Raw genomic sequence first — 55572 nt, 5'->3', positions numbered from 1 at the left:
GCAGAGCGCTTGCAGACGCTTGGCAAGGAAGTGCCTGAATGCGGGGAAGTGACGATCCTGGCGAGTGCGGATACCGTGGCCCATCTGCCGGGCGAAACACATCATCGGCCTGTTGGCGCGCACCATCTGCGAGGCCGAAGCGGACAGATGGAAGTCTACTGGCTTGATCCGTTTCCGCAATCTCAGCCGGCGCTGAAGCTGGATGAACGACCGGTGTCCGCAGCCGAGTGATTCTTGCCTGCCCGGAACGTGACCTTCAGGGCGATCCGCTCGTCTGTCTGATGTTCAGATGAACGCAGAAAAAAGAAATCAGGCGTGTCAGGCGGGCGCGATTTATTTGACGATTGCACCCGTTTATCGAGCGGCAGGACCGGTCTTCTCTTGCAAACTGTGACGAACATCACAGTCGTGTTTCCTGAATCCTGCATTGCTATCCACTGGCGAATTTGGTTGTCTTTCAAATGCAATGAGGGCTTAGTAAGCCTCTGTCAGACAATCCTTGCCTGGGAGGAAATGCGCGGTGAATGTTCTCTCGATTGAGGGACTGACGGTAGATTTTAATACGGCGGAAGGTCAGGTCCGGGCGGTCGATGATGTTTCATTCGTCGTGCCTGAGAATCGGACAGTCGCGCTAGTGGGCGAATCCGGGTCGGGCAAGACTGTCATATCGCAGACCATCATGGGTCTTTTGCCCCAGGCTGCATCCATTACATCCGGCAAAGTCATTCTGGCCGACCCGACCGGCGCCGAGCCACCCGTCGATATTGCTGCGCTCGAGCGCAAGGGACCGCAGATGCGGCACCTGCGCGGCAACCGGGTGGCGATCATCTTTCAGGAGCCGATGACCTCGCTGTCGCCTTTGCACACCATCGGCGACCAGATCGGCGAGGCGGCACTTCTTCACCGCAATGTTTCCAGTTCCGAAGCGCGCGAACTGACCAAAACCATGCTGAGCCTGGTGCAGTTCCCCGATCCCGAACGCGCGCTGGATACCTATCCGTTTGAGCTTTCGGGCGGTCTGCGTCAGCGCGCGATGATCGCCATGGCCATGATCTGCCGCCCCGCTCTTCTGATCGCGGACGAGCCGACCACCGCGCTCGACGTGACCATTCAGGCCGAAATACTGAAGCTTATCCGCGAAGTTCAGTCAGAGCTGCGCATGTCCGTCCTGATGATCACGCATGATTTCGGCGTGGTCGCCAACATGGCGGACGAAATTGCGGTGATCTATCATGGCCGCATCATGGAGAAAGGGACCGCACAGCAGCTCTTCTCCAATCCGAAACACGACTACCTGAAGGCGCTGCTCAACGCGGTTCCCAGTTTCCATATGGACCGGGACGAGCGGCTGGTGCCGATCCGGCCTATCGAGGTCCGCTCGGAGGAACTGACGGCCAATCGTCCGCAGTGCGACGTCAAGCCCGGTGATCCTCTCGTTGAAATGCGCGACGTCACCAAGCGGTTCACCCTGCGCAAGGGCTCGTTCCTGGGGGGCAAGGTCAAGACCATGACCGCGCTCGACAGCATCAACCTGACGATCCGCCGGGGCGAATGCCTCGGTCTGGTGGGGGAATCCGGTTCCGGCAAGACCACTGCCGCGAAAGCGATCCTGAGGGCAATCGGTATCGAGGGCGGAAGCGTTCTCTACAATCGCGGCAAGGGTCTGGAAGATATTTCCAAGCTCAAGGGTGCGGAGCTGATGGATTATCGCCGCCGTGTGCAGTTGATTTTCCAGGACCCGTTCTCGTCGCTCAACCCGCGCATGACCATCAACGACACGCTGATGGAGCCTTTGGAAGTGCACGGCATCGGCACGCCTCAGGAGCGGGCCGAGCGCGCGCGTAATCTCATGAAACTGGTGGGGCTCGACCCGCGCTTCCTGCGCCGCTATCCGCATTCGTTTTCCGGTGGCCAGCGCCAGCGGATCGGCATTGCCCGTGCCCTTGCACTGAACCCGGAATTCCTCCTGTGCGACGAGCCGACCTCGGCGCTTGACGTTTCGGTGCAGGCGCAGATCCTGAACCTGCTTCAGGACCTCAAGCGCGATCTGAACCTGACCTATCTCTTCGTCAGCCATAACCTGGCTGTTGTTGATTATGTCGCCGATCGGATCGCCGTGATGTGCCGGGGACGCCTTGTGGAAATGGGCGAGACCCGAACCGTGGTCGGCAATCCGCTCCATCCTTATACGAAGGCGCTGCTTTCGGCCGTACCCGAGCCGGATCTGTCGTCGCCGCTGGATTTTGCCGCTCTTGATGCAAACAGGGCATCGGAGCCGCAATTATGGCCGGAACCTTTCCGATTGACCGATGGCCAGGAGCCATTGCTGGTGGAAATGGAACCGGATCACTTTGTCTGCGCACCTGGCCTGAAGAATGCCGGGGCGCTTGAGGGGACTGCAGCATGAAGTTTTTGAATTCCCTAAGAGCCGGTCTCTTCCTGACCGCAGCTCTGATCGCGGGGCCATTGGCCGCGCTGGAGCTTAAGGAAACACCGGGTCTGGACCCGTCCCTTCCGCCCGTGGCGGAGCGGGTTCCCTCCGAACCGCTGATCGTGGACCTGGAAGCCACCGGCCGAAGTGTTGGCAAACCGGGAGGCAAGATCGACACATTGATTGGCCGGGCCAAGGATGTCCGCCTGATCAACGTTTGGGGCTATGCCCGACTTGTGGGGTATAACGAGAAACTGGACCTTGTGCCTGACATCCTGGCGGATGTGGAAGTCGAGGACGGCCGCATTTTCACGCTTCACACGCGTGAGGGCCACAAATGGTCTGACGGCCACCCCTTCGGTGCCGAAGACTTCCGCTACTTCTTCGAGGACATCGTCAGCAACGAAAGCCTGACCCCGGCCGGCTTGCCGCCGTTCCTGCTGTCCAATGGCAAGGGGCCGAAATTCGAGGTCCTGGACGAGACAACCGTCCGCTATACTTGGGAAACCCCGAACCCGCTGTTCCTGCCGGAACTGGCAAAGTCCCGCCCTCCGTTCATCTATCGTCCTGCCCATTACCTGAAGCAGTTCCACGAGAAATACGGCGATCCGGATGTCATTGCCACGGAAGCGGCAAAGGTCAAGGCGCGCAGCTGGGCGCCGCTGCATAACAAAAAAGACGACATGTACAACGCGCAGAACGTCGACATGCCGTCGCTGCAGCCCTGGGTGCGCAACCGCGATGATAGCGATCTGCGCTTCGTTCTGGAACGCAACCCTTACTACCACCGGGTCGACAGTACCGGCCAGCAACTGCCTTATGTCGATCAAGTCATCATGACCGTTGCCGACGGCAAATTGATTCCGGCGAAGGCTCAGGCGGGCGAAAGCAATCTGCAGGCACGTAACCTCAGCTTTTCCGACATCACCGTGCTGAAGAAGGGCGAGAAGGACAATGGCTACGTCACCGCGCTCTGGTCCAACACCAAAGGTGCGGAAATTTCGATCCTGCCGAACTTGACCGTGAAGGATCCTGTCTGGCGCGAACTGATGCGCAACACCAAGTTCCGGCACGCCCTGTCGCTCGGGATCGACCGCAACCTGATCAACCGCGTCCTGTTTTTCGGTCTGGGCACGCCGGGTAACGACACCGTCCTGGCCTCCAGCCCGCTTTACAAGGCTGAATTCACCAACAAATGGGCGGACTATGATCCGGAGCAGGCAAACGCGCTTCTGGACGAAATCGGCCTGACCGAACGCAACGGAGACGGCATCCGCCTGTTGTCCGACGGTCGTCCGCTGGAAATCATCGTGGAAACCGCAGGCGAGGAACAGGTGCAGGACGATGCCCTGGAACTGGTCAAGGAAATGTGGAAGGAAATCGGCGTCGCCCTGTTTGCCAAGCCGAGTCAGCGCGACAACATGCGCGAGCGTGCGATCACCGGCGATCTGATGATGTCGGTCTGGTGGGGCTTCGAGAACGGAATTCCGACCTCCGAAATGCCGCCGGAAGATTATGCTCCGGTGCGCGGGGATGCGTTCTCCTGGCACAAGTGGGGCGACTATTACGAAACGCAGGGTGAGGGCGGCGAGAAGCCTGACTGGGCACCGGCCGAACGCCTGATGGAACTCTATAACTCCTGGCTGAACTCCCGAACTAAGGAAGAGCGCACCGCCATCTGGGAGGAAATGCTCCAGATCCATGCGGACGAAACTATCCACATCGGTCTCGTGTCCGGCGTTCGCCAGCCTGTGGTGATCAAGGACGTGGAGAACGTGCCCCTGGAAGGTATCTATGGTTGGGATCCGGGCGCGCATTTCGGGATCCACCGCATGGATGAGTTCTACGTGGCCGAATAAGCCCGACCCATGTACATTCTCCCGGTCCGGTTGAAGACATCAGCCGGACCGGTGAATTTAAGGGTGAAGGGCCGATCTTGCCCCGGGTTGGATGCGCTCCTGCCGGAGATGACCTCCGGGCCGGCAAGGCATCCGAACCATAGACAACAGGCGGGACATTTTGATCCGGTTCGTTCCGCCCGACGTTTTCCGAGGGACTGACTCTTGTTTGAAAAACGTCATATTATCGAAATCGAAGTTGACCTTGAGTGCAGACGTCAGAGCCTGATCTGCGCAAAGTGCCGGGGCTGAGGGGAGTTTAGGTGCTCTATTATATTGTCCGACGTATTTTGATGATGGGTCCCACATTGTTGGTGATCAGTTTGCTGACTTTCTTCATCATCGAGCTGCCGTCCGGTGACTATATCTCCAACCAGATTGCTGCCCTGAAATCGTCCGGTGAAAGCTCGTCGGTCGCCAAGCTCGAGTTCCTTCGCAAGGAGTTCTCCCTCGACAGACCCTTTATGGAACGCTACCTGATCTGGGTCGGCCTCTGGCCGGGGCCTCATGGATTCGACGGGCTTATTCAGGGCAACTGGGGCTGGTCCTTCGAGTTCGACAAGCCAGTGGAGCAGGTGATCGGGCCAACATTGCCCCTGACCGTGGTTCTGAATTTCGCGACGATCCTGTTCGTCTACGTGGTCTCGTTCCCCATTGGTATTTTCTCCGCAACCCGCCAGTATTCCTGGGGCGACTACGGGTTCACCTTTCTGGGTTATATCGGCCTGGCAACACCCAACTTCCTGCTTGCACTCATCCTGCTCTATTTCTTCAATCGCTGGTTCGGACTGTCCGTCGGCGGGTTGATGGACCCTCAGTACATCGACCAGTCCTGGAGCTTCGACAAGGCGATGTCGGTTCTGGCCCATCTGATTGTCCCCACCATCGTGATCGGGACCTCGGGCACGGCAGCCATGATCCGGCGCCTGCGCGCCAACCTGCTTGACGAGTTGCACAAGCAATATGTCACCACGGGCCGGGCGAAGGGCCTCAAGGAAAACCAGCTTCTGGTGAAATACCCCCTGCGCATGGCCATCAATCCCTTCATCGCCGACATCGGCAACCTGATCCCCTCGCTCGTATCCGGCTCCGTCATCGTATCGGTGGTGATGAGCCTTCCGACCGTCGGTCCGGTGCTGGTGGCTGCGCTGCAATCCCAGGATCAGTTCCTGTCCGGCTTCATTCTGTTGTTCGTTGCCGTTCTGACCCTGATCGGGATGCTGATTTCCGATCTGCTGCTGGCGGTGCTCGATCCGCGCATCCGCCTTGGCGGGAGGGCCTCGTCATGACCATGGACGTGAAGAACACGCCCGTGCGCGAGGTGGAACATTACGTCGATCCGACGCCGTTCAACCCGGCTGTGACGGAGGAAATGACCGCCGAGCAGGAGCGTTTCTACCAGGCTTCCCAGTGGAAGATCATGTGGTGGAAATTCAAGCGCCACAAGATTGCGGTCTGGTCGGGTGTAGTCCTGATCCTGTTCTATATGTGCGTGCCCTTTGCCGAGGTGATCGCTCCCTATGGGGCCAACAACCGCGACAGCATGCATCTTTATGCACCGCCGCAGCCGATCCATCTGTTTCATGACGGCAGTTTCGTCGGCCCGTTCGTTTATGGCATGACGTCGGAAATCGACATGGAAACCCTGCAATGGGTGTTCAAGGACGATCCGAACAACGTCCAGCCGCTCCGCTTCTTCTGCAGTGGAGCGAAATACGAGTTCTGGGGGCTTTGGGAGGCCTCGTTCCATCTTGTTTGCCCGGCGGAAGGCGGCACGATGTTCCTGCTCGGTACGGACCGCCTTGGCCGCGACCAGTTCTCCGGCCTCGTCTATGGGGCCCGGCTGTCGCTCACCGTCGGTCTGATCGGTGTTGCCATTTCGATCGTTCTCGGCCTCTTCTTCGGCGGCATCGCCGGCTATTTCGGCGGCTGGATCGACAGTCTGATCCAGCGCGCCATCGAAATCCTGCGCTCGCTTCCTGAGCTGCCGTTGTGGATGGCGCTATCGGCGGCGCTGCCCGTAACCTGGAGCCCGGTCTGGATCTATTTCGGCCTCACGATCATTCTCGGCCTGCTCGACTGGCCCGGGTTGGCGCGTGCTGTCAGATCCAAGCTGCTGTCGCTGCGGGAAGAGGAATACGCCAAGGCGGCGGTTCTGATGGGGGCCAAGCCCAAGCGGGTGATCACGCGGCACCTGCTGCCGGGCTTTACCAGCCACATCATTGCGTCGGCCACCCTGTCGATCCCATCCATGATCCTTGGTGAAACCGCTCTGTCCTACCTGAACCTCGGCCTGCGCCGGCCGGCCGTTTCCTGGGGCGTTCTTCTGAACGAGGCGCAGAACATTTCGGTGGTCACCGTCTATCCATGGCTGATGGCTCCGGTGTTGCCGATCATCATCGTGGTATTGGCGTTCAATTTCCTGGGTGACGGTTTGCGCGACGCGGCAGATCCCTATAAGTGATGCATCTGAAATCTGAAGAACCGGCGGGCCGTTCTGGCCCGCCTTGCTGTTAGGAAGTCACAATGTCGAAGAATGCCACCACCGCCGCCGGCTGGGACGAGGAATATGAAGCCGGTCGCTGGGCCTTCCTGCGCTCGCTGCCCGAAAGCGGTCGCTATGGCATCATCGGCATGTGGTTGAACCTGACCGGTTCCATGGACGAGGTTCTCGACATCGGCTGCGGCGAAGGCCTGCTTTACGAGCGCCTTCAGCCCATGGGCGTGAAGCGCTACGTCGGCATGGATCTTTCCCCCGCTTCGTTGCAGATCGCCAATGTCGACCCCGCAATTGCCAGCCTGAGGGCAGGCGACATGCACACATTCGAGGCGCAGGAGGGCGAGACATTCTCGGCCATCGTCTTCAACGAGGTTCTTCACTTTGCGGAAGATCCGGCTGCCGTCGTTGCCCGCTATGTCCCGTTCCTGAAGGAAAACGGTGTCATCGCCCTGTCGATGTATTCACCGAAGAAGCCGGAGTCAGGTGCCAACAAGCTGATCAACAAGCTTTGGGAAGCGACCGACGATACCAGCAAGTGGGAAGTCCTCGATGACTACCGTCTCGTCTCCGACAAGAAAGGCGTCACCTGGCGCATGCGGCTGGTGAAACCGGTTCGCTAATCAGCCGGCATTTCCAAGGAACCGATCCTGAGGAGGAAAGGCAGAGCCGCCTCCAAGGATAACCGGCCTCGGTCATGACAACGGGCAGGCCGTCGCGCGCAAACGTGGCGGACGGCCCGGTCAGATCACTCGTTGGCTTCTTCTGGCAGGAAATCGACCGCGTGCTGGGCTGACAGTTCAACGATGCGGGCGACGTCGGTCTGATCGTGCAGCGCTTCGAACAGATCCTTGAGCTGCCCCATCGGAGACACCCAGAAAAGCGCACGGCAGGGTTTGTCCGACTTGTTGAAATAGCCGTGCGGGATGCCACGCGGCATGCGCACGAGATCGCCTGCCTTCGCCTTGGTCCATACTCCGTCGAGTTTCAGATCCAGTTCGCCTTCCTGAACGAGAATGAACTCGTCCTGATCAGGGTGGATGTGAACGGGCACGAATTGGCCGGGTTCGGAATTCGTCTCGAAGGCGAAAGCCGCCTCGCAGACGGCCTTGGGATAATAGACTTGGCCGAGAATGTTCCAGACGACGTCTTCATAACCTGTGCCATTCTCGGTTATGCCCTTTTCCAGATCTTTCATTGCAATTCCCTCTGATTGAATTGTGGAATTGTCCTCTTTTCGAGACTCTTGTTTTTGGCCGTCATGCCGGAGGCCGGCGTTTCTGGAGACTGCCGTGTTGCTTCCCAAGGCACTGTCGCTTCTTAGGCGTCATGAGGATGCCATGACGGCTGAGGTTATTCCTGATCGGGCGACATTCCGTAGCGATATGGAAAGTTCACGCTACTCGGATTAATAGATATTTTCAGCATAAAATATGTAAATGCAATAACTTTGATCAGCCTTTCGAGATGCTGGAGAAGACGGCGATTGAACGAGGCAGGCTTCCTCATTGACCTTTTCCGACATGCCCGGACGCGGGCATGGGACCTTTTGCGGAGCAAGAACTGTCAAGCTTGTAGGTTGCGCTACAGTGCCGTGCACCACACCTCATTCCGGTCCGCTCAGCTTCGAATTCGTCACTCATTTGCCGTCGACGGATTTGGACAAAATATTTGTATTTGCATGTATTGGTGTCTAGGCTAACGCTTGCGAGCCAGTCGATCGATCTCCTTACTTCGAGCAGTCAGAATGCTCACTGCGGACATATTGTCGAAGCTTTGCGAGTTGCTTGGAGGGGGCGAAAGCGAAGGGGGATATCGCAGGCCGGCTCTGGAAAGTCCGTCATTGAATGTCGCCTTTGCTGGCGCTCAAACCTCGTGTTTGGCAGGTCTTCAGAAGGCGAACCACACGCTTCTTTCTCCCGCATACAGAGACCCGTCAATGACCGCATACAGGACAGTTGAAGGAGCGATGCCGGGAGGAAGATCGGAAGCCATTTTTCAAGAAGGGATGAGTCATGACATGTAAGTTAGGTAGCCAGTCTCCCCGGATGGCCGCAGCCTTGGCGCTGTTTGCTGTCGTTACATTCGGTACGGCCGCTCGCGCCGAGCCAGTGCCTGGCATGCGGGGTGTCAATCATATCGGCCTGACCGTGCCGGACATGGGCCAGGCGGTGACCTTCTTCAGCGACGTTCTGGGCTGCGAGAAAGCCATGTCCTTCGGTCCGTTTCGCGATGACAAGGGCACTTTCATGCAGGACATGCTGAATGTCGATCCGCGTGCGGTCATCGAAGAGATCACCTTGATGAGATGCGGCTTTGGATCGAACATTGAACTGTTCAGCTACACTTCTCCCGATCAGCAGACGATCTATCCGAAAAACAGCGACATTGGCGGCTATCACATTGCGATCTATGTCGAGGATATCGACAAGGCCGCCGAGTATCTGAGAGCCAATGGCATCAGGACGCTAGGCGGGCCGCTTCCGGTTACCGAAGGCCCGGCAGCTGGCCAGACGATCCTCTATTTCTTTGCGCCCTGGGGACTGCAGATGGAGGCGATATCCTTCCCGCAGGGGATGGCATACGAAAAGGAAGGTGGTCCCGTCCTCTGGTCCAACACGGACCCGGCGAAGTGAGCTGCTGACAGGTAAAAACCGGTAAGATCGGAAAGAGTGGTGGCATCTGCCATGCCTGCGGGACGGTGGGGTAGCGCTCCGGACAAAGGCGTCGGGCCCCACGCAAACCGACCCGTTCGCACGTATTTGGCGTGTGTTCCGGGCAGTTTCAAACTGTCGCGGAGCGATGCGAAAAGGCACCGCTTCGCTGTGTCTCGGCGGTTAGCCCGGAAGCACGACAATGGTTGACTTGCCGCCCTTGTTACGAAGCGCATGAACGGGAGCAAGGTCGGGGTCGCGGTGCCATGCCTTGGCGGCTTCCGCGTTTGGGAAGGTCAGCAGGGCGACCATGTTCGGCGCATCGATGGCAGCTTCCAGTACCAGAGGGTCCGGATCGGCGGCAATGACACTGCCGCCGTGGCGGGCGAGGGCGTCTGCAGCTTTTTCCCGGTAGGCGCCAAGCGCTTCCCGATCGGTTACGGTAATCATGGCGAGGGCTTGTACGGACATCTCATCGTCTCCTGTGCTTGAGATGCCAAAATCCTATCGCAGGGCTACCTTGCGAAAAATTCTTCAAATTTGTAATCGAACTGTGCAAAAATGCACCGCCATGTATAGCTGGGACGATCTGAAATTCGTGCTCGCCATCGCCAATGCCGGCAGCCTGACCAAGGCTGCCCGCAGTCTTGGTGTAACGCACTCCACGGTGTCACGGCGTCTGTCGGCGCTGGAAGAGGAGATTGGCGCACGTCTGTTCGATCGTCTTCCCGAAGGGTTCACGCCAACCACCGCCGGTGATGAGGCGGTTGAGGCCGCCCGCCGGATGGAAACGGAAGTGCTTGCGCTGGACATGCGCATTGCCGCCAAGGATGCCGAACTGGAAGGACCGCTTCGGGTCACGGCGGCGCAGCTTATTTTCCAGGTGCAACTGGCCGAGATCGTCGCCCGTTTCAAGGAGCGGCATCCGGCAATCGACGTTACCATGAATGCGGCCAATGAAATTCTGAGCCTGCACCGGCGCGAGGCCGATGTTGCGGTCCGTGTGACCGACAAGCCGGACGAAAGCCTCTTCGGACGTCTCGCCACCGGCCAGAACCGCTGTTTCTACGTGTCGCGAGATTTTGCCCGCCGGTACCGGGAGGCCGCGCTCGAAACGGCCACATCGCAGGCCGTCCCGTTCATCGCCTTCAAATGGTGGGGCAACAAGGTGCCGAGTGAAATGCGCGAGCGCTATCCCAATGGCGAGGTGGCAACGGTGACTGACGACATGATCACGATGCATGCAGCGGTGCAGGCCGGCATGGGCATCGGTCGTTTGCCGTGCTTCCTGGGCGATCCGGACCCGGAGCTGATCCGCCTGCCGGGTGTGGAACCGAGCCGCTACTACGACATCTGGATCCTGACCCATCCGGACCTGAAGAACGTCGCTCGCATCCGCACGTTTCTGCGCTTTGCGGCGGACGCCTTCAAGGAAAAAAGCGACCTTTACCTTGGGAAATGAGGGACGTTGGCAGGTTCAAAGCCAGCGGCGCACCCGCGCACAGTAGTCGAGGTAAGCCTGGCCGAACAGCCGCGTCAGATGGTCTTCCTCGGGTTTGATCTGGAATTCCGTCAGATACCAGATGAAAGCCGGTACAACGACGAAGACCGTGGCTGTACCGAGATACGTGCTGAACGCTAGCAACAGCAGAACATCGGCGACATACATCGGGTTGCGAGACACCCGGTAAAAACCATCGGTCACCAGGACCTTGGCCTTGTCCGGTGTCGTCGGATTGAAGGTTGTTCTTGCCAGGACGAAACGAAAAAGGGCGTGCCCGCCAATGGCCAGTCCGGCAATCAGAAACAAGAGGGCGAGCGCGTCCTGTCCTTCAAAGGTGACGTTGAGCGCCGGAAACAGTTTGGCACCTGCATAGAGCAGAAGAAATCCGAACCCGACGACGACCGGAGGAGGAAGCAGCAGGCGCATGGTCTGTCTCAGCCGTTCTGAAGGACGATGGGCTTGCCGTGCGGCGTGGCTTTGGCTGCCTCGTCCCAAGCCTTGCGCAAGTCCGCAAGCTGTCCTGCGGCGGCTACGTTCTTGGTCATGAGAAGAGCCTCGAAGGCACCCAGCCAGCGGTCGTAATAGTTCTCTGTCTCACCGCTGCCATCGCCATCCTTGGCAAGTTCGGCGCCGAGCGCCTCAGCCCATTCGCCCCATGTAAACACACCAGCTTCATGCGCCTTCACCGTCATGGCGAATATCCTGGCCTCCCAGGGAGCGCGGAAAACGGGGCCACCGTCTTCATCGAGCGGCAGGCGCGGAGTGGCAAGATACTCAGCGGGCAAGGACAAGATAAGGCTCCCAGAGATCGATGCGCAGCGTCAGCTTGGGATCACTGTCCGGCCCCCAGATGTCCGTGCCCTTGAAGAGAACCCCATAGAGCCAGGCGGGCTGTTCCCCTTCGCCGTGCGCATTGGTGTCCGGAAACACGTGAACACCGTGAATGACCTCGATTGTGCCAACGGCATCGCGGGCGTAACGGGGCAGGCGGGTGTGATGTTCGGGGTTCATGCGCCGCGTCTTAATCCTGTCACCGGTGCGAAACCGTGCAGGCTGGTGCTCTTCACGGTCGACCGATGACCCTTTCGCCAGGACCCCGGCGACGGCGTCCGCCGAGAGCACGCGCTTGATCGGCTTGGCATCTTCGAGTTTGCGGCCCTCCTTCAGCTCCTCTTGCGTCACAAGGCCGTTGGAGAGCAGGAGTTTTTCAAGGCCGCGGGTCCAGATCTCGTAATAGCTGGAAGAGAGATAGGTGACCGGCGGCAAGGATTCGCGCGCATAGCGCGAGGCATCCAGCGTCCAGGATCCGGTCGCGCCCATGGCCAAAGTCAGGGCAAAGGCACGTTCTTCCCACTTGGCGTGAAAGTTCGGCTCGTTTTCTTCCAGTTCGATGGGACCAAATCCCATCTGTCCACCCAGGTCCTGCGCACCATTCATGCTGCGTCCTCCAGGGCGGAAGGTTCGAGGGCGAGGCCGGTTCCGATCATGCTGTTGCGGGTGACAAGATCGGCCAGGCGCTCTTCGCTCCAGCCATCGGTTCCGGCAGGACGTTTCGGGATCACCAGATACCGGATTTCAGCCGTCGAATCCCAGACGCGGATCTCGGTGTCATCGGGCAGTTCGACCTTGAACTCAGCCAGAACGCCGCGCGGGTCACGTACGGCTCTGGAGCGGTAGGGCGCAGACTTGTACCAGACCGGCGGCAGGCCCAGCACTGTCCATGGATAACAGGAGCACAACGTGCAGACGACCATGTTGTGAATGTCGTCGGTGTTCTCGACCGCCACCATGTGTTCACCCTGCCGGCCGGTGAAACCAAGCTCGGCTATGGCTGTCGTTGCGTCTTTCAGGAGCCGTTCCCGATAGTCCGGATCCGTCCAGGCCTTTGCCACCACCAGAGCTCCGTTTCGCGGGCCGATCTTGGTCTCGTAGGTCTCGATCAGTTCATCCAGGGCAGGAGGATCGATGTAGCCCTTTTCCGTCAGAAGCGTTTCCAGAGCGCGCACGCGCAGCTCGATTTCACTGAGCTCGGAGTGGTCGTGTTCGTGGGGATGATCGTGGTCATGAGCGGACATGAACGGCTCCTGATGTCGCGGGTGTCACATATGAGAACGCAGGTCATGACCTGTCAATTCAAACACGAAGTGGTCGTCTGGAAATACGCGGTGCGCGTCATCCCGGATCGGCCTCAGTCAAGAAAGTTACATGTGCAACCAATTTGACTTAGATCAAGGCGCAAGAGTGCGCGCTCTATATGGTTACATATGTAACTAATTTGGAGGAGCGGTCCCATGAAGATCGAGCAGATGCATCACGTCGCCTATCGTTGCAAGGACGCCAAGGAAACCGTGGAATGGTACGGCAAGATGCTGAACATGGATTTTGTTCTGGCGATCGCCGAAGATCATGTGCCCTCCACCCACGACCCCGACCCCTACATGCACGTCTTCCTGGATGCGGGAAACGGCAACGTTCTGGCTTTCTTCGAACTGCCGACCAAGCCGGAAATGGGGTTTGACCCGAATACGCCGCGCTGGGTGCAGCATATCGCCTTCAAGGTGAAGGATCGGGACGAACTGGTCGCATTCAAGGAACACCTGGAAAAGAATGGTGTCGATGTTCTCGGTGTGACCGATCACTCGATCTTTCATTCGATCTATTTCTTCGACCCCAACGGCCACCGCGTGGAACTGGCTTGCCCGGATCCGGAGGAAGACAAGCTCTTGGCCCGCCTCGACAAGGTCAAGTGGGAGATGCTGGAGGAATGGTCGAAAACGAAACGGGCCCCGAAACACGCTGAATGGCTGCATGCCAAAGAGTTGGCCGATGTGTGAGGAGGACACATGCCGCCGCTGCGGCAAATGCCGTTCGATTGAGACCGCCCTGGCGGATCTGGGAGGAGAGCCCAATGTTTCAGACCTATCAATATCCGCAGTACGACTACCGGCAATCCGAGGAACAAAAGGCTGGTACGGTCAAGCGCCACAAGGTGGTGGTGATCGGCGCTGGGCCGATCGGGTTGACGGCCGCGCTTGATTTTGCTCAGCGGGGCATCCACACGGTCGTTCTGGACGACAACAATACCGTTTCCATCGGTTCGCGCGCGGTCTGTTATGCCAAGCGCCCGCTGGAAATCTGGGACAGGCTCGGCTGCGCCACGCGCATGATCGACAAGGGCATAGAATGGAAGATCGGCAAGGTCTTCTTCCGCGACGATCTTGCCTACACCTTCGATCTTCTGCCGGAAGACGGCCACAAGATTCCGGCCTTTATCAACCTCCAGCAATATTATCTGGAGGAATACATGGTGGAAGAGGCGCAGAAATCGAACCTCATCGACCTGCGCTGGAAGCACAAGCTTTTGAACCTGCAACAGGACGACGACCATGCGGTTCTAACCGTTGAAACGCCGGACGGCGTCTTCAAGATGGAAGCCGAGTGGGTGGTTGCCTGCGACGGCGCCAATTCCGATACGCGCAAGATGGTCGGGGCTGGTTTTTCCGGCCAGTTCTTCCAGGACAGGTTCCTGATTGCTGACATCATCATGAAGGCCGATTTTCCGACAGAACGCTGGTTCTGGTTTGATCCGCCGTTCCACCGTGGCCAATCGGCCCTCCTGCACAAGCAGTGCGACGACGTCTGGCGGCTGGACTTCCAGCTCGGCTGGGAGGCCGATCCGGAAGAAGAGAAAAAGCCGGAAAACATCATTCCGCGCGTCAAGGCCATGCTGGGCGAGGACAAGGAGTTCGAGCTGGAATGGGCTTCCGTCTACCAGTTCGCCTGCCGGCGGATCGACAACTTCCGTTATGGCCGGGTGCTGTTTGCGGGCGATGCCGCGCATCAGGTTTCACCCTTCGGTGCACGCGGTGCCAACACGGGTGTTCAGGACATCGACAATCTGGGCTGGAAGCTGAAACTGGTGCTGGATGGCGATGCCCCGGAAAGCCTCATCGACAGCTACCATACGGAAAGAGCCTTTGCGGCAGACGACAACCTGTTGAACTCGACCCGGTCCACCGACTTCATCACGCCCAAGAATGAGGCCTCGCGCAGGTTCCGTGATGCGGTGCTGGATTTGTCGGAAGTCACCGACTTTGCAAAACCGCTGGTGAATTCCGGACGTCTGTCTGCCCCGACTCCTTATGTGGAAAGCCCGCTCAACACTGCGGACGAGTCCAGTTTTGCCGGCGCCATGACCCCGGGCACCTGTTGCGCCGATGCTCCGGTGAGCGTCAATGGCGAGGCGGCCTGGTTCCTCAACCAGATCGGCGACGGCTTCACCCTGCTGATCTTTGGCGACGAAGCGGCTGAGGATGTAACGGCCGGCAACGTCAGGGCCCGTGTCCTGCGCGTCGGCAAGGACCTTCAGGACAAGGACGGAACACTCGCCGCCCGTTACGACGCGGCTCCCGGCACGGTCTATTTGATCCGTCCGGACCAGCATGTTGCCGCCCGCTGGCGCTATTTCAACGACAACAAGGTGGAAGCCGCCTTGAAGACCGCGATGGGAGGCGCATGAGCCATGCCGCAAACTCCGAAGCTGAACCTGACACGTAATCTGCCCGATCCCGACGGCTTTTATGAGTATCTGGTCTCCAGCCAGCGCCATATGAGCGACGAAGACGCCAATTGCATGAATGCGCGGTTGATCCTCATCCTCGCCAATCAGATCGGCGATCCGGATGTCCTGAAAGCTGCCATCGACTTCGCGGCCAATCCGAAGGCGGCGGAGAAAAGGGAGGCGGCCTGAGTCAGCGGGCGAACCGCCAGCTTTGCTGCGTGTTCAAGCATACGTCACTTGTCATTCCAGCGAAGGCCGGGATCCAGTAATCTACTGAGCCCGCCGTGGTTTTCGGCCGGGTCTCACGGATACTGGGTCCCGGTCTTGCCGCTTGCGCGGCAAACCGGGGCGACAAGGACAGAGATCAGAAGCAGGCGCCTTTCACTCACATCCTGAGCCGCGCCATCGTATAGGCATCGACGAACGCTCCGGAGCGGAAAGCGAAGTCTCTCAAGGTGCCTTCAATTTCGAAACCGAGCTTCTGATAGAGCCGGACAGCAGGGGCATTGTCCGCAAAGACGGTCAGTTCAAGACGGTGGAGGTTCATCCAGTTGTCGGCGATCTCGATCAGTTCACCCAGCATCGCCTGGCCAATCCCGCGTCCGGAATAATCGTCGTGCACGCCCATTCCCAGACTTGCGGCATGTCCGCGCCGTCCGGCGGAACGGGCAAAGCCGGCGGCGGCGACCAGGTTCCCGCCCAAAATGCCGACAAGGGACACCTTGTCCGGTGAGGACTGGCTGACACGAGCCTCGACGTCCTTGCGCCGTGGGTAGGGCAGGCGCAATGTGCCCGCCCGAAACTTCGGCAGACCTTGCAGAACGGTCAGTCCGTCCACGTCCTCCGGTCTTTCGGCCCGAATGACCAGGCCTTCGGGCCAGTTGGCCGCGTTGGAAACTGGGGTAAATCCCGCCGGGATGTCTGATGTACTCATGTTGCTCTCTTGGATGTGATCGAGAGAGCAGGCATCTGACAAACCCTGCTCCTCGAAGCAGGGTTGCGATGCGATCCGGCTAGGCTTCTTCAGCCAACAGTGATCCCTCCGCGGTCCCTGCAGGAACGGCGATGTGCACCACGGTTAGATGAAGGGTCACGCGATTGATCATGCTTCACAATCTTCTGTTGTGCGTCTTCTGTCAATTCCCGGCATAAGATCTCCTCTGGGGGAATCTCCGCCAAGCCGTTTTGCAAACCAAAAGCCGGACGTCACACTGGGAGCATCGATCATGACATTGGAGGCCGGGGTGAAAATCGGGCTGGGCGGCGGGTGCCATTGGTGTACCGAGGCCGTCTTTCAGGCAATTGCTGGCATTTCGAAGGTGGAACAGGGCTTCATCCGCTCCGATCCGCCAGAAAATGCCTGGTCAGAAGCGGTGGTGGTGACCTTCGATCCGGTCGCGTTGCCGCTGGAGGTCCTGCTCGAGATCCATCTGCGCACCCACTCCAGCACCTCCCACCACAAGATGCGCGGCAAGTACCGCAGCGCTGTTTATGTCTATGATGCAGGTACGGGGGTGAAGGTCGGAAGGCTGATGCGTGCCTTGCAGCATGGCTTCGATGAACCGCTGGTGACGCGCGTGCTGACACTTGCCGAGTTCAAGGCCTCCGGCGAACAGTTCCGGAACTATTACGCGAAGGGGCCGGAGCGCCCGTTCTGCAAGACCTATATCGACCCGAAACTCGCTCTCTTGCGCAAGCAATACGCCGATGTCCTGAAGCCGGAACGGCTGGAAGCGGCCGAGTAAGGCAGAACAAACTGCAGGTCTGGCGTTTCCCGATCAGGGATGGGGATGCGGAAAGCCATGGCGCTCGGTGAGGGCGTCGAGGATCGCATCCTTGTCATCGATGAAACCGCCTTCGGTGAGCACCAGCACCGGCAAAGACTGATTGTCTTCCCCCAGCAAATCTGCAACGTCCCGACGCGGTTTCGGCCAGGCAATGCGACGAACGTCGAGACGGTCTGCAAGATCCGGAAAGGACGCGAGCACGCCTTCCATCAGCGCGCAATGCCAGCAGTAGAAGGTCTTGCCGGGATAGGCGGGATCTTCAAAGCCCGGGGCGAGAATATAGAGCGTGTCTTTCATGTATTGATTGCCTCTCTTTCAGGGGCGCGCCTTATGCGACACGCTCCAAGCCTCATCCGAACGGCCAGGAACCGTTCTCGGCAAAGAGGCTCTTCACCTCCGGCCATTCCGCGCCTTTGTGATGAGCGGCGATTTCCAGAAAGATCTCCAGAAACTCGAAGCAGCCGTCGTCATGCACCAGATGGTGCGTCAGGAGGCCAACGGGTTCTGCGCCGGTGTTGCGTCGGCGGGTGAGCTGCAGGTCGAAACGAAGGCGCGCGCTTTCCCAGCCGATGAAGCGCACCTGCTTTTTCCATTTCAGGATGTCGATGTGCGATTGGAGCTGATGCGCCCGCGGGAAATTGTGCCAGGTGAATGTTGAGAGACCCGACAGGCCGATGCCGGGCAGGCGGCGGCAGATTTCAGGGTCGATCCGGTTCCAGGGCGGCACCATGGCCTTCACGAACTTCTCGCCGAAGAGCTCCTGAAGGCGGTCATAACCTGCCTTGAGCTCGGTCATCAGTTCGTCCGGGTCCCGCCGGGAACCAAGCTCCGCGGCCTTTTCGCCGAGATCTTTCCGCTGGAAATTCTTGTGCTGCCAGCCATGTTGCAGCACCAGCGCATGCGGTTCATCTGCGAACCGCTCTGCAAGGGCTTTCGTCGCCATCTTGGGAATGACGGCGAACGCCAGATCGACGTTGTGGCTGTCGGAGAGCGACAGCATACGCTCTAGGGCAGGCGTCGGTTCGACGGCATCATCATCCCGCCACCAGAAACGCACCTTGCGGCCGCGTTCGGCGAACCAGTCGAGATGATCGGTCAGCTCTTTCCGGAAGCGCTTCGCATCAGAGGTCATGTCATCCGGTCCTTCAGGTCTTGAAGCAGGACGCGGGCGCTTTCCTCGGCGCCGCCAAGACGGACTGTGTGTTTGCTGCGGGAAAGGGCGAGGGCATCGTCAATGGCGCCAGCAAGCCGCTCCGGCGTAAGGTCTGCCTCGGGCGTTACAATGGCCCGGCCATGGCCGGCCAGGGCTTCCGCGCGTTGCGTCTGTTCGGTTTCGTTGATCTGGGCAAAGGGTACGAAAACCGCAGGAACCCCGGCCTGCAGAATGTCGAGCACCGTGTTGTAGCCCGCCTGGCTGACGGAAAGACGCGCGCGTTTCAGAAGGTCCGGGAAGTCCCGCCGGGCCCGTTCGACAATCACGCCTTCCGCTGCGCTTTGTCTGTAGACGGCAAAGGCTTCGTCGGAAATGTCGTGACCGATCAGCACCCGCCACTGCGTGTCTTCGGCACGCCGCGATAGCGGCCTTGCCTCCAGGGCCGCCGACAGCAGGCTTTCGGCAACGGCACCGCCACCGCATGAAATGATCACCTCGTCCTCGCCATCGGACCCTGCAGCGGCAGGCCGCGGCTCACCGCCCACATATCCAGTATAGCGCAAGAGGTGGTCGACCTCCTCGGCAAAGGGGAAACTGTCTGCGAGGCGGATGAAGTCGGGATCGGAATGGATCAGGATGCGGTCGTAATATTTCAGCGCCTGGTCCGCCATCCAGCGCTCTTTCCAGAGCTGCTTCTTTCGCACCAGGATGTCGCGAATGGAGGTGGCAATCAGTGGTACCCTCGTGCGGGACTTGGCGGCTTCCAGCAGCGGACTCAGTTCGAAGTCGAGCTGGCGGCGGCCGAAAGGGTAGGTCTCGGTCAGAAGCAGGTCGTAGTCGTCGGCATCAAGAGCTTGAATCGATGCTTTAACGCGCGCGATTTTCCAAGCTTCGTCAATATCTTCACTGTCCAAAGTCACAAGGCGCTTGAAGCTGGCATCCGGACTTTTGCAGGCTGGAAGCTCGACGACCTTCAGCGGTCCGGTGTCGAGCGTCGGCGGTATTGAGTTGCCGCTGGCAAGGGTAACCTCCACGCCTTCGGCGGCCAGCGCCTTGCCGATGGCGGCAGCCCGCACGACATGGCCTGTCCCCAGCAGATGCTGAACATGAATGAGGGCCTTGAAGCTCATGCGTCTTTCGTCTCCCGGCGCCTCAGGTGGTTCCGCACCGCCTTTTCCGCAAGGGCTTCGAGCCGGGCAGCGCCTGCCGGAAGGGTGTGAAAATGCAGGATGTGATTGCGCGCAGCCGAGCCCAGCCTGTCCACGAGAGCCGGCTCCAGAATCGCGCGGCGCAGGTTTGCAGCAAGGGCAGACGCGTCTCCCTCAGGTGACAGCAAACCTGTTTCGCCGTCGCGTACAATATCGGGAACCCCGAAGGTGTCACCGGCAATGACCCCCACGCCGGCGGCCTGAGCTTCCAGCAGCACGAGGCCGAAGGCTTCGCGGATCGCCGGCCAGACGAGAAGATCGTGCCGTGCGTATTGGGCAGGCAGATCCTCACCGCCAAGGGCGCCAAGCCAGGTGATCCGCTCGGCTGGAAACAGTCCCAGCACATGATCGCGCATCGGGCCGTCGCCAATGAGTGTCAGTTGCCAGGGCAGATCCCGCAGCTCTTCAAGAGCCGCAGCAAGCACTTCGAAGGAGCGCTGCTTGTCGCCCTCGCGCATCATGCCGACGGCAAGCAGTTTCAGCGGCGAGGCGGCCAGAGGCTTGGGGCTGGCCGCAGCCGCCAGGAATGGATCGGCATCCAGAAACGGCAACAGGATCGACAGACACCGATGTGGCACCACCGCAGCAAGGCATTCGGCATCCGCATTGTGGAGCGCGGCAACGGCATCGGCGCGTTTCAAGGCCTCGTCCGCGGCGGCAAACCCGAAGGCCCAGTCGCCCTGTTGCCGTTTTGGCGCGCGGCTGGCTTCCACGATGGCGTAGGGAAGGTCGAAGCGGTCGGCAAGAGCAGGACCGATCCAGTCGGGCGCCTTGTGGTAAAGATGATAGGTCAGGAACAGGTCTGGCCGGTAGCCCGACGTCTGCCACTCGCCGCTGATCCGCTCTGCCTCGGCAAACGCCTGGTCGCGCACGCCTGACTGGATGGCGTCGCTGCCGTCCTTGCGCCACGACCGGAACCGGCTGGCAATCGTCACCTCATGCCCCAGACTTTCCAGTGCCTTCACGATCAATCGTCCCATGGTCCGGTCACCGGACGGGACTGGATGATCCAGCGGTTTCATCGGAGCAGTAAAAGCGATCTTCATGATTTTCCTGAGCGTAGGGCTTAAAGGACCTTGCGGAACTTGTCTGCGAGACGGTCGAGGCCGGGGTCTGTCGAGAAGGTCGTTCTGACCCGCTTGGCCGCGGCAAGTCCAAGACGATGCCGTGTCTCGGGTGCGGTAATCAGGTTCTGCATGGCAGCAGAGAGATCCCCGGGCGCGCCCGGGTCAACCAGCACACCGGTTTCACCATCCAGGATCAATTCGGGGATCGCGGAAACCTTGGTGGAGAGGCAGCAGATCCCCATGGATTGTGCTTCCATCAGAACATTGGGCAGGCCATCCCTGTCACCGGACCTGGCAAGTTTGGACGGTAGCACGAAGAGGTCCGCCTCGCGGCAGGTCGCAATCACCTCTTTCCGCGGCTGGGCACCTCTCCAGGTAATCCTGTCGGACAGGCCCAACCCGTCGGCCTGTGCTTTCAGGGCGTCGGAAAGCTCTCCTCCGCCGATATGCGTGAACTGCCAGTTGAGAGATGCGGGAAGCTGCGCAAGGGCTTCCAGAAGGTCGTCATAGCCCTTCTTTTCGACCGCGCGGCCGACCGAGACCAGTCGCACAGGCTCCGTGCTGCCGTCACGATCTGTGCCTTTTTCCTTCGGCTCGGGAAAACCGGAAAAGTCGAGCCCGTGGTAGAGCAGCTCGATCTTGTCCGGATCGTCGGCGAGGCCTTTCAGATGTTTGGCGTTGACCGCGGTACAGGTCACGCCCCAGGCAGCGTCGTTAATCTTGGTCTTCAGGTCCCAGTCAGGGCTGGTCCAGATGTCCTTGGCGTGCGCGGAAAAGGACCATTTCCGCCCGGAAAGATGCGCAGCATAGCGTGATGCGGAGCAGGGCGTATGCAGATAGTGGGTGTAGATCCAGGTCACGTCTTCCGGCAATTCATGGGCGAAGACGCACCCCTGCGCCCAACGGCGCTGACGGTCTGCGTTCGGCTGATGCGCGAAATCGGCATCGAACAAAGCCTTGGCGGCCTTGAAGGTTGGCTGCTTTTCTGCCCAACGTTTGGCGCGGGCGACACGCGCGGGATCGTCTTTCACATATTCCGGCAGATACATGACGTCCGCGCTGATCTGCCGGTGCAGATCATGGATGTAAGGATCGTAAGGCCGGCGCAGGGCGACAATCAGGATGTCGATCCCCCGCCGTTCCAGACCAAGCATTTCCTGGGCAATAAAGGTTTCGGACAGGCGAGGATAGCCTTTGACCACAACGGCGATACGGGACATCGGTCGGCCCTTGAAAGAATTCGGTTTGCTGGTGAGGAGGGTCAGAAGTTGACCAGCTTCCTGCTGGCTGCCTGTTGTTCGTCGAAGATTTCGCCGACCCGGCCGGATATGACACCCAGACCGCCAAGCAGATTGTCGACGCCGGCAGCCGAAGGGGAGGCCATGTCAGGCAGTTCGGACAAGGCCGCAGCCATCAGGTCCGGATCCGGATACTGGTCGATCGGCAGCACTTTCAAAAGGCCGCTTTGCTCCGCCCGCTCCGCGCGGATTGCCTGTTCCCGTCGCGGGATGACCCGCGGCACCATCAGGGTGGGTTTGTCGAAGGACAGGATCTCGCAGAAGGTGTTGTACCCTCCCATGCCGACAATCGCCGTGGCTTTCGCCAGATAGGGCTCGATCTGCGGTGTAAAGCGGATGATCTCGACGTCGCGCAGGTGTTCCGCCCTTTCGCTGAATTGGGTCGCGGCTGCGGCGGGCATGAAGGGGCCAAGCACGATGAGGGCCGGGAACAGCGGGCGCTGTCGGGCTTCATAGGCCCGCATCACCCAATCGACCATTTCAACACCATCTCCACCGCCACCCGGCGTCACAAGAATATAGGGTTCATCGTCGAACGGAGCCGGTTCGGGATTGTCGAGTGCCGACTTCGGCAGTTCGCGGCGCAGGTAACCTGTGTAGCGCAGCTTGTCGCGCACGGATTGCGGCAGATCGATGCCTTCCAGCGGGTCGCAGATGTCTTCCGGTCCGTAGATCCAGATTTCGTCGTAAAGGTCGCGCAGGGCAGGATAGACGTTCTTCCGGTCCCATTCTTCCTTCAGAACCTTCGGGTCGTCCATCACGTCGCGCAGACCGAGAACCAGTCTCGTGTCGGTATCCTTAAGGGCTTCCAGCGTGCGCAGCACTTCACCCCGCAGCCCGAGTGGCTCCTTGTCGACGATGAAGATGTCCGGATCGAATACCTTGGCGGTGTGTTCGATGATCGAGGATCTGATCGCGAGGGTCTGGTCGATGTTGATGTGCAGCGACAGCGGTGTGTATTCGCCGTTGCGCAGCTTGATCACGCCCGGAATACGCACGAAATCGACGCGGGAACGGAATTCGAAACTGCCGATGATCGGGGAACCCGACAAGATCAGCACTGACAAGGTGTCGAAGTCCCCGACGAGGGATTGCGCAATTGCCCGGCAGCGTCGCAGATGGCCCAACCCGAAGGAATCGTGGCTGTAAATGAGGATCTTCGGCGTCTTGGAACTCATACTGCCCCTAAATTTGTAATGCTGGCCCAAAGGGCTTATGTCTCAATCGATTGGCCCTTGTCACGTGCGGATATCTCTTGACAGGGGACTTTTGACAGGGAACGGTCTGCTGACCCTTCTAAAGCTGTTGTGACGAATGCTAATCCCGGCTGGCGCAACTAACTCTGATCGCTAATATACCAAATATGATCTGCTTGCACATATTTGATCCATGTCTGTTTGGATGAGCTTATGGAAAAGAGCCTTTTCGGTTTTATTTGGAAGTATAGCGCCAGACAGCAAATCTTCATTCTCATGGTCACCGTTCTCACGTATCCGGTGGTCTACGTCCTTCTCGAACTGCCAAAACTGATCGTCAACGATGCGGTCCAGGGCGACAACTTTCCCAGGACGATTCTTGGGTTTGATTTTGATCAGACGCCCTATCTTGTTCTCCTGTGTTTTACTTTCCTGTTTTTGGTTGTTGTCTCGAACGGTCTTAAGTTTTACCTCAACGTCTACAAGGGCCGCCTCGGAGAGCGCATGTTGCGGCGCCTGCGCTTCGAGCTGTTTCAACGGGTGCTGCGCTTCCGTCTGCCGCATTTCAGGAAGGTCAGTTCAGGCGAAATCATTCCGATGATCACATCGGAAGTGGAGGATGTCGGCGGTTACATCGGTGAAGCCTTCGCGCTGCCGGCCTATCAGGGCGGCATGCTGATCGTGCAGATCGGCTTCATCTTCATGCAGGACCCGCTTCTGGGCCTTGCGGCCATCAGCTCCTATCCCATCCAGGGCTATGTCATCCCGCTTCTGCAGCGCAAGGTGGTGCTCTTGTCCCGGCAGCGGGTGCGCAACATCCGTGTCATTGCCGACAAGGTCGGCGAGAGCATCACGGGCGTAGCCGAGATCCACGCGAACGACGCGGCTGCCTGGCATTCGGCGGATATTTCCGACCGGCTCTACGAGAACTTCAAGATCCGGTACGACATCTTCAACCGGAAATTCCTGATCAAGTTCCTGAACAACTTCATGAACCAGCTCACGCCGTTCTTCTTCTACCTGATCGGCGGCTATCTGGTTATTCAGGGCAATCTGAGCATCGGTGCCCTGCTGGCGGTGATCGCTGCCTACAAGGACCTGGCAGGCCCCTGGAAAGAGCTGCTCTCCTTCTATCAGATGACGGCGGACGTCAGCGTCAAATACCAGACCGTCGTCGAGAACTTCGATCCTCTGGATATCTATGACATCGAGCGGTTGACCGCGGATGACACGGTGGATCTCAGCGGTGACGTGAAGCTGGAGAATGTCAACTTCTCAGGCGGCGCTGCTGGCCAGGAGGTCGTCGACGTGTCGATGACGGTGCCTGCAGGAAGCGCCTGCGCAATTGTCGGGCCGGACGGGTCCGGCCGGTCGGAAGTGCTGCAACTCGCCGCCGGGCTTGTCTCGGCCGTATCCGGCAAGGTCTGCATCGGAAGCCACGATCTCGAGAAGCTGACAGATGCCACGCTGGGCCGCCAGATCGCCTATGTCGGCGGTGCGGTGCACATCTGGACCGGCACGATCCGTGACAATCTCTACTACGGTTTGCGCCACCGTCCGCTCATCCCGCCCCAGCGGGAAGGCGAGAGCTTGAAGAACTACAATCGGCGGCTTGCCGAGGCCAAGGAAACGCGCAATCCCACATACGATCTTGCCGCCGAGTGGGATGATTTTGACGCCGCCGGTGTCAGCAATGAAGACGAACTCGACACCAAGGCGCTTGAATTGCTTGAAACGGTCAAGATCGACAAGGACATCTATCGGCTCGGTCTGCAGTCCCGGTTCGACCCGTCCATGGACGATGGCTTTGCCGAAAAGATCCTGAACGTGCGCAAGGCACTTGCTGAGCGCATTGCCCATGAACCGGACCTCGGCGGTCTGGTCGAGCTGTGGCACCGCGACCGCTTCAACGCCAGCGCCAGCCTGGCGGACAACCTGTTCTTTGCGGTACCTGCCGATCCGGAAATCACGATGGATCAGGTGCCCGATCTCGAGCAGGTCAAGGCCTTCCTGGCTGAGACCGGTTTCGACACGAAGCTCCAGCAGATCGGACTCAAGATCGCCGAAACCATGCTGGAACTGTTTTCCAACGTTTCCGGCGACAGCGGCCTTCTGGGGTCATATTCCTTCATTACACTGGATGAGATACCGGATTTCGAGCGCATCGTGCGCATTGCCAAATCCGATCAGCCGCGTCCGGGGCTGACAGACGCCGACCGGTCTCGTCTGACCGGACTGGCCTTCAAGCTCGTGCCGGCCCGCCATCGTCTCGGTGTCATGACGGATGAGCTGAAGCGCGACATCATCAGCGCCCGCCAGACGTTCCTGGAAGAAGTGGTCAAGAACAGCGACAACTTCGTTGCGTTCGATCCGGACGTCTATTTGCCGCCGCTGACCATCGAGGATAATCTCCTATTCGGACGCGCGCGCGTCGACCGCAGGGACGCCCGGCGGCGGATCGATGATGTCATCCGCACGATTGTCGAGGAGACCGGTTTGCGGCGCCCGATCATCTATGCGGGTTTCGGTTACCACGTCGGCGTATCCGGTTCCCGTCTGTCGGCGGGGCAGCGTCGCAAGATCGCTCTGGTTCGCGGTCTTCTGAAAAATGCGAAAATCACCATATTGGACGATATCGCCACCGGTGTGACGGAAGAGGACAGGACGCTTCGCAAATGCTTGAGGCAAATTCTGTCCGGAAAAACGTTCCTGTTCGGCACGTCCGATGCCGACATAGCTGCTGAATTCGATCAGAGCTTCATTCTGGATCAAGGACGACTTTCGGAAAAAGGGTAAGACGGTGGGTGTGACAAGAGGTGGGCAACCGTTCCGCAGGTATCGGCTGGACGAATCGGACCAGGTGGAACGGGACAACAACGGGCGCGGGAGAAGAAGATGACACTTGAAACCGAAGTCGAGGCGCTCCGCAAAGTGCCGCTGTTCCGTGGGATCGACGAGACCAAGTTGCGGCTTCTGGCTTTTATCAGCGACCGGACGGAATATCCCACCGGCGAACGTCTCTGCTCTCAGGGGGAAGAAGGCGATTGCGCCTTCATCATTCTGTCCGGTGCTGCTGACGTTCTGGTCGATACGCCGGAAGGCGAAAAAAAGGTGGCTAAGGTTTCGGAAAATTCAATTGTTGGCGAAATCGCCATTCTGTGCGACGTACCAAGAACCGCGACACTGGTTGCCGCCAACGACATGGATGTTCTGACTGTTTCGAAAGACGACTTCTTGAAACTATTGAAAGAATTTCCGGATATATCGCTGGAGGTCATGCGGACACTGGCGCTGCGGCTTGAACGGACGACCCGGGATCTTGCCGACGCCCGTCGAGGCGCTGCCGGCGGTTAGGGAGTAACACGTGGCTGAGGAATTTTCGCTTCGTTGCTGGGGCGTCAGAGGGTCCACCCCGACCCCGGGGTCGAGCACACTGCGCTACGGCGGCGAAACGTCTTGTTTTGAGATCCGGGCAGGTGATGCGCTGGTTCTTGTCGATTGCGGTTCCGGCGCCCGAAACCTGGGTGTGGAGATCTGCAGCTGCAAGACGCGCACCTTCGACCTTCTTTTCACCCATACCCATCTCGACCACATCTGCGGTCTTCCCTTTTTCAAACCTGCCTACGATCCGAGTTTCAACGTCACTGCCTGGGCCGGGCATTTTCAGGATGAAACCAGCCTCGTTGACATCGTCAGCCGCATCATGTCGCCGCCGATCTTCCCGGTCGCGGCCAAGACCCTGAAGGCGGTCGAGTTCAAGTCCTTTACCGCAGGTGACCAGATCCCGCGAACGGACGACCTCGTCATCCGCACCACCCGGCTCAACCACCCAGGCGGAGCCTGCGGGTATCGTTTCGAGTTTCAGGGCAAATCGATTTGCATCATCACGGATCACGAACATGGCGACCCGGAAATTGATGCCGCCCTTCCGGACTTCGTGCGAAATGCCGATGTGATGATCTATGACGCCATGTTCACCGACGACGAATACCTCATCTATAAAGGGTGGGGGCACTCCACCTGGCAGAAAGCCGTGGAGCTGGCAAAGGCCGGCAACGTCAAGACACCGGTCCTTTTCCATCATGACCCACGCAGGTCCGATGATGAGCTTGATGAGATCGGCCTCGCCGCCCAAAACGCCTACCCCGGAATGCTGGTCGCCAGCGAAGGCATGATCCTCAAGCCTTGAGCGGTCGCCTGCCTGAAAGCGCCCTGAAGGATATAAAAAAAGGGCGGCTCAAATAGCCGCCCAAAAAACGCTAAGGCTAAAAAATAAATCGATCGCCGGATGCAGGAATGCGGGAATCCCTTGGTTGCAGCCGGAAAACAAACCTTTGTAACTTGAAATGACGTTACTCTTGTCTGCCGGATACGATCACTAGTTGTTTACAGGGTGTAGTCATTACTTTCATGGTCCATTTGGACTATAAATATGAATTTTCCGCACCTGGGGAACCCAGGACGTTCGGTTAGCATTAATATAGGCAGGCAGGCTTCAGCGTTGAGCTTGGATCCAAATTCTCGGGAGTTTGATCAAAGTTAAAGTGTTGCCTGCGGATTTTGCATATGCCGGATCGGCAGCGGTCTGAACTGAACCGCGATGATCCGCAGCTTTTGGAGTGGCCAGCTCATAAACGCGTTGTGAAGTTGAAGCAAACTGGCCGACTTCAATTGCTGGCGTAATACAGCAGGAACTCCGGGGGTCGAGTTGGCTGTAAGAGCGGAAGATTTACTTCGGTTGTCGAACCTTGCGGTGTCGGCAGCCCTGGATCCAGAACGGTGGCAAGTGTTTCTCGACACGCTGAGCCGCAGTGTCGGGACACGTGTATGCACCCAGTTGATTGGCTATGACGACCTGACCAAGGCCACCCCGCTCGCCTTTACTTCCGGATACGATCCTCGAATTCTGGAGCTCTACGACGAGCATTACGCGGACAAGAACCCGTTTGCTGCCAATTTTGCCAACTACAAGGTGGGAGATGTCATTGCCACGCATCAGTTGTGTCCACCGGAAACGCTGAGGAAGACGCAGTTCTATGCCGATCTTCTGTTGCCGCTTGAAGATATCATCGGTGGAGGCGGTGCTATGCTGGCTCTCGACGGGGACCGCATGTTTCTGCTCGGCGGCAACATGCGATCGAAGGACCGTGACAAGTATGAAAGTGACTGGTTGCAGCTATGCGCTCATCTCGCCCCGGTCATCCGACAGTCACTCGAAATCAACCGGACAATTTCCGGCCTGACCTTCGAGAAATGGGCAGCGGAGCAGCATCTTATGGGGACGGGCTCGGCCATTTTCGTGACCGATACGTCCCTGCAGATCCACTACGCATGTAGCGAAGCCCAGAAACTTCTGGCATCGGGATCCCTTGTCGGATGTGACTGGGGCAGGCGGCTTCACTTCCATAACCAGCAGGATCAGGGGCAGTTTTCCGCATTTGCCAAACTCCAGTCCATGGGCGGGTTTGACGTGTTCCGGAACTGGCAGGCAACGGATGACAAGGGGCGAAGCTGGATGTGTCGGTCGGTTGGATTGCAACTGGGCGATTTGGACAAAACGCCCTTCGGCGCGTTCATGAACAAGTCCATCTCCGCTGTTCTGCTGGCGGTCAGGCCGGATCCGGGGAGCGAAACCTTCCTGGCCTACGTTCAGAAAAAACTCGGCTTGAGCCACGCCGAAGCGGCGACCGTTTTGAAGCTCGCCGATGGCCGGACACCTGCCGAAATCGCCGCCGACCGTCAGATCAGCATCTACACCGTCCGCAACCAGATCAAGGCGGCCCTGTCCAAGACCGGGTCCCGCCGCCAGGCGGACCTTGTGCGAAGCATCGAGCACCTGCGTCTGCAAGGCAGGTAGCAGAGGCCGCTCACGTCCACTCACTTTCCCGCGGGGCCGCTTGCGCATTTCTTGTCGCCGGGGGAAACTTCGCGCACGAACAATATCTTATCGGCGGCAAGATGACCTCCATTTCCCAGACACTGCGTTATGTCCTGCGCGGCGGCCCCCCCGACACAGGTATTCCCGATCGGGTGCGTGCCGAAATCCGGGCGCGTGAAGCGTCGTCCGAGCGACTGATCGGCTGGGTTCAACTGGGTCTTGTGCTGTTCTTTTCGCTTCTTTATGCCATCGCCCCAAGGGCCGAAGGGTCCGCCGGTTTCAACTTCGTGCCGATTGCGCTTGCAGCCTATTTCCTGTTCACCGTGCTGCGGCTCATGCTGTCCTACAGGTTCGAACTGCCGCGCTGGTACCTACTGGTGTCGATCATCGTCGATATGGCCCTATTGGTCGGGCTGATCTTCTCCTTCCATATTCAATACGGCCAGCATCCGACGTTCTACCTGAAGACGCCCACCTTGATGTATGTCTTCATCTTCATCGGGTTGAGAGCTTTGCGGTTCGACCCGCGCTTTGTGTTGACCACGGGGCTGGTGGCGGTGACCGGCTGGTTGGGGCTGGTTTTCTATGCGGCGTTCGCGGACATGGACCACATGCGTGTGACCCGCAATTACGTCGACTACCTGACGGGCAACACCATCCTGATCGGCGCCGAACTCGACAAGACCATGGTCATTCTGGCCGTCACGGTGATCCTGTCCGTCGCTCTCTACAGGGGGCGTTCCATGTTGTTCGAGGCTTCCAAGGACCATGCGGCTGCGATGGATCTGAGCCGCTTCTTTTCGCCTGAAGTCGCTGCCTCGATCACCGGCGCGGACACCGAGTTGCAGGCCGGCGAGGGGAGTTTGCGCGATGCTGCCATTCTGTACGCCGATATTCGCTCCTTCACCTCTACCTCCGTCACATTGCCGCCAGAGACCGTTCTGGCGGTCCTGGCCGAGTATCAGAACCTTGCGGTTGATGTGATCGTTGAGGAGGGCGGCCGGGTCGATAAATTTCTCGGCGACGGCATTCTGGCAACCTTCGGGGCCGTCCATCCCTCCACGACGTATGCAGCCGACGCGCTGCGGGCAGCAAGGCGGCTTGTGGAAGCCGTGGAACGGAACCAGCTGCGTTTTCAGGATGCTGGCTGGCCACAGCCGCTGCGCGTCGGTACGTCCGCCGCCGCCGGGCCGGTCACGGTTGGCGTGATCGGGTCGAAGCAACGCCTCGAATTCACGGTCATCGGCGATGCCGTCAACCGGGCTGCGAAACTGGAAGACGCCAACAAGATCCAGCACACAAAGGCGCTGACGGATAGGACAACATACGAACTCGCGCTCAGCCAGGGTCTCGAACTGCCTCTGCTCGAAGTTCGTGCCGTCACCCATGTGACTGGCGTCAAGCAGCCGGTCGATCTGGTTGTTCTGGCAACATAGGCACCTTTTCGCCCTCGGACTTCTCTGTTTGGCCGATACGGAAGCGCTTGACCGGCACGTCAATCTGGGTCACTTTGCCTTCAAAATTGACCTTATCGTCAATTAGGAAGATTAAATTCATTGATTTCAATGAATTGCATCCATTTGGAGGTTCCCTTGAAACTGGACTCAACACTTGCCGCCGTAGTTACGGGCGGTGCATCCGGGCTGGGCGCTGCAACTGCACGCATGCTGGCAGCCGAAGGCGTCAAGGTGACGCTGTTCGACCGGAACGCCGCGCAGGGTGAAGCGGTTGCCGCGGAAATCGGCGGCGTCTTCGCGGATGTCGACGTGACTGACCAGGCCAGCGTCGAAGCAGGGTTCGAAAAAGCGCGCGCGGCGCACGGTCAGGAACGGATTCTGGTCAATTGCGCCGGTATTGCACCAGTGGCCAAGACCGTCTCCCGCGGCGAGCCCCACCCGATGGACATGTTCGAGAAGGTGATTTCGGTCAATCTGATCGGCTCCTTCCGCTGTCTTTCGATTGCGGCAACCGGCATGGCCGGGCTGGACCCTGTCACAGCGGACGGTTGTCGCGGTGTTATCGTTTCCACAGCGTCTGTTGCCGCCTTCGACGGTCAGATCGGTCAGGTCGCCTATGCCGCTTCCAAGGCAGGGGTTGCAGGTATGACGCTGCCTGTCGCCCGCGACCTTTCCAAGTCCGGTATTCGTGTCATGACGATCGCGCCGGGGATCTTCGAAACGCCGATGCTGCTGGGTCTGTCGCAAGAGGTGCAGGACTCTCTCGGACAGCAGGTTCCCTTCCCCTCGCGTCTCGGCAGGGCAGCGGAATATGCGCAACTGGTCAAATCCATTTGCGAAAATGACATGCTGAACGGCGAGACCATTCGTCTGGACGGCGCTATCCGCATGGCGCCCCGGTGAAGTAGCGGTTTCAGGCTCGGCGCCGGAGCCGCGTACACAACACATTCGATCCGGCCGATGCCGAATGGCGGATGGCCGGATAGATTGTGTCAAAGTCCTCCACGGTCACACTTTTTCGTACGCATGAGCAAAAATCCCTTCTAAGGTTACGCTACTGTTTCCGCAATTTAAGGCGGAACGGCCAAAGGGGGAGTGTTCTATGGCGGAAAATGCGCATGAGCTTGCGCCGCATCATCTGCCGCCTTTCATACCGGCTGCGGACGGTAGTGATTGGCTATTCACCGTGATGCTGGTCGTTCTGATTGTCGGTGCGATCCTTGCCGGGGTTTTTTATCTGCATCTGCATTCGATTCCCGAACGTCTTGCCCACAAACACGGGCGCATGCAGTTTGAACTTGTTGCCATACTCGGCCTTCTGGCGTTGTTCACGCACAACAACATCTTCTGGGTTGCTGCGCTTCTGCTGGCCTTCATTCAGCTTCCCGATTTCTGGACACCGCTGGAATCGATGGCCCATTCCCTGAGCCGGCTGGCCGGAACGGGCGGTATTCCCTCTGACACGCTGGTCGAACAGGATTTCGAGCAAGAGGAAGCTGCCGCGCAAGACGGCACGACCGTGACGGGCGCAACGCTCCAGGAACCTTCTTCAGAGAACGCCGCTCCGGCCGTCTCGCCGGATGGAAAGCAGGAGAACAAACATGTTTGAACTCCTGTTCTGTTCCCTGCTTACGATTTTGCCAGACTATCTGATCCGCAGATATGTCCAGGGCAAACGCATCGGCCGGGAAATTACGCTCTATTCGGTCTGGTTCGAGTTGCGCTACGGCATCGTGCTTTGCCTGATGCTGACCATTTCGCTGATCACGCTGATCTTCTACTACCACCCCACGGCAACCACGGCTGTCTCGACCTTCCGGACGATCCCTGTTCTGCCGGAAACGTCGGGCCGGGTCGTCGAGACCTTCGTGCCGCTTGAGCTCGAGGTCGACATCAAGGCGGGCGATCCGATCTTCAGGCTCGATAGCACCCGCCAGGAAGCGGATGTCGCGACTGCGCAGCAGCAGGTGATCGAAATCGAAGGCGAGCTTGCGCTGGCCCAGAGCGAATTGTCGGTTGCCAATGCCCAGGTCGATCAGGCCCAAGCTTCGCTGAAGCAGGCCCAGGATGAACTCGACACGCGGAATGAACTTTTCAACCGCAATGCCAATGTTGTCAGCGAGCGGGACATCGAAAAGCTCCAGAACACCGTGGATGCACGGGCAGGGGCGCTCCGCGCGGCACAGTCCAACCAGGAGCTTGTCCAGACCAAGATCACCGTTTTTCTGCCGGCGCGCCTGAAAAGCGCGGAAGCCAGATTGCGCGAGGCGCAGGTGGAACTGGAGAAGATGACCGTCTACGCCGGCGTGGACGGAACGATGAGCCAGTTCCTTCTGCGCCCGGGCGACATCGTCAACCCGATGATGCGACCTGCAGGTGTGCTCATTCCCAAGGACGCACAGCGGGAGCGGATCGTTGCGGGCTTCGGCCAGATCGAGGCGCAGGTTCTGAAGGAGGGAATGGTGGCGGAAGCCTTTTGCGGAGCGGTGCCCTTCACCATCATTCCGCTGGTGGTAACGGAAGTGCAGTCACAGATCGCTTCCGGGCAGGTGACGACATCCGGACAACTATTCGATACTGCTCAGAGCGTGAAGCCGGCAACGATCACCACCCTTCTGGAACCGCTTTACAAGGATGGTCTGGCGGATCTGCCTCCGGGGGCCATTTGCACGGTCAACGCCTATACCAGCAACCACGAACGCCTGTCGTCGGGAGAACCGATTGGAACCGGCGAGTTCATCTTCCTGCATGTGGTCGACACGGTCGGTCTCGTTCATGCGATGCTCATTCGCCTGCAGGCGCTGTTGTTCCCGATCCAGACACTTGTGCTGACGGGGCACTAAAACAAACGCACTCCGGCAGGGTGGCATGGAGCCACCCTGCCGGGCACGCATATTTCACTTGTTGTAGCTGACCACTTCGAATTCGATGCCGTCGTCGTCGTAGAAGTAGAACCTGCGGCCCGGCTCGTAGTCGCCGTGATTGTGTGTCGCGTAACCATCGGCCTTGATCACTCTTTCAGTGGCGTCGATGTCGTCGACCACGACGGCGATATGGTTGAGGCCGCCATGCTGGCTGTAGCTGTCTCCGGCGACTTTGCTGGTTGTTCCCGGTGGGGAATAGGCCGCCACATAGCTGGTCTCGTTGCCGATGTGATAGGTGGTGCCCCCACCAAGGCTTGCGCCCTTCCAGCGAACCTTCCAGCCAAACCATGTTTCCAGACGTTTGGAGGTGGATTCAGGGTCGCTGACTGTGACGTTTACATGTTCCAGGAATGCGCTGCTCATTTCAGTGTCCTTTCAAGGTTTGACCTTTGGTGGACACCAGAGATAATTCCTCAACCTTAGTTGAGGTCAAGAGTGGCGAGGGGATATTTTGAACAAAGCGATGAAAGGCTCCGATCTTCTGACCATCGGAGACCTGTCCGAGCGAACGGGCCTGTCCGTATCGGCCATTCGTTTTTACGAAGAAAAGGGGCTGGTACACCCGAGTCGCAACGCGGGAGGTCAGCGACGTTTTCTACGGGCGGACATCCGGCGTCTGTCCTTTGTGCTGGTTGCACAGGAATTCGGGTTTTCAATTGCGGAAATCGCGGTGCAGCTTCAGCGCTTGCCTGAAGGGCGGGCGCCGACAAAAGCGGACTGGACCAGGATCAGCGGTGAGTTCCGCGTCCATCTCGACCGGAAAATCGAGCGGATGACTGCCTTGCGAGACAAGCTGGACAGTTGCATCGGTTGCGGTTGCCTGTCGATGAAATCCTGCCAGCTTTACAATGCGGGAGATGCGGCCGCCAGCAAAGGGCGCGGGCCCCGCTATCTGCTGGGCGACCGTCCCGATATTCGTGAGGACTGAGCCGGTGGCAGGGGCGGGAAAACCGCCGGGATGCAAGCAGGCACTCCCGGCGGTAGCTCTCACCTGTTGTCCAATTGTGCTCTTACGCGTTTCAGCCCAAGTGGCGTAATCCGGTAGGGGCCACTATTTCTGGAGGCGATCAGCCGTTTGTATTTCAGCTTGCGGAACAGGTACGGCGAACAGCCTCCCCAATACCAGCCATCGCGCGTTACGGTTTCATGTTTGACGACACGGCCATCCTCGTCCTTTTCCACGAGGATGTAGCCGCCTTGAGCCAGCAGGTGCAGAACCCGCTGCTCGGCTTTGGAAATGTCCATTGATGTGAAGTTGCCTGAAAGTATGCACAGAACTGCAGCCACTGCAGCAAACCGCTTGCAGTGCTGTTGTGACTGGCCCCGGCTGACATCAGCCGGGGTTTACAGGGACTCTTTCAATCCGTGCATAAAACCTCTCAATTGGCAAAATGCCCATAGCATAGGCGGCACATTGCGGCAACGCGCCGAGGATAAACCGGCCGGCGAGGCAAGATGTATTGCTAAGGCTGTTGTAAATCTGCACAGATCCGGAGTGTCCGGACTTCACCGCCCGGTCTTCACTATCAGGACTTCAGGTAACGATGAGGCTTTAGCTGTGTTCAGCGGGCCAGTAGCCGTTGTCGGGATCGCGGGAAACGGCGACGGCCTCGACATCCTGTGAGCCGCAAGAAGCGCAAGTAAGTGTTTCGCTCAAGGATGATACTTTTTGATCTCCGGTGAACCGGGCGAAGTTCATATAGCGGAAACGGCCGCAGTGACGACAGAATATGGCGAGACGCCTGTCTGTTTTGTAGAGAGTGTCGACCGTCGGATCTTCTGTTTCAATAGATGTGTGTAAATTCATGGTTTTAAAAACTTGCTATAGGGAATGGGAGCTGCCGGAGGCAAAGCATGTTAAATACTTAGTCCACCAAAAGTAGCATAGAGTTAAGCTATGCAAAACCACCTAAATTGACATGAGTAACCGTTCATGTCCGGGTGTCTCGCCGGGACAGTCCGCCTGTTTTAAGAAATTACATGGCTTTACGGTAAACTGCTCAGACAAAACCTGCAGCAAATTGCCGACAGATTAATGCTTCCAAAGCCGGAAAGCGGCTCGCATTTTGGCCCGCGCAGGGGTATGAGAGGCCCATGATGACGCTATCTGAAACCTGGTACGACCTCTTTGGCCTTGCTGGCCTGCTCAACCCTTTTGCTCTGCTGATCGGCGGATATCTTGGGTGGCGGGCAGACCGTCTGCAAAAACTCTGGATCGCGGGATTCGCGGCGGCGGCGCTGACGCTCATACTGGATGTGGCGATCGGTGCGTTGCCTGTGCCGCACCCGTTTGCCCATGATGCCGGTGCGCTGGCCATCTTTCCTTTCCGCTTTGTCGGTGGCCTGATCGCCTCTGCCGTGACCTATTGGCTCAGCCGCCGCGCAAAACGCGCCTGACGCACATCAGCGTGTGATCCCATAATGGGCTGTCCGGGTTACACACCCTGAGTTCAAGAATCAGTTGTCGATCCAGCTATTGAAGAGAGCCGCGTTGGGGCAGCTCGGCAGGGCCTTGTCCGCACCGTCCGGATGGCTCTCCAGCCAGGCGCGACAGGCTTCCGTCTCACTGCAATTGATGCAGCGATGGGCAGCAGTCCTCAGGGCTGCATCCGTGTGCGCGCCGGTCGGGACATGATTCATGGCACCGATTGTCTCAAGCATCCTGCCCATAAGTTCGGCGCGCTCGTTAAGGCGATCCATCCAGTTCAAGCCGTTTCTCCTTCCCACGGGACGTGTGCAGAAAAGGTCTGCCAGGGCCTTCTGTCTTTCGGCGCCGCTCTGGTTTCCGGCACCGGTTGAGAAAAGCACAATGTAGCAGAAACGCCTGCGTTACCTTGATCAGGGTCAACTCTGGGCAAGCATGACGAAAGCAGCCATACTGCAGGTTCATGATTCTACGACCTTGCCGGGCAGCCTCCTGAAGGAAGGAGCGCTGCAACACCTGGAGACGGTGTGATGGTTGAAACGGTGAGCGCATCGCCGCTGCCCCAGGCAACCGGCAATGGCGCGGTCAGCCAGGGACTTGAACCGGGAACGGAACTCAAGGCCAGGGTCGAGGCCAACCTGCCGGGCGGTGTGGTGCGCTTGGCAACCGCTGACGCAAAGCTGGAGTTGCGCGTTCCAGCTCCTCTTCCAGAGGGCGGAGAGGTGACGGTGACCGTATCGGGCACCAAGCAGCAACCTGCCATCCTGATAACCGTCGGCAAGGACCAGGCGCAGACGCAACAGCCGGCCACTCCGGCGCCATCTTCGCAAAATCCGGCATCTCAACCCCAAACACCTCAGGGGTCTCAAGGTCAGATCCCACAAGCTCAGGGGCCCCAAGGGCAAGCTCCTGCAAGTCAGGCGGGCCAGATCCCCCTGCAATCCGAGCCTGCCCCGCAATTGCAGCCACAACCCTCGACGGCTGCGGCCTTTCCCAAGCCGGCGCCGGTTCTGGCGCATCTGATTCAGGTCCTGTCCGTCAATACGGGTCCGGGACAGGCACCCGGCAATATCCAGCCTTTGCCGCAAGCACCACTCCCGGCAGCTCCGGCTCCCGCCGCCTCCCCGCAAGGGGCCGTGACGGCGCAGCCAGCTGCGCCCGGAAATGCGGTGCAGGCGCAACCTCTTTCCCCGGCGACTGCATCGGGACAGGTCTCCGGCAATGCGGCACCTCCGTCGGTGTCTGCAGCGCAAGGGGCAACGGTACCTCCAGCAGCCACCGGCCAACCTCAGCTTTCCGCATCTGTTCCAAACAGTGCAGCCTCAGGCGCGGGGCAGCCATCGGCAGGTTCTGCGCCGCCAGCAACTGTGCCAGCCTCAGGTCAACCACTGACCGCGCAACCTGCATCCTCGGCAGGTACGGTGACTGGTGTGTTTCAGCCCGGGGCGAGTGTGCCGGCACCAGCCAGTCCCGTTCAGGCCACGAGCGGCGTTCCAAACCAACAGACCAGCCAACCGGGGGCACAACCGGCAGCATCGACAGCTCCCGGCGCAACGGGTTCTCCCACGCAATCAGCTCAAGGGACGAACACCCCATTCGCTTCACCCGCCAGCCCGCCCCCTCAGGCCCTGCCAGGCTCCCTTGCAGCAAGCACAGCAGGTGCATCAGCACCGCCCGCTGCGCAGCCCAACCCGGCCTCGGCACCTTCGGCAGCGAGTGTGGCCGCCGCAGCAAACCCAACCCTGCCGGCAGGCGGTGCGCCTGGCGGGCAAGCGTCGGTCGCAGGTCCGGTATCAGGTTCGATTGCAGCGAATGCAGGGACGGGAACCCCGGTTGCACACACGCCGCAGGGGAGTGTTCCGCCATCTGGGCTGGCTGGTTCGGCTCCGGGTGCTCAGCCGCCGCCAGTCGTCTCGGCCGCAAACGCCAGTCCTGCGTCCGCAACGGCTGCAAATCTGCCAGGGCCTGGCGCCCCTAATCAGAACGCCGTACAGGCAAGCAGCCCCTTCTTGCCGACCGGGGGGCAGGCAGCTGCGCTGACACGAACGGCTATTTCCCAGCCATATCCTGCCTCCACAGGCGTATCCGTTTCGCAAGCCGCCGTTTCTGCCGGACAGGGACAACCCGCCAGCCTGCAACCAGCGAGCCAACAGGCAGCCAGTCAGGTAGCTGACATCCTCCGGCAGCCCCTCAGCGAGCAGCAGGCCGGTCTGGGCAGCCTCTTTGCCCAGATAGGGAGCCTCATGTCGGCGCAAAGCAGCGGGACTGTCTCTCTGCCGGATCCTGTGGTCAAGGCAATGCAGCAGATCCTCGGGCTGCGCTTGCCATCCGCCCAGGCTCCGACCGGGCAGGACTTGCAACAGGCCGTGCGCTTGTCGGGACAGTTCCGTGAAGCGCAATTGGCGCTGCCCACTGGTGCGCCCGCAACGGGCCAAGCTGCGCTGCCCGATCTGAAATCCGCTCTGCTGTCGTTCAAGGCGCTGCTGCAGCAATTGGGTGCTCGCTCCGAGATCAGCCGTCCTGCGGGACAGCCCCCGGCACCCTCCAGGCATGGAGCGCCGCACGGGCAGGCGCAACAGACCAGCAGCGGGTTCTGGGCCGGAGCAGCTCCGCAAAATCTTCAGGCACTTCTGAAGGAAACCGATTCCGCCCTGGCGCGGCTTCGGCTGACACAGCTCAGCAACACGAAGCTGTCGATGGACGATGCACCGCGCGTCGGCTCGCGCCCGATGGATCTTGTGGTCGAGTTGCCGCTTGCGTTCGGCCACGAAACAGCCGTCTTGCAAATGCAGGTCGGCCGGGACGGTGCAGGCAACAAGGACGAGGATGAGGGTGAACCGGCCTGGCGCCTGCGTTTCGCCCTTGATCTGACGGCCACCGGACCGCTGGAAGCAGCCATCAGCCTGCGCGGCGGCGGTACCTATGCCAGCCTGTGGGTGGATCGCAAGGAAACCTTCGATAGTCTGAATGCCGTGCGCGAAACCATGGAAGCCGCCTTTGCCGATGCGGGGCTGGATCTTCAGGAGCTGCGTCTGATCCGGGGGCTTCCGCCGAAAACCGCCGCGAAATATGGCGCGCTGATCGACAGGCAATCATGAGACGGAACCGGCCATGAGCGATCAGGACAAAACTGGCAAGAAGCTGGCAGTGGCGCTGCAGTATGAGAACGAGGGCGCTCCTGTCGTCACCGCCAAGGGCACTGGCTCCGTGGCGGAGCAGATCGAACGGCTTGCCCGCGAGGCAGGTGTGCCGATTGAACAGAACCCGATGATGGCGGAGGCCTTGTCACAGATCGAGGTCGATCAGGAGATTCCGATCGAGCTCTATCAGGCGGTCGCAGTACTGATCGGGTTCATCATGCGCACCGGCCACGCCAAGCATCCACCGAACGAATGATAGCATCTGGTTGAGCTTTGGCTCCGCTCGCACATCACAGACGGTCCAGGTCAATTCCGGGCCTGACGTTTGCCATGGCCCTACCAATTACAGGATTGGCGGATCGTTCAGCAGGCAACGTGCGTCCTGCTGTGCGAAAGCTGACGTTACAGGCAAGGAAAACCTTGCAGCCGGGACAATTCCCGACTAGGTCATCAAACGGCTACAAATTCGCGCCGCAGCATGTCTTTCCCGCTGGTTGATCAGACGCGAAATCAAAACGAACAGGATTTTTGACGACTATGACGATTGTCGACGTACGCACACCCGATCCGAAGAAATTCATCAAGGGCGCGACGGGCGATTGGGAAATCGTGATCGGTATGGAAGTCCATGCCCAGGTCACGTCCGAAGCCAAGCTCTTTTCCGGCGCCTCCACGGAATTCGGCAAGGACCCCAACGATAACGTCAGCCTTGTCGATGCGGCGATGCCGGGCATGTTGCCGGTGATCAACGAGGAATGTGTGCGTCAAGCGATCCGCACCGGCCTCGGGCTCAAGGCCCAGATCAATCTGAAATCCGTGTTCGACCGCAAGAACTATTTCTACCCGGATCTGCCGCAGGGCTACCAGATCTCCCAGTTCAAGCAGCCGATTGTCGGTGAAGGCAAGATCCTTCTCGACATGCCGGACGAACAGGTCGAGATCGGTGTCGAGCGTCTGCATCTGGAACAGGACGCCGGCAAGTCGCTGCATGACCAGCATCCGACCATGTCGTTCGTCGATCTGAACCGCTCCGGCGTGGCGCTGATGGAAATCGTCTCCAAGCCGGACCTGCGGTCTTCCGACGAAGCAAAAGCGTATCTGACGAAGCTTCGCACGATCCTGCGTTATCTGGGCACCTGTGACGGCAACATGGACCAGGGCTCCATGCGCGCCGACGTCAACGTGTCCGTCCGCCGTCCGGGCGGTGAATTCGGCACCCGCTGCGAGATCAAGAACGTCAACTCGATCCGCTTCGTCGGTCAGGCCATCGAATATGAAGCCCGCCGTCAGGTCGCCATTCTGGAAGACGGCGGCTCCATCGATCAGGAAACCCGCCTGTTCGACGCGGTAAAGGGTGAAACGCGGTCCATGCGCTCCAAGGAAGAAGCGCATGACTACCGCTATTTCCCGGACCCGGATCTGCTGCCGCTGGAGTTCACGCAGGAATTCGTCGACGAACTGGCACAGCACCTGCCGGAATTGCCGGACGACAAGAAGAACCGCTTCATGGGCGACTATGGCCTGACAGCCTATGACGCCGAGATCCTGATTGCCGAAAAAGCTTCGGCCGATTTCTTCGAGGAAGTCGCCAAGGGCCGCGATGCCAAACTGGCCGCCAACTGGGTGATCAACGAACTCTTCGGCCGCCTGAACAAGGAAGGCAAGGATCTCTCCACCAGTCCGGTTTCCGCCGCGCAGCTTGGCGGCATCGTGGATCTGATCAAGGAGGGCGTCATCTCCGGCAAGATCGCCAAGGACCTGTTCGAGATCGTGTGGACCGAAGGCGGCGACCCGGCGAAGATCGTTGAAGAACGCGGCATGAAGCAGGTGACCGACCTCGGTGCCATTGAAGCCATCGTCGACGAGATCATTGCCGCAAACCCGGACAAGGTTCAGCAGGCCATCGCCAAGCCGGGTCTGCTCGGCTGGTTCGTCGGCCAGGTGATGAAACAGTCTCAGGGCAAGGCTAACCCGCAGGCCGTCAGCGACATGCTGAAACAGAAGATCGGTCTGGAATAAGACCATGGCCGGTGAAGGGACAGCTTCGAAAGTCGAGCTGCCCATCACCGGTTCCTGCCATTGCGGGGCGGTGTCTTATGAAATGAAGACACCGCCTCGTCACGCTGTTGAATGCAACTGCTCTCTCTGCCGCCGTCTTGGCACCATCTGGGGCCACGGGAAAACCGGCGATATCGAGATCAAGGCAGCACCCGGTGCAACGCTCAGCTATTCCTGGGGTGACAAGGGGCTGGCGTTCCATACATGCAGCACCTGCGGCTGCACCACGCACTGGCAAAGCCTGTCGGCAGACTATCCCGACCGCCTGGCCGTAAACCTCCGCCTTGCCCCTCCCGGTACCATCGAAGCCATCGGCCTGCGTCATTTCGACGGTGCCGATACCTGGACCTTTCTGGACTGAAGCGGCCCGCTCTTGCTGACGGCGAAAGGGTTGGGTCGTATTCCCGAGTAACATTGACGGTTACCGGAGCTGACGGCCCTGATTTCCGTTTATGTTGGGCGATTACAATTTGCTCAAAAAAGATCCCGATCAATAAATAGGCAAATGCCTTCGTCGTTCGCTTATACTTAAAGTCGTGTGGCAGATTTACTGCGCAGACCTCCAATTCTTTCCTTTGGCACAAGCCTTGCTCCTCGGGCTGAGGTTCGAACCATTGGAAGAATGAGATGAAGGGTGGCCTTGCTTCTCTGGTTGGCATGAATGTCCAACCTTAGATTTTTCGAGATATACCGGAATCCGGAATACCTGTGGCTTCTTGCCAAGGGGGCTTTCATCAGTGCCGCGCTGACGATCGGCGGCGGCGTTCTCGGGTTTCTACTGGCCGTACTGCTGGCGGCTGTCCGTCATTACAAGATCCCGGTTCTGGCCCAAGTGGCGGCGGCGTATGTGGAATTCATCCGGAACACGCCCCTGATCGTGCAGATGTTTTTCGTCGCTTTCGGGCTGCCGCTGCTGCTTGGCTATCAATGGCCCTTCTGGGCCCATGCACTGCTGGCGCTGTCGATCAATTTTTCCGCCTATTTTGCCGAGATTTTGCGTGCGGGGCTGGCCTCCCTTGGCGCTGGTCAGACTGAGGCCGCCGATGCGCTTGGTCTGGTGCGCTGGCTCAGCTTCGTGAAGGTGTGCCTGCCGCAGGCGGTTGCTGCCATGTATCCATCACTCAACAGCCAGTTCATCTTCCTGTTCCTGACAACCGGCATCATTTCGGAAATCGGCGTGACGGACCTGACCTGGGCAGGTCTCTTCATCGACAGCCGGAATTTCCGCTCGTTCGAGATCTTTTTCACGCTGACGATCATCTATCTGCTGATGTCGCTGGGGTTCAAAACCCTTCTGGCACTGCTGCATGACCGGCTGTTCAAATGGAAGGTGGTTCGGTGAAAGACGCTTTTATCGCCATCCTCGGCAAACCCTTCGGCATCGTCCTGTTCCAGCTTCTGGAAGCCACCCAATACACGATCTATCTGTCGCTGATCGCATTCATCGGTGGTGGCTTGATAGGTGCGTGCGTCACCGCGGCGCGGGTCTCACCGGTCAAGACACTGGGCAGGATCTTTACCGCCTACACCTGGCTGTTTCAGTCAGTGCCCTTGTTGATGCTGCTCTTCCTGCTCGGGCTGGGCATTCCGCATCTGTTCGAAATCCAGGTGGATCCATGGCGCGCGGCCGGCATTGCCCTGACGCTTTACACCAGCGCCTATCTGGCCGAAGTCTGGCGCGGGGCGCTGACAGCCATACCTTCAGGCCAGCATGAAGGCGGCAAGGCACTGGGCATGACCTTTGCCCAGATCATGCTTCTCATCATCCTGCCGCAGGCGTTTCGCCTGGCTATCGCTCCGACGGTCGGCTTCATGGTGCAGATCATCAAGGGAACGTCGCTGGCCTACATTATCGGCTTTCACGACCTGATGACGGTCGGCAAACGCTGGGCGAACGCGCCCGTGCCGGGCACACAGCCCTTCGTCATCTATCCGCTGATGGCGATGATCTACTTTTCTCTCTGTTTTCCGCTGTCTGTGTGGTCGAGGCGCCTTGAAAGGCGTCTTGGGTCCGCATCGTCCAGAGGTGGGGCTGCCGCCGCCGCCTGACAAATCGCGCTTGAAGAACAACCGAAGGAGGGTCGCGCAATGTTGAAGAGATTTCTGGGGCTGACCGGTATGGTGGTATCTGCCGCCTTGATGATCGCAAGTCCCGCATCCGCAGAGCTGAAGGACATTCTGGAAGCCGGCAAGATCAAGATTGCCACACCGGAAAACTTTCCGCCGTTCGGCTCGCTCGGCAGCGAAGGCGAATATGAAGGCTATGATATCGACGTCGCCAAGATGATTGCCGAAGATCTCGGCGTCGAACTGGAGCTGGTGCCCGTAACGTCCAAGCAACGCATTCCGTTTCTGGAAACCGACAAGGCCGATCTGGTGATTGCGACGCTCGGAGCCAATCCGGAGCGCGCAAAATCGATCTGGTTCTCTCACGCCTATGCCCCGTTCTTCTCCGGAGCTTTCGCCAAGCCTGACGTTGCGGTGTCCACCATCGACGATTTCTCAGGCAAGAAAATTGCCGTGACCAGCGGCACGCTTGAAGATCTGGCAATCACCGCGGATGCGCCGGAAGATGCCGAGATCATCCGCTTTGGCGACAACGCCGCCACCATCGCGGCCTATGTGTCCGGCCAGGCCGATGTCATCGTGACCGGTAACATGGTTGCGCTCAGCATTTCCAACGACAACCCGGACTTCAATCTGGAAAACAAGTTCATCATCGCCAATTCGCCGTCCTTCATCGGGGTGAAGACAGGCAACATCGACCTGCTGCAATGGGTCAATGTTTTCGTTCTGCACAAGAAGCTGAACGGCAAGCTCGATGAACTTTCGAAAAAATGGCTGAAGACGCCGCTGCCGCCTCTGCCGGCCCTTTGAGGCCTGCCGGCTGAATGCCTGAAACGCGCGGTGGCAAGCCGCGCGTTTTTTGTTTTCACGAGGGAAAATGCGAGGTTACAGGCCTCTGAAAATCTAGTATCCCCCTGCCATGATGTTTCGCAGTTCGACCGCCGGGTCAGGGCCGGCTCCAATTTACGCCACGCCTTTCGGGGTCTGGGCCATTGTCGCCCTTTGGGGGCTCGCGCATATCCTGCTGAGGGCACTGAACACGCCCGTACTCGGTACGGACGACATGTTCGAGAACGTTCTGGTGCAGACACTGGAGCCCGGCTACATGCTGCGTCAGCCGCCGCTTTACGAGTGGCTGCTGTGGTCTGCGCAGCAAATGTTCGGCCCGACGATCTGGGCGGCGCTTTTCGTCAAATACACCCTGATCTCGATTGCCGCACTGTTTCTGTTTCTGGTTGCGCGCAAGGCTATCCGGGATACGCGCATTGCAGCCTTGTGTGTCTTTTCCTATTCGCTCTTCTACCAGTTCGGCTGGAACCTTCATGAAGGCGTCACCCACACGGTGGTTCTGACCACTGCCTGTGCCATGAGCGCCTTCTTTTTCCTGAAGGCCTTGGAGACGGGACGGCTCGGCTTCTACGTGTTGTTCGGCATGGCGGCCGGGGCAGGGTTGCTCGGCAAGCATTCCTACCCGATTTTCGTGCTGGCCCTGATCCTGGCCGCGGCCAGCGACCCGGCGTGGCGCAGCCGGCTGCGTGTTGCCGGCCTTTTGCTGGTTCCCTTTGCGGCGGCACTGGTCTACAGCCCTTACGCCTACTGGATCTTCAGCGAGGGGCTGAAGCTGCTGGCATCGGTCTCCGACACCATGGGCGTCAGCGCTGAGACATCACATCTGATGCGCGCCGGCGAAGGGCTGGGAAAACTTGCCTTCGGTCTTGTCGGCTTTTCCGTTCCGCTGGTGCCTCTGTTGCTCCTTTTGTTCTGGCAACGCTATTTCGACCGCAGGCGGCCTGAAATGCAGGCTGTCAGCGACGTTGCGCGCCTATGTGGGCGAACGGTTCTGGTGATGATCCTGCTCACCGCTCTGATGATCGCGATCACCGGCGCGACCTATGTCAAGGAACGGCACATGCACCCGCTGCTTCTGCTGTTGCCGGTGTGGTTGTTTGCCGATCTGGAACGCTTCGGTTTTGAAAAGCAGTGGCGTTGGCTGACGGCCGTTGTTCTGGCGGTTGTCGCGGTCGTCTTTCTGGCCCGGGTGCCCGGGTTGATCGCGCCGGACAAAACCTGGTGTGGAGGCAAGTGCCGGCATATGAAGCCCTATGCGGATCTGAAGGCGCCGCTGGCCGAACTAGGCGCCGCGGACGCGACACTGATTGCCGACGATGGTTACACCGGCGGCAATCTGAGAGTTCTTTTCCCTGAGGCCCGACTGGTCACCAAGGCCATTCCGGCGAGAACACCACCACGCGCGAGCTGTTTCTTCATCTGGGAAGAGGGCGACGGAGAGCCGGAAGTGCCTGCGGCTGAGCGCTTTCAACAGGTGGCTTTCTGGGAGGCTGCCGATCTGCTGGAGGCGACATATCTGACCGGTGCCTGGCCGCATTTGTGGAAAGCGCCCGGTTGGCGGACAACGTGGTGGGGCGTTGCGAAGCTCCCGCCCGACAGCCCCATCTGCCGTTGACCGTACTCTTTCCTGACCAGAGGCGCGAACCGATCATGCCGGACACAACTGCCCCAACCGTATCCATCGAGAAAGCCCGCCCGGAGCACCTTCGCGAGATTGTTGCCATCATCAATGCAGGCGCGACCAACGTTCGAAAGGACAAGGAGTTTGCCGACTGGCAGGACTATCGCGCGGCGTTTGACGCGCTTGTCGCCGCACCCGAGTGCGACATCTACGTTGCGCTTGCCGAAAGCGGCGAGGTGGTCGGCACCTTCCAGATCCATTTCCTGAAGGGCCTCGCCTTTCAGGGGCGTCCCCGGGTGGAACTGGAAAGCGTTCACGTGCGCGCTGACCAGCGCGGCACCGGTGTCGGGCGGCTGATGATGGCAAGGGCTGAAGACCTGGCACGGCAGGGCAACGCCTGCATGGTGCAACTGACGTCGAACAGGGAACGCGAAGGCTCCCATCACTTCTACAAGCGCCTTGGCTATGACCAGAGCCATCTCGGCTACAAGAAGATGTTCGTCTGAGCCGTCATTGACCTGCTTATGGCTGGAAGGGCGTGCCCTGATGGAACCTCAATTTCCAGGAGCCGTCCTGTCTGCTCCAGATCGAACTGCGGTTTGCCCGGTCAACCTCTCCGCTCTCGCGTCTGACTTCGCTGACATAGGTCACGAGCACCGAATGCGTGTCGATGGCCGTGAACTTCAGGCGAGGCAGGGGCAGGCTCACATCGATGGGCTGCGCGGCGCTTGCCGGCAGGATCAGGTCTTCGCGTGAATAGACCCGGCCCGATCGGCCGAATTCGAAAAAGTCGTCCGCGAAAACCCGGTCCATCAGAACCGGGTCGTAACGCGTTTCCGCCTGCCACAGGCTTTCTTCCAGCCGTGTGAGCGTTTCGACATCTTCTGGCAGAAGAGATGTGTCAGGCATGAGTTCAGGCAGACCTTGAGAACGGGCGCAGTCAGTCGACCCGGCGCCAGGTTTCCTTTTCACAGACATTGAAAACAACACGGACGCAGCCCTGCACTTCAAGGGCGGACGCGTTTGTGCGACGGACCGTGGCATTTGCGCTGAAGCCGCGCCGCGGGTCGTAGACCCGGCCCTTCCAGCCGTCCTTTTCGGGGGCAAGGCGCCAGAGCACGGTCAGGCCGAGCACCTTGCGTTTGCGCTTGCTGGCATCCTTGTTGTTTATGTCCGGCGTGTTTTCCATGGAATAGCCTTTGGGGGCCGGAAACCGGACAATCTTGCCACAGGGCACCTTGCCGCATTTTTGAATCTGGATGATGGCACCTGCCGGTGTCTGCCATTTGCCGTTTATGTCCGGGGCAGCAGGGGCTTCACCGCCCGAACCTGCAAGCAGAAGCGCAAACAGACCGATGCGCGCGTAAAGTCTGGAAGCCGGAAAAGCCGAACCAAAGAAAGAAAAAGGAACCAAGATTATCCCCCGCCGCAATGCTGGTGACGACTGCGCCACAATCTGTGACCGGCAATTGCGACGGAGGAAAGGCCAAATCGACTGATTTGGCGATTTCGGGCTCTGTTCAGCCGACTATTGCACCCGTTTCCAGGTTTCCCCCTTGCAGATCAACCCGCCCATGACGCAGCCCTCCAGCTTCAGCGCGTTGGCGGATGTCAGTTCGATGAAACCAGTGTAGGTCTTGCCGTCCTCGGCGTTATAGACCTTGCCCTTCCACTGGTTGTCCTTGTCGGTCGGCTTCATCGCCTGAACGATCTGAACACCCAGCAGCGGCCGATCCCGCTTGGCGGCGTCCGGGTTCTGCGTGTCATTGCGCGGGTCCCGCAGCCAGATCAGCTTGCCGCAGAGGGAGCCGCCGCAGGGGCTTATCCGGATCTTGGAAGCCCCGTTGGGGCGAACCCAGTCGCCCGTGGCATCGCCGGCGAAAGACATCGTGGCCGAAGTGGTGATAAGGGCGCCTGCCAGAAGTGCGGACGTCAGAATGGTCTTGAGCATATGTTCCTCCCAAAGCGGAATGCCTTCCGTTTACGGAAAGGGAATGTATAGCCCAGGAAACCAGCTGAAAAGCCGTCACCCAACGTCACGTCCACCGAAAATCCGTCCGCAGACCGAAAGAAGGGAACGCGGTCCGATCTGAAGTGGCCGGGAGGAAACCAGGTCAGACAAAGAGATGTGGAAACGAATCCATGGTGAACAGAAGGTTGATCGGCCTTGTCAAATTTTCGGAGAATGTGATTGATTGAAAAGGGAAAATCGCTGCCACATACTTACCGCAATATGAATTTCAGACTTATTTAAAATTTTATTCGCATTACGTTAAACCTGTCTTTTAACGCCCCTTTTAACTGCTGCTGATGAAGTAGAGCTCAAGAAACAACGGGGAAAGCTTCGCGAAAGCTTGTGTTTCTTAGATCGGTCCGTGCCAGGCACTTGTGTTCAGAAACGCGACCGGTTGGCAGTAGGGAACCGGAACGGTGGATCCAGAAGGATCGGTTCGTTCCATAGAAGTCAAAAAGACGAAAGGGGAGCGTTATGGCTCGTTTTGAAATGCACTCGGCCGATATGGCCATCATCGGCGAAAAGGCGGTTACCGCTGACATCCTGTTCCAGATGGGTCTGGACAGCGCATGCGGCCGTCACGGCGCGACGGATCTCATCACCGCGCACAAGTGGTTCAATATTGCCGCTCTCAAGGGCAACAAGGACGCAGCACGCTACCGCAAGGAAATCTCCGGTGAAATGTCCACGTCCGAGATCGCCGAAGCGCAGCGTTCGGCTCGTGAATGGCTGTCGATGCATTGAACCGGACGAAGGCTGCCGGCCGTACGGCACCTGAACCGAATTTTACAACCTGACGCGGCAGCACAGTTTTCTGCCGCGTCCAGTTCCCGGACATTTGCCGGGACCGATCCCGTCAATGGATCGGCGCCAGACCGTATTCGTCCCAGAGCGACCGGTCGATCGGCGCACCAAGGGCATATTCGAACCCGCTGACGATCTTGCCGCTGGCATCCAGCCGGCACCGATAGGCGATCTCATACCAGACCCGGTTGCTTCTGAGCGCACCGGCGGGCACGACAATTGTATCTTCCTTCTGAAATGAATTGCGGAAAGCATGCGGCGCAAGCCGTGTCGGCTTGAAGCCGGGACGCGCATGACGCACCTGCTCCATCGCCTCCAGCGCGCATATCTGCTCGCGCCCGTCTTCACTGGTCAGGGTCGGCAGAAACTCGCGTGCCTGTGCGGAGCGCGGGTCGTTCAAAACGTCATTGGCAAAATAGGTGTTGGCGGTAACCCATTCTTGTTCGGGTTTGGGGGCAGAAGACGGCGGGGCTGTCTGTTCCGGCAAACGGGCACTAGAGGAGGGCGGCTGGTCCGGAGCGCTCGTCGAACCGGGAGCCGGATCGGACAAATTCTGCGGTGGAACGGCCGCAGTCTGCTGCTGGCTTTCTTCAACGCCCTCCACTGCCGTGTCCGGCACGGGCGGGGGCAGGAATTCCGGAATGATCTCGACCGAGACGGGCTCAGGCGGATCCGGCACAACGCTCCGCCACAGGGCTGCATCGCTCAACACCGCATAAAGCGCAAGGTGCAGCCAGAGCGCACAGATCCACGGAAACTTTTCCGCGACAAACCGTGTCATATGCGTCGGAGGTGCGAGCTCGGCTATGGCACTTCTCCGATACCCGGGCAAGTTGAAGAGGCCCGCATCGCATCAAAGGACTGCGGCTGAATTATGAAGGGGCGACGGAATATGAGCGCCTTTGAGAGTGGCACATGATGGAGGTCAGAGCACGCGCACACGCAGCCGTCTGATTTGCGGTTTGTCTATAAGACCTCAAGCTGCCTACGGTCCGGTTCCGCAACGCAGCTCAGCGAGTGGCTTTCCCGGAAAGTCAGGAGCGTGACACCACTCTGCTGGTAGCAAAATCAGATTGATCTGTTATCGCTTGAACGCTTGAAAGTGAGAGATCTTTCAGAACGCTTTCGCAGTAAATCTTCAGGATGCTCTCATTCGCTTGATTGAAGATCAGGCGATACAACCGTGGAACCGGATGGGTCGTCTACCGCGGAAACCTTTCCAACCACGGTTGCCGTGCCGCCTTTGTTGCGCAGCGTTCCGTTGATCATGCCGTCAAACGTCACCTGACTGTTTTCCCCCACGATCAGATCGCCGTTCAGAATGCCGGACATTTTGAACGAGACGTTTGGCGCGACAGAAATATCTCCGTTTGCGATGCCGCTGAAGCGGCTGTCGTCGGTAATCGTCAGTGGCCCATCGATTATTCCTTCGATCTTTCTCATCGGAATTTCCTAAGTATACCGGCCCGAGAAAGGGGCCGCGATGATACCGACGCATCCTAGGGGCAAAGCATACTGCCGTACAACCTGTTGCCGGGTTTCTTCGAAGGTGACGAACAGCCGAGCCGAACCCAAGTTCTCAGACAAATTGATTGGGTTCGCAGCGTCGATGTTTGCAGGGCGGGAAAAGCGTGATTGTTCGGTGCGCAAAACGAGCCTTAGTTATCAGTCTGCGTTTCAAACGAAGTCACACACCGGGCTTCGAGAAGCGCGCTCTGCAGCACATAGCGCGGCACGGGGGACATTGGTCTTGGTTTTGTCGTCACAATCCAGCGTATCTCCATTCGCCCGCACATTATTTCGGCACAGGGCCACGCAGCAGGGGGCGTGGAAAACCTGCTCTGCAAATCAAAAAAGGGCTTGCTTCCCAAGGCTTCGGCCTCTAAACGGAACGAACCGGAGAGGTGGCCGAGTGGTCGAAGGCGCTCCCCTGCTAAGGGAGTAGACGGGCAACCGTCTCGAGGGTTCGAATCCCTTCCTCTCCGCCACTTCTATCCTGTCGCTGCCACCATCGGCTTCTTGAGCGCATGGCTCCGGGGTCGGACGTTGTGCTCGCTCCCGCGCTATTTTCCCCTCAAAGTCATCCCGCTCCATCAGCACCTGCTGCAAAAGCGGACGGTATTTGCTTTCTGTCCGGAACAGTCCGCAGCCTGTGTCTCAGGCTGGGGCTGATAACAGGTTCTCGGCAAGGGCGGGCAAATCGGTGAAGGTTGAAAAGACCACCGTGTGCGGGATCTCGGAGACCGGCCGTTTGCGGTAGCCTTCGCTGAACAGTGCGAACGGCACGGCGGCATTGACGGCGGTTTCGGCGTCGACTTCACTGTCTCCGACATAGATCACCGGTCCGCCGCCGAGGGAGGAATGCAGGTAGTGCAGGCCCGCCGGGTCCGGTTTGCGGCTGGTCAGGCTGTCTCCGCCCACCAGCGCGTCGAAGAAATGCGACAGGCCAAGGTTTTCGATAATCTTTTCGGCCGGCCGCTGTGGCTTGTTGGTGCAGATTGCCAGCGTGTGTCCGGTCTGCTGCAGGTGGGCGAGCGTTGCTTCAACGCCCGGGTAGGGCGCCGTCAGGTCTGTCGCATGCGCCTGGTAATCCTCCAGAAAGCTCGAAATCAGACGGGTGCGGTCCCTGGACTTCAGATCAGTGGCATCGATCATGCGATCGACCAGCGTCGGAATGCCGTTGCCGATGAAAGAGCGGATGGTCTCAAGCGGCAATGCTGGCAGGCCTTCGCCGTGCAGCAGTCGGCTTGCTGCTGCGTGCAGATCCTGAGCGCTGTCGATGAGCGTTCCGTCGAGGTCGAAAATCAGGATCGGTTTCATGCAGCCTTCCATTTGATGGAGCATCCTATGGACGAGATCTGATCTTCCGGCCCCTTGCCGGTTTCAGCCACCTGCCGCATTGCTTCGAACAGGTCACGCCGAAGGTCCGCGGGGCCGGTTTCCCGGCGCGACGCATCAAGACGTCCGCGGTATTGCAGTTCCAGCGCGGCATTGAAGCCGAAGAAGTCCGGTGTGCAGGCTGCGTCATAGGCGCGGGCGACAGACTGGTCCGCATCATAGAGATAGGGGAAGGGGAAGTTCTCCCTGGTCGCCAGTTCGGTCATTTTCTCAAAACTGTCTTCAGGATAGCTCTCGGCGTCATTGGCGCTGATCGCCGCAACGCCGATGCCAAGCGCCTGAAGGTCGCGTGCATCGCGCAGGATCCTGTCGCGGACAGCAACCACATAGGGGCAATGGTTGCAGATGAACATGATCAACGTGCCCTTGGGGCCGGCTATGTCGGACAATTTGTAGGTCTTGCCATCGGTTGCGGGCAGCTCGAATTCGGGAGCTTTCCAGCCGAAATCGCAAACGGGTGGAATGGCGGCCATCGTGTCGTCTCCCCTTGGAATGATGCTCTGTTTCAAGTGGGGAGAGTAGGTCAGCCCTTTGCAGAATTGAAGGGCGCAGACGGCGGAAATTCGCTTGAAGGAAAAGCCGGTCCGGAAATCCGGACCGGCACGGCGCTGTTTCTTCAGAACCAGGCTTGTTCAGGATCGGGCAACGGGATCGCGTCGAGCAGGGTGCGTGTATACTCGGCCTTCGGATTGGCAAAAAGCTCTGCTGTCTCGGAGTTCTCGACGATCTCGCCCTTGTAGAGCACCAGAATGCGGGTACACAGCCGCCGGATGACCGAGAGGTCATGGCTGATGAAGGCCAGCGTCAGGCCGAGGTCCTTGACGAGGCTCTCAAGCAGGTTGAGCACCTGCGCCTGGGAGGACACATCGAGCCCGGACACGATCTCATCCGCCAGAATGAAGTCCGGCTTCAGGGCAATTGCCCTTGCAATCCCGACCCGCTGGCGTTGACCTCCCGACAATTCGTGCGGATAGCGGTTTGCGAAATGCCGGGGCAGGCCAACCATGTCGAGCGCTTCATCGACACGGCCCTTGATATTCTCGAGCCCCTGAAGGCGCAGCGGCCCGGCGATGATCCCGCCGACCCGCCGGCGCGGGTTGAGCGATGACATCGGGTCCTGAAAGATCATCTGGAAGCGCCGGCGCAAGGGCCGCAGGCTGTCCTCATGAAGATGGGTGATGTCGGTGCCTTCAAACAGGATCGCACCGCTGTCCGGCTCGATCAGGCGGATCAGAGCCCTGCCGAGTGTGGATTTGCCCGACCCGGACCCACCGACGATGCCGAGGACTTCGCCCCTGGGGATGTCGAAGGTAAGCCCTTTCAGAACGTCGATGCGCGGCGCGGCGCCCAGAAGCGGCTTGCGGGACATATCCGGAAAGGAAACGCGCAGGTCTTTCAGTTCGTAAATCGTTTCGCTCATCGCCGGGTTCCTGCCCTCGCTTGTTCGTCGAAAGCAGCCACCTCGGCTTCCACGGCCGCAATCACACTCTCAGGCACCTGCGTCAGCGACCCTTCCGGGTCCGTGTACTTCGGCGTTGCTGCAAGCAAGGCCTTGGAATAGGCATGAGACGGCGCGGCAAAGAAATTCGTGACGGTGGTTTCCTCGATCACCTTGCCGGCATAGAGCACGCTCAAGGACTGGGCGATCTTCGAGACGACACCCAGGTCGTGGGTGACGAACAGCAGCGCGGTGCCGTGGCGTTGCTGCATTTCGCGGATCAGCTTGAGGATCTGCTTCTGCACGGTTACGTCCAGCGCCGTTGTCGGCTCATCCGCGATGATCAGCTTGGGTTCAGCGGCAAAGGCGGAGGCGATCAGGATGCGCTGGCGCATACCGCCGGAAAGTTCGTGCGGGTAGGCTCTCATCACCCGGTCGGGCGACTGGATGTGGACTTCCTCCAGAAGCTCCAAAGCCCGCTTCTCCGCATCCGGCCGTTTCCAGCCGAGAATATCCACCAGCCTGTCGGTGATCTGCGGCCCGACGCGGCGGGATGGATTGAGCGCGGTGAGCGGGTCCTGTGGTATCAGGGCCGCCCGGGCACCGATCCGCTGGCGTCTTGCCTTCTGGGAGAGCGTCTGCAGGTCTTCCCCGTCAAGCAGGATCTTGCCGCCGGTCAGCCTAGCAGCCTTTGGCAGAATGCCGAGAACAGCCTTGCCGATCATGCTCTTGCCGGCACCACTTTCCCCGACCAGAGCCCGCACTTCACCCGGCGCCACATCTAGCGAGACATGCCGGAGCAGCGGCATGCCGTTCTTCAACTGGACCGTCAGGTCCTGAATGGACAGAAAGCTCATCGCAGCACCGGATCGAAATGGTCCTTCAGGCCTTCACCAAGCTGGGAAAAGCTCAGCACCGTCAGGAAAAGGGCGAACAAGGGAAACACCAGAACCCACCAGGCCTGATAGATCGAAGTGCGGCCTTCGGCGATCATGCCGCCCCAGGTCGGCTGGTCGGTGGAAATGGAGAGGTTCACGAAGGACAGGATTGCCTCGACGATCACCGCAATGCCCATTTCCAGCGTCAGCAGGGCAACGATGGTCGGCAGCACGTTCGGCAGGATCTCCGTCAGAGCCGTGCCGAAACGGGTGCGGCCGGCAACTTGCGCCGAAGCCACATAGTCCATCGCGCCCTGTCCCATCGCCTCTGCCCGCACCACGCGGGCAAAACGCGTCCAGTCGATGACGACAATAGCGATAATGACGGACATCAGCCCGGTGCCGAGAACCGCAATCAGCAGGATCGCGAAGAGAACCGGCGGGAAGGCCATCCAGATATCGATGAAGCGCGAGATCACCAGATCCGCCCAGCCTCGATAGTACCCGGCGATGAGGCCGAGGGTCGCCCCGATGAGGCAGGTGAGCGTTCCGGCAACCAGCGCCACGATCAGCGCCAGCCTTGCGCCATAAAGCATGCGGCTGAGCACGTCGCGGCCGAGGCTGTCGGTCCCCAGGAGATAGGCCGGATCGGCGCCCTGTTCGAAGAAGGGCGGCAAGCGCCCGGCGAACAGATCCTGCGCCAGCGGGTCATGCGGGCTGATCAAGGGGGCGAATACGGCTGCCAGCACCAGGAAGGTGAGCCAGCCACCGCTGAGCCAGAGCCTGATGCCGGGCAGGCGGCGGATATGTCCACGGGCGTCACGCATGGCGAAGCCTCGGGTTCAGGGCGGCATAGGCCATGTCCACCACCAGATTGACCATTGTGAAGAGCAGGGCAAAGATCAGGACAATGCCCTGGATCAACGGCAGATCGCGGTTGATCACCGCGTCGATCGCCATGTTGCCGAGACCTTCGTACGAAAACAGACGCTCGATGATGACCGTGCCGCCGATGAGGAAGGTGAACTGGACGCCGATCAGCGTAAGTGTCGGCAGGATCGCGTTCGGCAAGGCATCGCGCAGGATGATGGAACTTTCCGCGTAGCCCTTTGTCCGGGCCAGGGTGATGTAGTCGTCGTGCATGCATTCCTTCAGGGATTGCTTGAGGAGCTGCAGGATGATGGCTGCCAGCGGGATCGCCAGTGCAAGCGCTGGCATCAGCATGTGGCCCATGAGATCCAGGACCACGTCGAACCGGAACCGGGCGAGCGCTTCGAACAGATAGAAGTTGGAGCTGAACTCGAACCCGAGCGACGGAGAGATCCGGCCGGAAATGTGAAACAGCGGCCACAGGACACCGAACAGCAGGATCAGCGCCAACCCCCACAGGAAATCCGGCAGGGACAGCGCGATGCCGCCGGCAACGTCGATCCCTCCCTCCACCTTTGAGCCGCGGTAAAGCGTTGCCGTGAGCGCGGCCGCACCGCCGATGACAACGGCTATCAGCAGCGCCATCACCGAAAGTTCCAGCGTGGCGGGCAGACGGCCGATCACCAGGTCATAAACCGGCTGGCGCAGGGTGATGGACGTGCCGAAGTCGCCCTGGACCACATTGGAGATCCAGATCAAGAATTGTTCGAAAATACTCTTGTCGAGCCCGTAGAGCGCTTTCAGCCGGTCAATATCGGCATCGGTCGCCCCCGGAGGCAGCATCATGGCAATAGGGTTGCCCGGAACGACACGAATGACCACGAACACGATGAGCGCGGCCCCGAACAGGGTAATGAGCGTTGTGATGAGGCGCGTCAGCAGCGCGCGCACGATTTGCATGACGGTATTTGGCCCAAAAAATCGGAAAAAAGCCGCC

59 protein-coding genes and 1 tRNA gene (1 of these 60 running past the window's edge) are annotated in these 55572 nt (G+C 59.2%); 33 read left to right on the top strand and 27 right to left on the bottom strand.

Going from position 1 to position 55572, the window contains the following annotated elements; translation table 11 throughout:
* From V1T76_RS26980 to V1T76_RS26955, 6 genes are all read left to right on the top strand, one after another.
* On the top strand, positions 1-231 hold the 3' end of the coding sequence (locus tag V1T76_RS26980) for an adenylate/guanylate cyclase domain-containing protein (RefSeq protein ID WP_330563768.1). It extends 1614 nt beyond the left edge of the window; the window shows 231 of its 1845 coding nt (coding positions 1615-1845); its start codon lies beyond the left edge, outside the window; it ends in the stop codon at positions 229-231.
* Positions 232-520: 289 nt separating this feature from the next.
* Positions 521-2407: an ABC transporter ATP-binding protein gene (locus V1T76_RS26975; RefSeq protein ID WP_330563767.1), complete on the top strand. Its 1887-nt coding sequence runs from the start codon at positions 521-523 to the stop codon at positions 2405-2407.
* Complete coding sequence (locus V1T76_RS26970; RefSeq protein ID WP_330563766.1) at positions 2404-4290, top strand: ABC transporter substrate-binding protein; 1887 nt, start codon at positions 2404-2406, stop codon at positions 4288-4290. Before V1T76_RS26975 ends, V1T76_RS26970 begins: the two co-directional genes overlap by 4 nt.
* Before the next feature lie 302 nt (positions 4291-4592).
* Entirely contained in the window at positions 4593-5618 is a 1026-nt protein-coding gene (locus V1T76_RS26965) for an ABC transporter permease (RefSeq protein WP_330563765.1), read from the top strand.
* On the top strand, positions 5615-6793 hold the full coding sequence (locus V1T76_RS26960) for an ABC transporter permease (RefSeq protein WP_330563764.1): 1179 nt from the start codon (positions 5615-5617) through the stop codon (positions 6791-6793). The genes V1T76_RS26965 and V1T76_RS26960 overlap by 4 nt, the downstream gene beginning before the upstream one ends.
* A 62-nt stretch (positions 6794-6855) precedes the next feature.
* Positions 6856-7449 (top strand): class I SAM-dependent methyltransferase, encoded by a 594-nt coding sequence (locus tag V1T76_RS26955; protein WP_330563763.1) that lies wholly within the window; start codon positions 6856-6858, stop codon positions 7447-7449.
* 125 nt (positions 7450-7574) lie between these two features.
* Here the strand turns inward: V1T76_RS26955 and V1T76_RS26950 are convergent, their stop codons facing one another.
* Entirely contained in the window at positions 7575-8024 is a 450-nt protein-coding gene (locus tag V1T76_RS26950; RefSeq protein ID WP_148584533.1) for a cupin domain-containing protein, read from the bottom strand.
* A gap of 850 nt (positions 8025-8874) precedes the next feature.
* Between V1T76_RS26950 and V1T76_RS26945 the strand changes: the two genes are divergently transcribed.
* Positions 8875-9462, top strand: a complete 588-nt coding sequence (locus V1T76_RS26945; protein ID WP_330563845.1) for a VOC family protein — start codon at positions 8875-8877, stop codon at positions 9460-9462.
* A gap of 201 nt (positions 9463-9663) precedes the next feature.
* Here V1T76_RS26945 and V1T76_RS26940 read toward each other — a convergent pair whose 3' ends face one another.
* On the bottom strand, positions 9664-9951 hold the full coding sequence (locus tag V1T76_RS26940; RefSeq protein WP_330563762.1) for a DUF1330 domain-containing protein: 288 nt from the start codon (positions 9949-9951) through the stop codon (positions 9664-9666).
* 100 nt (positions 9952-10051) lie between these two features.
* Between V1T76_RS26940 and V1T76_RS26935 the strand changes: the two genes are divergently transcribed.
* Positions 10052-10942 (top strand): LysR family transcriptional regulator, encoded by an 891-nt coding sequence (locus tag V1T76_RS26935; RefSeq protein ID WP_330563761.1) that lies wholly within the window; start codon positions 10052-10054, stop codon positions 10940-10942.
* A gap of 15 nt (positions 10943-10957) precedes the next feature.
* Here the strand turns inward: V1T76_RS26935 and V1T76_RS26930 are convergent, their stop codons facing one another.
* From V1T76_RS26930 to nthA, 4 genes are read right to left on the bottom strand one after another with little or no spacing between them, the layout of a single operon-like run.
* On the bottom strand, positions 10958-11410 hold the full coding sequence (locus V1T76_RS26930; RefSeq protein WP_330563760.1) for a methyltransferase family protein: 453 nt from the start codon (positions 11408-11410) through the stop codon (positions 10958-10960).
* Between the two features lie 8 nt (positions 11411-11418).
* Complete coding sequence (locus V1T76_RS26925) at positions 11419-11775, bottom strand: nitrile hydratase accessory protein (RefSeq protein ID WP_442970188.1); 357 nt, start codon at positions 11773-11775, stop codon at positions 11419-11421.
* Positions 11759-12421: a nitrile hydratase subunit beta gene (gene nthB, locus V1T76_RS26920; RefSeq protein ID WP_330563759.1), complete on the bottom strand. Its 663-nt coding sequence runs from the start codon at positions 12419-12421 to the stop codon at positions 11759-11761. The genes V1T76_RS26925 and nthB overlap by 17 nt, the downstream gene beginning before the upstream one ends.
* Positions 12418-13059, bottom strand: a complete 642-nt coding sequence (gene nthA / locus V1T76_RS26915; protein ID WP_330563758.1) for a nitrile hydratase subunit alpha — start codon at positions 13057-13059, stop codon at positions 12418-12420. The genes nthB and nthA overlap by 4 nt, the downstream gene beginning before the upstream one ends.
* Before the next feature lie 216 nt (positions 13060-13275).
* Between nthA and V1T76_RS26910 the strand changes: the two genes are divergently transcribed.
* From V1T76_RS26910 to V1T76_RS26900, 3 genes are all read left to right on the top strand, one after another.
* Entirely contained in the window at positions 13276-13818 is a 543-nt protein-coding gene (locus tag V1T76_RS26910) for a VOC family protein (protein WP_330563757.1), read from the top strand.
* A 74-nt stretch (positions 13819-13892) separates the two neighbouring features.
* Positions 13893-15503, top strand: coding sequence for an FAD-dependent oxidoreductase (locus V1T76_RS26905; protein WP_330563756.1), 1611 nt, complete (start codon positions 13893-13895; stop codon positions 15501-15503).
* Between the two features lie 3 nt (positions 15504-15506).
* Positions 15507-15734, top strand: a complete 228-nt coding sequence (locus V1T76_RS26900; protein WP_330563755.1) for a DUF2783 domain-containing protein — start codon at positions 15507-15509, stop codon at positions 15732-15734.
* A gap of 196 nt (positions 15735-15930) precedes the next feature.
* Here the strand turns inward: V1T76_RS26900 and V1T76_RS26895 are convergent, their stop codons facing one another.
* Positions 15931-16479 carry a GNAT family N-acetyltransferase gene (locus tag V1T76_RS26895; protein ID WP_330563754.1) on the bottom strand — a complete coding sequence of 183 codons (549 nt, stop codon included), beginning with the start codon at positions 16477-16479 and terminating at the stop codon, positions 15931-15933.
* A gap of 292 nt (positions 16480-16771) precedes the next feature.
* Between V1T76_RS26895 and V1T76_RS26890 the strand changes: the two genes are divergently transcribed.
* Complete coding sequence (locus tag V1T76_RS26890; RefSeq protein WP_006931278.1) at positions 16772-17290, top strand: peptide-methionine (S)-S-oxide reductase; 519 nt, start codon at positions 16772-16774, stop codon at positions 17288-17290.
* 33 nt (positions 17291-17323) lie between these two features.
* On the opposite strand, the gene V1T76_RS26885 is transcribed toward V1T76_RS26890, so the two are convergent.
* The 6 genes from V1T76_RS26885 to V1T76_RS26860 are packed head-to-tail and all read right to left on the bottom strand — an operon-like array spanning position 17324 to position 23236.
* The gene (locus V1T76_RS26885; protein WP_330563753.1) at positions 17324-17629 is read right to left on the bottom strand and encodes a DUF3088 domain-containing protein; all 306 of its coding nucleotides are present in this window, start codon (positions 17627-17629) and stop codon (positions 17324-17326) included.
* Between the two features lie 52 nt (positions 17630-17681).
* Positions 17682-18464 carry a polysaccharide deacetylase family protein gene (locus tag V1T76_RS26880; protein ID WP_330563752.1) on the bottom strand — a complete coding sequence of 261 codons (783 nt, stop codon included), beginning with the start codon at positions 18462-18464 and terminating at the stop codon, positions 17682-17684.
* Positions 18461-19615, bottom strand: a complete 1155-nt coding sequence (locus V1T76_RS26875) for a glycosyltransferase family protein (protein ID WP_330563751.1) — start codon at positions 19613-19615, stop codon at positions 18461-18463. Before V1T76_RS26875 ends, V1T76_RS26880 begins: the two co-directional genes overlap by 4 nt.
* On the bottom strand, positions 19612-20739 hold the full coding sequence (locus V1T76_RS26870) for a glycosyltransferase family 4 protein (RefSeq protein WP_330563750.1): 1128 nt from the start codon (positions 20737-20739) through the stop codon (positions 19612-19614). The genes V1T76_RS26875 and V1T76_RS26870 overlap by 4 nt, the downstream gene beginning before the upstream one ends.
* Positions 20740-20759: 20 nt before the next feature.
* Complete coding sequence (locus V1T76_RS26865; protein WP_330563749.1) at positions 20760-21980, bottom strand: glycosyltransferase family 4 protein; 1221 nt, start codon at positions 21978-21980, stop codon at positions 20760-20762.
* A 41-nt stretch (positions 21981-22021) separates the two neighbouring features.
* A complete protein-coding gene (locus V1T76_RS26860) occupies positions 22022-23236 on the bottom strand; it encodes a glycosyltransferase family protein (RefSeq protein WP_330563748.1) in 1215 nt (404 codons plus the stop codon).
* A gap of 231 nt (positions 23237-23467) precedes the next feature.
* Here V1T76_RS26860 and V1T76_RS26855 point away from each other — a divergent pair, with 231 nt between their 5' ends.
* The 8 genes from V1T76_RS26855 (at position 23468) to V1T76_RS26820 (ending at position 33432) form a co-directional block, all read left to right on the top strand.
* Positions 23468-26050, top strand: coding sequence for an ATP-binding cassette domain-containing protein (locus V1T76_RS26855; RefSeq protein ID WP_330563747.1), 2583 nt, complete (start codon positions 23468-23470; stop codon positions 26048-26050).
* A 99-nt stretch (positions 26051-26149) separates the two neighbouring features.
* Positions 26150-26608 carry a cyclic nucleotide-binding domain-containing protein gene (locus V1T76_RS26850; protein WP_330563746.1) on the top strand — a complete coding sequence of 153 codons (459 nt, stop codon included), beginning with the start codon at positions 26150-26152 and terminating at the stop codon, positions 26606-26608.
* A gap of 10 nt (positions 26609-26618) precedes the next feature.
* Positions 26619-27443, top strand: coding sequence for an MBL fold metallo-hydrolase (locus V1T76_RS26845; RefSeq protein WP_330563745.1), 825 nt, complete (start codon positions 26619-26621; stop codon positions 27441-27443).
* 549 nt (positions 27444-27992) lie between these two features.
* Complete coding sequence (locus V1T76_RS26840; RefSeq protein ID WP_330563744.1) at positions 27993-29111, top strand: helix-turn-helix transcriptional regulator; 1119 nt, start codon at positions 27993-27995, stop codon at positions 29109-29111.
* A gap of 101 nt (positions 29112-29212) precedes the next feature.
* Complete coding sequence (locus tag V1T76_RS26835; protein ID WP_330563743.1) at positions 29213-30568, top strand: adenylate/guanylate cyclase domain-containing protein; 1356 nt, start codon at positions 29213-29215, stop codon at positions 30566-30568.
* A 129-nt stretch (positions 30569-30697) separates the two neighbouring features.
* Positions 30698-31492: an SDR family NAD(P)-dependent oxidoreductase gene (locus V1T76_RS26830; protein WP_442970190.1), complete on the top strand. Its 795-nt coding sequence runs from the start codon at positions 30698-30700 to the stop codon at positions 31490-31492.
* A 199-nt stretch (positions 31493-31691) separates the two neighbouring features.
* Entirely contained in the window at positions 31692-32198 is a 507-nt protein-coding gene (locus tag V1T76_RS26825) for a hypothetical protein (protein ID WP_330563741.1), read from the top strand.
* On the top strand, positions 32191-33432 hold the full coding sequence (locus tag V1T76_RS26820; RefSeq protein WP_330563740.1) for an HlyD family secretion protein: 1242 nt from the start codon (positions 32191-32193) through the stop codon (positions 33430-33432). Before V1T76_RS26825 ends, V1T76_RS26820 begins: the two co-directional genes overlap by 8 nt.
* A gap of 54 nt (positions 33433-33486) precedes the next feature.
* Here V1T76_RS26820 and V1T76_RS26815 read toward each other — a convergent pair whose 3' ends face one another.
* On the bottom strand, positions 33487-33876 hold the full coding sequence (locus V1T76_RS26815) for a VOC family protein (protein ID WP_330563739.1): 390 nt from the start codon (positions 33874-33876) through the stop codon (positions 33487-33489).
* Between the two features lie 100 nt (positions 33877-33976).
* Between V1T76_RS26815 and soxR the strand changes: the two genes are divergently transcribed.
* Positions 33977-34441, top strand: coding sequence for a redox-sensitive transcriptional activator SoxR (gene soxR, locus V1T76_RS26810; RefSeq protein ID WP_330563843.1), 465 nt, complete (start codon positions 33977-33979; stop codon positions 34439-34441).
* 59 nt (positions 34442-34500) lie between these two features.
* Here soxR and V1T76_RS26805 read toward each other — a convergent pair whose 3' ends face one another.
* A complete protein-coding gene (locus V1T76_RS26805) occupies positions 34501-34758 on the bottom strand; it encodes a YjhX family toxin (RefSeq protein ID WP_330563738.1) in 258 nt (85 codons plus the stop codon).
* Positions 34759-35607: 849 nt separating this feature from the next.
* On the opposite strand from V1T76_RS26805, the gene V1T76_RS26800 reads away from it, so the two are divergent.
* A complete protein-coding gene (locus V1T76_RS26800; protein WP_330563737.1) occupies positions 35608-35910 on the top strand; it encodes a phosphatidylglycerophosphatase in 303 nt (100 codons plus the stop codon).
* Between the two features lie 60 nt (positions 35911-35970).
* Here the strand turns inward: V1T76_RS26800 and V1T76_RS26795 are convergent, their stop codons facing one another.
* Positions 35971-36213, bottom strand: a complete 243-nt coding sequence (locus V1T76_RS26795; protein ID WP_330563842.1) for a DUF6455 family protein — start codon at positions 36211-36213, stop codon at positions 35971-35973.
* Positions 36214-38181: 1968 nt separating this feature from the next.
* On the opposite strand from V1T76_RS26795, the gene fliK reads away from it, so the two are divergent.
* The 9 genes from fliK (at position 38182) to V1T76_RS26750 (ending at position 46179) form a co-directional block, all read left to right on the top strand.
* Positions 38182-39036, top strand: coding sequence for a flagellar hook-length control protein FliK (gene fliK, locus V1T76_RS26790; RefSeq protein ID WP_330563736.1), 855 nt, complete (start codon positions 38182-38184; stop codon positions 39034-39036).
* Between the two features lie 13 nt (positions 39037-39049).
* Complete coding sequence (locus V1T76_RS26785) at positions 39050-39334, top strand: EscU/YscU/HrcU family type III secretion system export apparatus switch protein (protein ID WP_330563735.1); 285 nt, start codon at positions 39050-39052, stop codon at positions 39332-39334.
* Positions 39335-39615: 281 nt separating this feature from the next.
* Positions 39616-41097: an Asp-tRNA(Asn)/Glu-tRNA(Gln) amidotransferase subunit GatB gene (gatB, locus tag V1T76_RS26780; RefSeq protein ID WP_330563734.1), complete on the top strand. Its 1482-nt coding sequence runs from the start codon at positions 39616-39618 to the stop codon at positions 41095-41097.
* Positions 41098-41101: 4 nt separating this feature from the next.
* Entirely contained in the window at positions 41102-41497 is a 396-nt protein-coding gene (locus tag V1T76_RS26775) for a GFA family protein (RefSeq protein ID WP_330563733.1), read from the top strand.
* A 300-nt stretch (positions 41498-41797) separates the two neighbouring features.
* Positions 41798-42478, top strand: coding sequence for an amino acid ABC transporter permease (locus V1T76_RS26770; RefSeq protein WP_330563732.1), 681 nt, complete (start codon positions 41798-41800; stop codon positions 42476-42478).
* Entirely contained in the window at positions 42475-43185 is a 711-nt protein-coding gene (locus tag V1T76_RS26765; protein ID WP_330563731.1) for an amino acid ABC transporter permease, read from the top strand. Before V1T76_RS26770 ends, V1T76_RS26765 begins: the two co-directional genes overlap by 4 nt.
* Positions 43186-43224: 39 nt before the next feature.
* Entirely contained in the window at positions 43225-44013 is a 789-nt protein-coding gene (locus tag V1T76_RS26760) for a transporter substrate-binding domain-containing protein (RefSeq protein WP_330563730.1), read from the top strand.
* Positions 44014-44122: 109 nt separating this feature from the next.
* Positions 44123-45667, top strand: a complete 1545-nt coding sequence (locus V1T76_RS26755) for a glycosyltransferase family 39 protein (protein ID WP_330563729.1) — start codon at positions 44123-44125, stop codon at positions 45665-45667.
* Between the two features lie 35 nt (positions 45668-45702).
* On the top strand, positions 45703-46179 hold the full coding sequence (locus tag V1T76_RS26750; RefSeq protein WP_330563728.1) for a GNAT family N-acetyltransferase: 477 nt from the start codon (positions 45703-45705) through the stop codon (positions 46177-46179).
* 16 nt (positions 46180-46195) lie between these two features.
* On the opposite strand, the gene V1T76_RS26745 is transcribed toward V1T76_RS26750, so the two are convergent.
* The 3 genes from V1T76_RS26745 to V1T76_RS26735 all read right to left on the bottom strand — a co-directional run bounded on the left by V1T76_RS26745 (position 46196) and on the right by V1T76_RS26735 (position 47624).
* A complete protein-coding gene (locus V1T76_RS26745; protein ID WP_330563727.1) occupies positions 46196-46582 on the bottom strand; it encodes a nuclear transport factor 2 family protein in 387 nt (128 codons plus the stop codon).
* A 31-nt stretch (positions 46583-46613) separates the two neighbouring features.
* Positions 46614-47087 carry a DUF2147 domain-containing protein gene (locus tag V1T76_RS26740; RefSeq protein WP_330563726.1) on the bottom strand — a complete coding sequence of 158 codons (474 nt, stop codon included), beginning with the start codon at positions 47085-47087 and terminating at the stop codon, positions 46614-46616.
* 114 nt (positions 47088-47201) lie between these two features.
* Complete coding sequence (locus V1T76_RS26735; RefSeq protein WP_330563725.1) at positions 47202-47624, bottom strand: DUF2147 domain-containing protein; 423 nt, start codon at positions 47622-47624, stop codon at positions 47202-47204.
* 567 nt (positions 47625-48191) lie between these two features.
* Between V1T76_RS26735 and V1T76_RS26730 the strand changes: the two genes are divergently transcribed.
* Complete coding sequence (locus V1T76_RS26730) at positions 48192-48431, top strand: hypothetical protein (protein WP_006931335.1); 240 nt, start codon at positions 48192-48194, stop codon at positions 48429-48431.
* A gap of 112 nt (positions 48432-48543) precedes the next feature.
* Here the strand turns inward: V1T76_RS26730 and V1T76_RS26725 are convergent, their stop codons facing one another.
* Both V1T76_RS26725 and V1T76_RS26720 read right to left on the bottom strand, forming a co-directional pair.
* On the bottom strand, positions 48544-49272 hold the full coding sequence (locus V1T76_RS26725) for a DUF930 domain-containing protein (RefSeq protein ID WP_330563724.1): 729 nt from the start codon (positions 49270-49272) through the stop codon (positions 48544-48546).
* A 368-nt stretch (positions 49273-49640) separates the two neighbouring features.
* Entirely contained in the window at positions 49641-49934 is a 294-nt protein-coding gene (locus tag V1T76_RS26720; protein ID WP_330563723.1) for a hypothetical protein, read from the bottom strand.
* Between the two features lie 455 nt (positions 49935-50389).
* Between V1T76_RS26720 and V1T76_RS26715 the strand changes: the two genes are divergently transcribed.
* Positions 50390-50479: transfer RNA gene (locus V1T76_RS26715), tRNA-Ser, on the top strand.
* A 169-nt stretch (positions 50480-50648) separates the two neighbouring features.
* On the opposite strand, the gene gph is transcribed toward V1T76_RS26715, so the two are convergent.
* The 6 genes from gph to V1T76_RS26685 all read right to left on the bottom strand — a co-directional run bounded on the left by gph (position 50649) and on the right by V1T76_RS26685 (position 55535).
* Complete coding sequence (gene gph / locus V1T76_RS26710; protein WP_330563722.1) at positions 50649-51311, bottom strand: phosphoglycolate phosphatase; 663 nt, start codon at positions 51309-51311, stop codon at positions 50649-50651.
* On the bottom strand, positions 51308-51862 hold the full coding sequence (locus V1T76_RS26705) for a thioredoxin family protein (protein WP_330563721.1): 555 nt from the start codon (positions 51860-51862) through the stop codon (positions 51308-51310). The genes gph and V1T76_RS26705 overlap by 4 nt, the downstream gene beginning before the upstream one ends.
* A gap of 143 nt (positions 51863-52005) precedes the next feature.
* Positions 52006-52809 carry an ATP-binding cassette domain-containing protein gene (locus tag V1T76_RS26700; RefSeq protein WP_330563720.1) on the bottom strand — a complete coding sequence of 268 codons (804 nt, stop codon included), beginning with the start codon at positions 52807-52809 and terminating at the stop codon, positions 52006-52008.
* Positions 52806-53684: an ABC transporter ATP-binding protein gene (locus V1T76_RS26695; protein ID WP_330563719.1), complete on the bottom strand. Its 879-nt coding sequence runs from the start codon at positions 53682-53684 to the stop codon at positions 52806-52808. The genes V1T76_RS26700 and V1T76_RS26695 overlap by 4 nt, the downstream gene beginning before the upstream one ends.
* Positions 53681-54532: an ABC transporter permease gene (locus V1T76_RS26690; RefSeq protein WP_330563718.1), complete on the bottom strand. Its 852-nt coding sequence runs from the start codon at positions 54530-54532 to the stop codon at positions 53681-53683. The genes V1T76_RS26695 and V1T76_RS26690 overlap by 4 nt, the downstream gene beginning before the upstream one ends.
* Positions 54525-55535 (bottom strand): ABC transporter permease, encoded by a 1011-nt coding sequence (locus V1T76_RS26685; RefSeq protein WP_330563717.1) that lies wholly within the window; start codon positions 55533-55535, stop codon positions 54525-54527. The genes V1T76_RS26690 and V1T76_RS26685 overlap by 8 nt, the downstream gene beginning before the upstream one ends.
* Positions 55536-55572: the final 37 nt, after the last annotated feature.

The sequence above is a fragment of the Roseibium sp. FZY0029 genome (genome assembly GCF_036350355.1).
GTDB lineage: Bacteria > Pseudomonadota > Alphaproteobacteria > Rhizobiales > Stappiaceae > Roseibium.
Note: the sequence above shows the minus strand (reverse complement) of the source record. Positions and strands in the feature narration are given on the sequence as shown.

Bases quoted from the DNA above. Each gene is read 5' to 3' on its own strand.
- V1T76_RS26970 (WP_330563766.1), top strand. From the start codon at position 2,404: ATGAAGTTTTTGAATTCCCTAAGAGCCGGTCTCTTCCTGACCGCAGCT.
- V1T76_RS26960 (WP_330563764.1), top strand. From the start codon at position 5,615: ATGACCATGGACGTGAAGAACACGCCCGTGCGCGAGGTGGAACATTAC.
- V1T76_RS26955 (WP_330563763.1), top strand. From the start codon at position 6,856: ATGTCGAAGAATGCCACCACCGCCGCCGGCTGGGACGAGGAATATGAA.
- V1T76_RS26950 (WP_148584533.1), bottom strand. From the start codon at position 8,024: ATGAAAGATCTGGAAAAGGGCATAACCGAGAATGGCACAGGTTATGAA.
- V1T76_RS26945 (WP_330563845.1), top strand. From the start codon at position 8,875: ATGGCCGCAGCCTTGGCGCTGTTTGCTGTCGTTACATTCGGTACGGCC.
- V1T76_RS26940 (WP_330563762.1), bottom strand. From the start codon at position 9,951: ATGTCCGTACAAGCCCTCGCCATGATTACCGTAACCGATCGGGAAGCG.
- V1T76_RS26935 (WP_330563761.1), top strand. From the start codon at position 10,052: ATGTATAGCTGGGACGATCTGAAATTCGTGCTCGCCATCGCCAATGCC.
- V1T76_RS26930 (WP_330563760.1), bottom strand. From the start codon at position 11,410: ATGCGCCTGCTGCTTCCTCCTCCGGTCGTCGTCGGGTTCGGATTTCTT.
- nthB (WP_330563759.1), bottom strand. From the start codon at position 12,421: ATGAATGGTGCGCAGGACCTGGGTGGACAGATGGGATTTGGTCCCATC.
- nthA (WP_330563758.1), bottom strand. From the start codon at position 13,059: ATGTCCGCTCATGACCACGATCATCCCCACGAACACGACCACTCCGAG.
- V1T76_RS26910 (WP_330563757.1), top strand. From the start codon at position 13,276: ATGAAGATCGAGCAGATGCATCACGTCGCCTATCGTTGCAAGGACGCC.
- V1T76_RS26905 (WP_330563756.1), top strand. From the start codon at position 13,893: ATGTTTCAGACCTATCAATATCCGCAGTACGACTACCGGCAATCCGAG.
- V1T76_RS26900 (WP_330563755.1), top strand. From the start codon at position 15,507: ATGCCGCAAACTCCGAAGCTGAACCTGACACGTAATCTGCCCGATCCC.
- V1T76_RS26895 (WP_330563754.1), bottom strand. From the start codon at position 16,479: ATGAGTACATCAGACATCCCGGCGGGATTTACCCCAGTTTCCAACGCG.
- V1T76_RS26890 (WP_006931278.1), top strand. From the start codon at position 16,772: ATGACATTGGAGGCCGGGGTGAAAATCGGGCTGGGCGGCGGGTGCCAT.
- V1T76_RS26885 (WP_330563753.1), bottom strand. From the start codon at position 17,629: ATGAAAGACACGCTCTATATTCTCGCCCCGGGCTTTGAAGATCCCGCC.
- V1T76_RS26880 (WP_330563752.1), bottom strand. From the start codon at position 18,464: ATGACCTCTGATGCGAAGCGCTTCCGGAAAGAGCTGACCGATCATCTC.
- V1T76_RS26875 (WP_330563751.1), bottom strand. From the start codon at position 19,615: ATGAGCTTCAAGGCCCTCATTCATGTTCAGCATCTGCTGGGGACAGGC.
- V1T76_RS26870 (WP_330563750.1), bottom strand. From the start codon at position 20,739: ATGAAGATCGCTTTTACTGCTCCGATGAAACCGCTGGATCATCCAGTC.
- V1T76_RS26865 (WP_330563749.1), bottom strand. From the start codon at position 21,980: ATGTCCCGTATCGCCGTTGTGGTCAAAGGCTATCCTCGCCTGTCCGAA.
- V1T76_RS26860 (WP_330563748.1), bottom strand. From the start codon at position 23,236: ATGAGTTCCAAGACGCCGAAGATCCTCATTTACAGCCACGATTCCTTC.
- V1T76_RS26855 (WP_330563747.1), top strand. From the start codon at position 23,468: ATGGAAAAGAGCCTTTTCGGTTTTATTTGGAAGTATAGCGCCAGACAG.
- V1T76_RS26850 (WP_330563746.1), top strand. From the start codon at position 26,150: ATGACACTTGAAACCGAAGTCGAGGCGCTCCGCAAAGTGCCGCTGTTC.
- V1T76_RS26835 (WP_330563743.1), top strand. From the start codon at position 29,213: ATGACCTCCATTTCCCAGACACTGCGTTATGTCCTGCGCGGCGGCCCC.
- V1T76_RS26830 (WP_442970190.1), top strand. From the start codon at position 30,698: ATGAATTGCATCCATTTGGAGGTTCCCTTGAAACTGGACTCAACACTT.
- V1T76_RS26825 (WP_330563741.1), top strand. From the start codon at position 31,692: ATGGCGGAAAATGCGCATGAGCTTGCGCCGCATCATCTGCCGCCTTTC.
- V1T76_RS26820 (WP_330563740.1), top strand. From the start codon at position 32,191: ATGTTTGAACTCCTGTTCTGTTCCCTGCTTACGATTTTGCCAGACTAT.
- V1T76_RS26815 (WP_330563739.1), bottom strand. From the start codon at position 33,876: ATGAGCAGCGCATTCCTGGAACATGTAAACGTCACAGTCAGCGACCCT.
- soxR (WP_330563843.1), top strand. From the start codon at position 33,977: ATGAAAGGCTCCGATCTTCTGACCATCGGAGACCTGTCCGAGCGAACG.
- V1T76_RS26805 (WP_330563738.1), bottom strand. From the start codon at position 34,758: ATGGACATTTCCAAAGCCGAGCAGCGGGTTCTGCACCTGCTGGCTCAA.
- V1T76_RS26800 (WP_330563737.1), top strand. From the start codon at position 35,608: ATGATGACGCTATCTGAAACCTGGTACGACCTCTTTGGCCTTGCTGGC.
- V1T76_RS26795 (WP_330563842.1), bottom strand. From the start codon at position 36,213: ATGGATCGCCTTAACGAGCGCGCCGAACTTATGGGCAGGATGCTTGAG.
- fliK (WP_330563736.1), top strand. From the start codon at position 38,182: ATGTCGGCGCAAAGCAGCGGGACTGTCTCTCTGCCGGATCCTGTGGTC.
- V1T76_RS26785 (WP_330563735.1), top strand. From the start codon at position 39,050: ATGAGCGATCAGGACAAAACTGGCAAGAAGCTGGCAGTGGCGCTGCAG.
- gatB (WP_330563734.1), top strand. From the start codon at position 39,616: ATGACGATTGTCGACGTACGCACACCCGATCCGAAGAAATTCATCAAG.
- V1T76_RS26775 (WP_330563733.1), top strand. From the start codon at position 41,102: ATGGCCGGTGAAGGGACAGCTTCGAAAGTCGAGCTGCCCATCACCGGT.
- V1T76_RS26770 (WP_330563732.1), top strand. From the start codon at position 41,798: ATGTCCAACCTTAGATTTTTCGAGATATACCGGAATCCGGAATACCTG.
- V1T76_RS26760 (WP_330563730.1), top strand. From the start codon at position 43,225: ATGTTGAAGAGATTTCTGGGGCTGACCGGTATGGTGGTATCTGCCGCC.
- V1T76_RS26755 (WP_330563729.1), top strand. From the start codon at position 44,123: ATGATGTTTCGCAGTTCGACCGCCGGGTCAGGGCCGGCTCCAATTTAC.
- V1T76_RS26750 (WP_330563728.1), top strand. From the start codon at position 45,703: ATGCCGGACACAACTGCCCCAACCGTATCCATCGAGAAAGCCCGCCCG.
- V1T76_RS26745 (WP_330563727.1), bottom strand. From the start codon at position 46,582: ATGCCTGACACATCTCTTCTGCCAGAAGATGTCGAAACGCTCACACGG.
- V1T76_RS26735 (WP_330563725.1), bottom strand. From the start codon at position 47,624: ATGCTCAAGACCATTCTGACGTCCGCACTTCTGGCAGGCGCCCTTATC.
- V1T76_RS26730 (WP_006931335.1), top strand. From the start codon at position 48,192: ATGGCCATCATCGGCGAAAAGGCGGTTACCGCTGACATCCTGTTCCAG.
- V1T76_RS26725 (WP_330563724.1), bottom strand. From the start codon at position 49,272: ATGACACGGTTTGTCGCGGAAAAGTTTCCGTGGATCTGTGCGCTCTGG.
- V1T76_RS26720 (WP_330563723.1), bottom strand. From the start codon at position 49,934: ATGAGAAAGATCGAAGGAATAATCGATGGGCCACTGACGATTACCGAC.
- gph (WP_330563722.1), bottom strand. From the start codon at position 51,311: ATGAAACCGATCCTGATTTTCGACCTCGACGGAACGCTCATCGACAGC.
- V1T76_RS26705 (WP_330563721.1), bottom strand. From the start codon at position 51,862: ATGGCCGCCATTCCACCCGTTTGCGATTTCGGCTGGAAAGCTCCCGAA.
- V1T76_RS26700 (WP_330563720.1), bottom strand. From the start codon at position 52,809: ATGAGCGAAACGATTTACGAACTGAAAGACCTGCGCGTTTCCTTTCCG.
- V1T76_RS26695 (WP_330563719.1), bottom strand. From the start codon at position 53,684: ATGAGCTTTCTGTCCATTCAGGACCTGACGGTCCAGTTGAAGAACGGC.
- V1T76_RS26690 (WP_330563718.1), bottom strand. From the start codon at position 54,532: ATGCGTGACGCCCGTGGACATATCCGCCGCCTGCCCGGCATCAGGCTC.
- V1T76_RS26685 (WP_330563717.1), bottom strand. From the start codon at position 55,535: ATGCAAATCGTGCGCGCGCTGCTGACGCGCCTCATCACAACGCTCATT.